At 40.4% G+C, this 57,671-nt stretch carries 46 protein-coding genes and 1 tRNA gene (2 of these 47 cut by a window edge); 29 read left to right on the forward strand and 18 right to left on the reverse strand.

Going from position 1 to position 57,671, the window contains the following annotated elements; genetic code table 11:
• Nucleotides 1-630 carry the beginning of a hypothetical protein gene (locus ABIB30_RS21735; protein ID WP_354305153.1) on the reverse strand. It extends 774 nt beyond the left edge of the window, so only the first 630 of its 1,404 coding nucleotides appear in the window; it begins with the start codon at nt 628-630; the stop codon falls past the left edge of the window.
• Between the two features lie 473 nt (nt 631-1,103).
• Between ABIB30_RS21735 and ABIB30_RS21740 the strand changes: the two genes are divergently transcribed.
• The 7 genes from ABIB30_RS21740 to ABIB30_RS21770 all read left to right on the forward strand — a co-directional run bounded on the left by ABIB30_RS21740 (nt 1,104) and on the right by ABIB30_RS21770 (nt 8,944).
• Nucleotides 1,104-2,351 (forward strand): arsenic transporter, encoded by a 1,248-nt coding sequence (locus ABIB30_RS21740; protein ID WP_354305154.1) that lies wholly within the window; start codon nt 1,104-1,106, stop codon nt 2,349-2,351.
• 133 nt (nt 2,352-2,484) lie between these two features.
• A complete protein-coding gene (locus tag ABIB30_RS21745) occupies nt 2,485-2,925 on the forward strand; it encodes a GNAT family N-acetyltransferase (RefSeq protein WP_354305155.1) in 441 nt (146 codons plus the stop codon).
• A 228-nt stretch (nt 2,926-3,153) separates the two neighbouring features.
• Nucleotides 3,154-3,825: a hypothetical protein gene (locus tag ABIB30_RS21750; protein ID WP_354305156.1), complete on the forward strand. Its 672-nt coding sequence runs from the start codon at nt 3,154-3,156 to the stop codon at nt 3,823-3,825.
• Between the two features lie 152 nt (nt 3,826-3,977).
• Nucleotides 3,978-5,348: a DUF4236 domain-containing protein gene (locus ABIB30_RS21755; RefSeq protein WP_354305157.1), complete on the forward strand. Its 1,371-nt coding sequence runs from the start codon at nt 3,978-3,980 to the stop codon at nt 5,346-5,348.
• 381 nt (nt 5,349-5,729) lie between these two features.
• The gene (locus ABIB30_RS21760) at nt 5,730-6,638 is read left to right on the forward strand and encodes an SMP-30/gluconolactonase/LRE family protein (protein WP_354305158.1); all 909 of its coding nucleotides are present in this window, start codon (nt 5,730-5,732) and stop codon (nt 6,636-6,638) included.
• A 376-nt stretch (nt 6,639-7,014) separates the two neighbouring features.
• Nucleotides 7,015-8,205, forward strand: coding sequence for a cytochrome P450 (locus ABIB30_RS21765; RefSeq protein WP_354305159.1), 1,191 nt, complete (start codon nt 7,015-7,017; stop codon nt 8,203-8,205).
• On the forward strand, nt 8,195-8,944 hold the full coding sequence (locus ABIB30_RS21770) for an SAM-dependent methyltransferase (RefSeq protein WP_354305160.1): 750 nt from the start codon (nt 8,195-8,197) through the stop codon (nt 8,942-8,944). Before ABIB30_RS21765 ends, ABIB30_RS21770 begins: the two co-directional genes overlap by 11 nt.
• Before the next feature lie 113 nt (nt 8,945-9,057).
• On the opposite strand, the gene ABIB30_RS21775 is transcribed toward ABIB30_RS21770, so the two are convergent.
• The 7 genes from ABIB30_RS21775 to ABIB30_RS21805 form a co-directional block, all read right to left on the reverse strand.
• Nucleotides 9,058-10,932: an FAD-binding protein gene (locus tag ABIB30_RS21775; RefSeq protein ID WP_354305161.1), complete on the reverse strand. Its 1,875-nt coding sequence runs from the start codon at nt 10,930-10,932 to the stop codon at nt 9,058-9,060.
• A 69-nt stretch (nt 10,933-11,001) separates the two neighbouring features.
• Nucleotides 11,002-11,574: a TIGR02466 family protein gene (locus ABIB30_RS21780; protein ID WP_354305162.1), complete on the reverse strand. Its 573-nt coding sequence runs from the start codon at nt 11,572-11,574 to the stop codon at nt 11,002-11,004.
• Nucleotides 11,575-11,660: 86 nt separating this feature from the next.
• Complete coding sequence (locus tag ABIB30_RS21785; RefSeq protein WP_354305163.1) at nt 11,661-19,784, reverse strand: RHS repeat domain-containing protein; 8,124 nt, start codon at nt 19,782-19,784, stop codon at nt 11,661-11,663.
• A gap of 84 nt (nt 19,785-19,868) precedes the next feature.
• Nucleotides 19,869-20,693 carry a phytanoyl-CoA dioxygenase family protein gene (locus ABIB30_RS21790; RefSeq protein WP_354305164.1) on the reverse strand — a complete coding sequence of 275 codons (825 nt, stop codon included), beginning with the start codon at nt 20,691-20,693 and terminating at the stop codon, nt 19,869-19,871.
• A gap of 27 nt (nt 20,694-20,720) precedes the next feature.
• On the reverse strand, nt 20,721-22,685 hold the full coding sequence (locus ABIB30_RS21795) for a prenyltransferase/squalene oxidase repeat-containing protein (protein ID WP_354305165.1): 1,965 nt from the start codon (nt 22,683-22,685) through the stop codon (nt 20,721-20,723).
• Nucleotides 22,686-22,834: 149 nt separating this feature from the next.
• Nucleotides 22,835-23,719, reverse strand: a complete 885-nt coding sequence (locus tag ABIB30_RS21800) for a hypothetical protein (RefSeq protein WP_354305166.1) — start codon at nt 23,717-23,719, stop codon at nt 22,835-22,837.
• Between the two features lie 488 nt (nt 23,720-24,207).
• Entirely contained in the window at nt 24,208-24,969 is a 762-nt protein-coding gene (locus ABIB30_RS21805; protein ID WP_354305167.1) for a response regulator transcription factor, read from the reverse strand.
• A gap of 105 nt (nt 24,970-25,074) precedes the next feature.
• Between ABIB30_RS21805 and ABIB30_RS21810 the strand changes: the two genes are divergently transcribed.
• The 3 genes from ABIB30_RS21810 to ABIB30_RS21820 all read left to right on the forward strand — a co-directional run bounded on the left by ABIB30_RS21810 (nt 25,075) and on the right by ABIB30_RS21820 (nt 27,048).
• Nucleotides 25,075-25,800 carry a DUF3667 domain-containing protein gene (locus ABIB30_RS21810; RefSeq protein WP_354305168.1) on the forward strand — a complete coding sequence of 242 codons (726 nt, stop codon included), beginning with the start codon at nt 25,075-25,077 and terminating at the stop codon, nt 25,798-25,800.
• A gap of 640 nt (nt 25,801-26,440) precedes the next feature.
• Nucleotides 26,441-26,593, forward strand: a complete 153-nt coding sequence (locus ABIB30_RS21815) for a BF3379 family histone-like protein (RefSeq protein WP_354305169.1) — start codon at nt 26,441-26,443, stop codon at nt 26,591-26,593.
• Between the two features lie 134 nt (nt 26,594-26,727).
• Nucleotides 26,728-27,048, forward strand: a complete 321-nt coding sequence (locus ABIB30_RS21820; protein ID WP_354305171.1) for a hypothetical protein — start codon at nt 26,728-26,730, stop codon at nt 27,046-27,048.
• A gap of 270 nt (nt 27,049-27,318) precedes the next feature.
• Here ABIB30_RS21820 and ABIB30_RS21825 read toward each other — a convergent pair whose 3' ends face one another.
• The 4 genes from ABIB30_RS21825 to ABIB30_RS21840 form a co-directional block, all read right to left on the reverse strand.
• Nucleotides 27,319-27,492, reverse strand: coding sequence for an ATP dependent DNA ligase (locus ABIB30_RS21825; RefSeq protein WP_354305172.1), 174 nt, complete (start codon nt 27,490-27,492; stop codon nt 27,319-27,321).
• A gap of 92 nt (nt 27,493-27,584) precedes the next feature.
• Nucleotides 27,585-28,349, reverse strand: a complete 765-nt coding sequence (locus tag ABIB30_RS21830) for an SDR family oxidoreductase (protein WP_354305173.1) — start codon at nt 28,347-28,349, stop codon at nt 27,585-27,587.
• Between the two features lie 80 nt (nt 28,350-28,429).
• A complete protein-coding gene (locus ABIB30_RS21835; RefSeq protein WP_354305174.1) occupies nt 28,430-29,197 on the reverse strand; it encodes an SDR family oxidoreductase in 768 nt (255 codons plus the stop codon).
• Between the two features lie 12 nt (nt 29,198-29,209).
• The gene (locus ABIB30_RS21840; protein WP_354305175.1) at nt 29,210-29,620 is read right to left on the reverse strand and encodes a DUF1569 domain-containing protein; all 411 of its coding nucleotides are present in this window, start codon (nt 29,618-29,620) and stop codon (nt 29,210-29,212) included.
• 60 nt (nt 29,621-29,680) lie between these two features.
• Between ABIB30_RS21840 and ABIB30_RS21845 the strand changes: the two genes are divergently transcribed.
• The 9 genes from ABIB30_RS21845 (at nt 29,681) to ABIB30_RS21885 (ending at nt 38,655) form a co-directional block, all read left to right on the forward strand.
• Nucleotides 29,681-29,968, forward strand: a complete 288-nt coding sequence (locus tag ABIB30_RS21845) for a hypothetical protein (protein WP_354305176.1) — start codon at nt 29,681-29,683, stop codon at nt 29,966-29,968.
• A 314-nt stretch (nt 29,969-30,282) separates the two neighbouring features.
• On the forward strand, nt 30,283-30,678 hold the full coding sequence (locus ABIB30_RS21850) for an HYC_CC_PP family protein (protein ID WP_502931099.1): 396 nt from the start codon (nt 30,283-30,285) through the stop codon (nt 30,676-30,678).
• Nucleotides 30,679-30,791: 113 nt separating this feature from the next.
• Complete coding sequence (locus ABIB30_RS21855; protein ID WP_354305178.1) at nt 30,792-31,388, forward strand: hypothetical protein; 597 nt, start codon at nt 30,792-30,794, stop codon at nt 31,386-31,388.
• 66 nt (nt 31,389-31,454) lie between these two features.
• The gene (locus ABIB30_RS21860) at nt 31,455-31,706 is read left to right on the forward strand and encodes a heavy metal-binding domain-containing protein (protein ID WP_354305179.1); all 252 of its coding nucleotides are present in this window, start codon (nt 31,455-31,457) and stop codon (nt 31,704-31,706) included.
• A 46-nt stretch (nt 31,707-31,752) separates the two neighbouring features.
• Nucleotides 31,753-33,027: an efflux RND transporter permease subunit gene (locus ABIB30_RS21865; RefSeq protein WP_354305180.1), complete on the forward strand. Its 1,275-nt coding sequence runs from the start codon at nt 31,753-31,755 to the stop codon at nt 33,025-33,027.
• Nucleotides 33,024-34,916: an efflux RND transporter permease subunit gene (locus ABIB30_RS21870; RefSeq protein ID WP_354305181.1), complete on the forward strand. Its 1,893-nt coding sequence runs from the start codon at nt 33,024-33,026 to the stop codon at nt 34,914-34,916. The genes ABIB30_RS21865 and ABIB30_RS21870 overlap by 4 nt, the downstream gene beginning before the upstream one ends.
• 5 nt (nt 34,917-34,921) lie before the next feature.
• Nucleotides 34,922-36,160 carry a TolC family protein gene (locus ABIB30_RS21875; protein WP_354305182.1) on the forward strand — a complete coding sequence of 413 codons (1,239 nt, stop codon included), beginning with the start codon at nt 34,922-34,924 and terminating at the stop codon, nt 36,158-36,160.
• A complete protein-coding gene (locus ABIB30_RS21880; protein ID WP_354305183.1) occupies nt 36,135-37,415 on the forward strand; it encodes a heavy metal-binding domain-containing protein in 1,281 nt (426 codons plus the stop codon). The genes ABIB30_RS21875 and ABIB30_RS21880 overlap by 26 nt, the downstream gene beginning before the upstream one ends.
• On the forward strand, nt 37,396-38,655 hold the full coding sequence (locus tag ABIB30_RS21885; RefSeq protein WP_354305184.1) for an efflux RND transporter periplasmic adaptor subunit: 1,260 nt from the start codon (nt 37,396-37,398) through the stop codon (nt 38,653-38,655). Before ABIB30_RS21880 ends, ABIB30_RS21885 begins: the two co-directional genes overlap by 20 nt.
• A 243-nt stretch (nt 38,656-38,898) precedes the next feature.
• On the opposite strand, the gene ABIB30_RS21890 is transcribed toward ABIB30_RS21885, so the two are convergent.
• The 4 genes from ABIB30_RS21890 to ABIB30_RS21905 form a co-directional block, all read right to left on the reverse strand.
• Nucleotides 38,899-40,212, reverse strand: coding sequence for a site-specific integrase (locus ABIB30_RS21890; protein ID WP_354305185.1), 1,314 nt, complete (start codon nt 40,210-40,212; stop codon nt 38,899-38,901).
• 246 nt (nt 40,213-40,458) lie between these two features.
• Nucleotides 40,459-40,531: transfer RNA gene (locus tag ABIB30_RS21895), tRNA-Lys, on the reverse strand.
• Nucleotides 40,532-40,722: 191 nt separating this feature from the next.
• Complete coding sequence (locus ABIB30_RS21900) at nt 40,723-42,309, reverse strand: SusD/RagB family nutrient-binding outer membrane lipoprotein (RefSeq protein WP_354305186.1); 1,587 nt, start codon at nt 42,307-42,309, stop codon at nt 40,723-40,725.
• A gap of 198 nt (nt 42,310-42,507) precedes the next feature.
• Nucleotides 42,508-45,789: a SusC/RagA family TonB-linked outer membrane protein gene (locus ABIB30_RS21905; RefSeq protein ID WP_354305187.1), complete on the reverse strand. Its 3,282-nt coding sequence runs from the start codon at nt 45,787-45,789 to the stop codon at nt 42,508-42,510.
• Nucleotides 45,790-46,160: 371 nt separating this feature from the next.
• On the opposite strand from ABIB30_RS21905, the gene ABIB30_RS21910 reads away from it, so the two are divergent.
• From ABIB30_RS21910 to ABIB30_RS21920, 3 genes are all read left to right on the forward strand, one after another.
• Entirely contained in the window at nt 46,161-46,844 is a 684-nt protein-coding gene (locus ABIB30_RS21910; RefSeq protein ID WP_068397433.1) for a response regulator transcription factor, read from the forward strand.
• Nucleotides 46,841-48,223, forward strand: coding sequence for a sensor histidine kinase (locus tag ABIB30_RS21915; protein WP_354305188.1), 1,383 nt, complete (start codon nt 46,841-46,843; stop codon nt 48,221-48,223). The genes ABIB30_RS21910 and ABIB30_RS21915 overlap by 4 nt, the downstream gene beginning before the upstream one ends.
• A 111-nt stretch (nt 48,224-48,334) precedes the next feature.
• A complete protein-coding gene (locus ABIB30_RS21920; protein ID WP_354305189.1) occupies nt 48,335-48,700 on the forward strand; it encodes a hypothetical protein in 366 nt (121 codons plus the stop codon).
• A 119-nt stretch (nt 48,701-48,819) separates the two neighbouring features.
• On the opposite strand, the gene pdxR is transcribed toward ABIB30_RS21920, so the two are convergent.
• Nucleotides 48,820-50,298, reverse strand: coding sequence for a MocR-like pyridoxine biosynthesis transcription factor PdxR (gene pdxR, locus ABIB30_RS21925; RefSeq protein WP_354305190.1), 1,479 nt, complete (start codon nt 50,296-50,298; stop codon nt 48,820-48,822).
• Nucleotides 50,299-50,384: 86 nt separating this feature from the next.
• Here pdxR and ABIB30_RS21930 point away from each other — a divergent pair, with 86 nt between their 5' ends.
• The 3 genes from ABIB30_RS21930 to ABIB30_RS21940 are packed head-to-tail and all read left to right on the forward strand — an operon-like array spanning nt 50,385 to nt 52,037.
• On the forward strand, nt 50,385-50,990 hold the full coding sequence (locus ABIB30_RS21930; protein WP_354305191.1) for an FMN-binding negative transcriptional regulator: 606 nt from the start codon (nt 50,385-50,387) through the stop codon (nt 50,988-50,990).
• A gap of 1 nt (nt 50,991) precedes the next feature.
• Nucleotides 50,992-51,522: a GNAT family N-acetyltransferase gene (locus ABIB30_RS21935; protein ID WP_354305192.1), complete on the forward strand. Its 531-nt coding sequence runs from the start codon at nt 50,992-50,994 to the stop codon at nt 51,520-51,522.
• Nucleotides 51,519-52,037: a GNAT family N-acetyltransferase gene (locus ABIB30_RS21940; protein WP_354305193.1), complete on the forward strand. Its 519-nt coding sequence runs from the start codon at nt 51,519-51,521 to the stop codon at nt 52,035-52,037. The genes ABIB30_RS21935 and ABIB30_RS21940 overlap by 4 nt, the downstream gene beginning before the upstream one ends.
• On the opposite strand, the gene ABIB30_RS21945 is transcribed toward ABIB30_RS21940, so the two are convergent.
• Nucleotides 52,034-52,567: an RNA polymerase sigma factor gene (locus ABIB30_RS21945; RefSeq protein WP_354305194.1), complete on the reverse strand. Its 534-nt coding sequence runs from the start codon at nt 52,565-52,567 to the stop codon at nt 52,034-52,036. The two genes, ABIB30_RS21940 and ABIB30_RS21945, sit on opposite strands and share 4 nt — an antisense overlap.
• A 436-nt stretch (nt 52,568-53,003) precedes the next feature.
• On the opposite strand from ABIB30_RS21945, the gene ABIB30_RS21950 reads away from it, so the two are divergent.
• The 4 genes from ABIB30_RS21950 to mgtA form a co-directional block, all read left to right on the forward strand.
• Nucleotides 53,004-54,209 carry a GAF domain-containing sensor histidine kinase gene (locus ABIB30_RS21950; RefSeq protein ID WP_354305195.1) on the forward strand — a complete coding sequence of 402 codons (1,206 nt, stop codon included), beginning with the start codon at nt 53,004-53,006 and terminating at the stop codon, nt 54,207-54,209.
• Between the two features lie 564 nt (nt 54,210-54,773).
• On the forward strand, nt 54,774-55,475 hold the full coding sequence (locus tag ABIB30_RS21955; RefSeq protein WP_354305196.1) for an MgtC/SapB family protein: 702 nt from the start codon (nt 54,774-54,776) through the stop codon (nt 55,473-55,475).
• A 91-nt stretch (nt 55,476-55,566) separates the two neighbouring features.
• On the forward strand, nt 55,567-56,145 hold the full coding sequence (locus ABIB30_RS21960; protein WP_354305197.1) for a manganese efflux pump: 579 nt from the start codon (nt 55,567-55,569) through the stop codon (nt 56,143-56,145).
• A gap of 36 nt (nt 56,146-56,181) precedes the next feature.
• Nucleotides 56,182-57,671 carry the 5' portion of a magnesium-translocating P-type ATPase gene (gene mgtA, locus ABIB30_RS21965; RefSeq protein ID WP_354305198.1) on the forward strand. 1,222 nt of this gene lie beyond the right edge of the window, so the window shows 1,490 of its 2,712 coding nt (coding positions 1-1,490); it begins with the start codon at nt 56,182-56,184; the stop codon falls past the right edge of the window.

Raw genomic sequence — 57,671 nt, forward strand, 5'->3', positions numbered from 1 at the left:
TGAAAAAGCGAACTTTACAATCACACTGCCTTCCTTAAACTGAGCGGCATCATTCAGCAAATTAACTTTTTGTCCGGTCTTACCCCAGATCTGCCCGACTGTATAAGCGGCAGTAGCATCATATAAGACCAATGCGTATCCGGCTTCATCTTCTTTCAGTGTGGTGAACATGTTTTTCGGGTTTCCATTTCCTAAGTAGGCACCTAGTATGGCCTCTCTGTCTATTCCAAGCCAAGGCTCGTTAAACCAGCCATATTTAGCTGAGGTCCACTTTTTATTGTCCGTAAAAAATGGAATGATGTTAGGCGCGATATGGCTTTTTAATGAGTCCATATAAGCAAATACATTGGTATCGGAGATTGGCTGACCGTTTAAAGCCTGTTGCCAGGAAGGATTGATAACGGGTTTAACTGTGGTTGGATAATCGTGACTGAGCACAAACAGAGGGCCATCGTATTGCTGTTTAGAAGGTACTGAATCTCTATAGTTTAAAAAGGCGCCATTTGTTGCTGAAGCTGCAGATTTGAGTTTGCCGTCTTTGGAATTGCCCTGGTTATTACAACTGTAAGCAATCAGGGCGATTGCGGGCAGTAAAATCAGGGTGGTGCAGAGGTTAATTGTTCTTTTCATATGGTTTGAATTTTAGGTTGATTACTTAGTTTTAACAGAGCGCAAGTTTCTTCTGGTAGCTGGTCATTTGGTTTTTATATAACAGGTGACTGTAGCCATTCTGGCTGAATCTTCTTATGAATAAAGTAAATTCTTTTATCTGAAAATTCCGGGGAGATATATAGCTGGATATTAAGGGTGTTTTAACCCTTGATGCGGGTATTTATACTATTTAATTAAATAGGGAAGGGGTTCCTGCGGAGGAATTGGCTATAGTTCCACATTTCTGATTTTGGGCTGTTTCGCCACGATCTCAATTTTATTATGGCTGTTATTTGCTTCCATGCTAAAAGCGGCCTGTGAAACCACAGCTAAAGTGGAATAATAAAATCAAATTAAACCTGCAATATACTCTTAAATGAAACTATTCAATCAGCGAAAAACAATATATTAATATCCTGATCAGTTTTCTTCTTTAACATCTTAATTACTATATGGCATATATTTTTATTTGGATTATATCCTTCTTAACTATTGCCGGTGTTATCATCCGGCCTTTTAAAATATCAGAAGCTATCTGGGCAGTAGGCGGGGCAGTTCTGTTGCTTATTGCAAGGCTCATTTTACCAACTGAAGGATGGTCGGGAATCATTAAAGGGACAGATGTTTACCTGTTTTTAACCGGTATGATGTTATTGGCAGAAACCGCACGTGAAGAAAAACTGTTTGACTGGCTGGCTGCCCATGCAACTAAAATGGCCAGAGGATCAGCTAACCGTCTATTTCTATTGATTTACCTGGTGGGGATAGTCGTTACTGCATTTTTATCTAATGATGCAACGGCTGTAGTACTGACACCTGCGGTTGCAGCTGCGGTTAAAGCCGCGAAAGTAAATAAGCCTTTGCCATATTTACTCATCTGTGCCTTTATTGCCAATGCCGCTTCGTTTGTGTTGCCTATATCTAATCCAGCTAATCTGGTGATCTATGGAGCCCACATGCCGCCATTATTGCAATGGCTGCCGCAATACATTTTACCATCGTTTTTTGCCATCGCAGCAACCTATTTTATGTTGCGCTTCACACAGCGTGACGCCTTAAAAGAGCGCATCGAAACTAACATTGTTATACCTTCACTTTCACAAGGTGGAAAAACAGCAATCATTGGTATTGCTGCAACAGCCATAATTCTGCTTGTATCCTCTGCAGTTGATATTCAGCTAGGTTTGCCTACCGCCATAGCTGGAATTTTAACCTCGGCAATTGTGATCATCCGGGCAAGAAAAAATCCATGGATGGTTATCAAAGGTGTTTCATGGGAGGTTATTCCACTGGTTGCAGGTCTTTTTGTTATTGTCGAGGCGCTCAATAAAACCGGAGTAACGCAATCAATTACAAATATCCTGTTGCATGCTAATGTAGTTCATGGAGTTACCAGCACAGCCTGGTATAGCGGTGTTATCATTGCTTTTGCTTGTAACCTCCTGAATAATCTGCCTGCAGGGCTTATTGCTGGTCATGTTATTCAAGCCGCTAATGCACCAGAATTGGTGAAAAGTGCAGTCCTGATAGGTGTTGATTTGGGCCCCAATCTTTCCATTACAGGCTCCCTGGCAACTATACTTTGGCTTGTTGCTTTACGCCGTGAAGGACAACATGTTAGCGGCTGGACGTTTCTAAAACTTGGCGCATTGATCATGACAGTAGCTCTTTTGTTCTCCTTAGCGGCTCTTTGGATATAACCTGGCAGTTTACCGGATGGAACCTCTCTGGCAGGACATTCATTGTGTTATATATCTGATGAAAAATTTCAGGGTACAGTTTTCAGAATTTCTTGTAAACTTGCTGTACCTTGATATTTAGCCCATAATTCTCATGCTTATTATAAAATACACACCGGTTTTCAGAGCGGAATGTATCGAAATCTTTAAAAGTAATTTACCTAAATTTTTTGCTCCGGATGAACTGCAATTATTCGAAGCCTTTTTAGATCATGATACTGAAGATAACTACTATGTAGTACAGGAGGATGGACATGTATATGGCTGTGGTGGCATCTTTTTAGATAAAAAAGCTGATGAGGCGCGCTTATCATGGGGGATGGTGCATGTCCGGCATCACCTGAAAGGAATTGGTAAATTATTTACACAGTATAGGATAGACCTCTTAAAGAAATTATACCCTGCGAAAACCTACAGAATTGATACTTCGCAACATACGGCTGCATTTTATGAGAAAAATGGTTTTCACACGGTGGATATTATATCAAATGGTTTTGGTAAGGGGATCAATAAGTATATCATGAAAATAGGTTAGTGTAAGGAGATTTAGCTATTGATGAATTTAGTATTTATACTTTTAATTTGGATAGGGAAGAGGTTCGTGTAAAGAAATCTTAGTTTGCTGAGCAGTGCGGATATTTGATAAGTTTAAATGTAATACTAACGGCATATTTTATTGTAATTTTAGTAAATTATTTTTCAACACAAATCTTTGTCTATGGAAAGTTTACCACTGGAATTCAAAATTTTAAGACGTATTAAGATGAAGCTGGATAAACTGATGTCTGATAGAGGTACCCCGGTTGAAATCAGATCAAACTTTTTATATGATTATATAATTAAAGATGAAGACCTTAAAAAAGTTTTCACTAGTCAAATGATGTTTAATCAATTTTTAAGAGCACAGCATAATGGTGGTAATTTAAAGCAAATAATTCCCAATTACAAGGTTGATACTTCAAATCACATTCATTATCAATGGCACTTTTATAAAGACACCAATATAAATATAGGCCAGGGAAAAGGAATTGAAGCTGTTGGTAGTCAATTGACTTATAAAGATAATGAGTTGATTGTTCCTGCTTCAGATGGAACATTATTGAGGACTCATCAAGAAAGAGGAATTTATGAGAAGCTTTTAAAATGTAATTATCTGACGATTGAATATGAGTTTCCTGTTTCAAAGTACGGTCATAAGAAGTATGCTGATTTTAGAATTTTGAACAGAATGACCCAGAAAATATATTTTTGGGAACATTTTGGTATGACAAATTCTGATGATTATATGGAGGAAGTAGCAAAAAAGCTTTTATGGTACAAGAATAATGGTTTTAAAACCGTTGAGAATGGTGGAAATTTAATTTATACCATTTATTCAGACGAGAATAAACTTCAGCGGGATACTGACAATTATATAAATATTATTATCAAGTAGAGAGAAGGATTTGGTAATCGAAATAGAATTTTGTTTAGAGGGTTTACCAAAATCATTTATTATAATAACCTGAATCAAGGTTTATTCAGTTACGGGAAACCGTAATTTATTCAAAGCATTATTATCGAAGTTAGTGTCTCAAAGATTATATTATGGGACTAATATTGCGCAGGTCGGTAAAGATCGGACCGGTAAGGGTTAATTTTTCAAATAAAGGAATAAGTTATTCAGCCGGTATTAAAGGAGCAAGGATAAATACAGGTCCAAGAGGAACCTATGTAACAATCGGTACTAACGGGATTTATTATAAGCAAAGAATTGGTGAGTACGTAAACCAAACTCATCAACCCACCTTAGTACAGACCCCAGGTATGCATACGATTACATCGGCGCATATCGATCAGTTGACCGATGTGGATTCTAAAGCTTTTATAGATGAACTCAGCGAAAAAGCTGGGAAAGTCTCACTCGTTACCTGGCTGGGAATATGGCCGATGATTGCTTTCGTAACACTACTTTCCATAAATTCATTTACTAGCCGTGAGACCTTGCTACAAGCTGGTGGTCTGAGAAAAGTTGCCACCATTGATTCTCATGTCGGTTCTAATATCCGTTCCCTTCCAAATGGGGATTCAAAGGTACTCAGGACTACAAAGTACGCTGAAGAATTCACGCTGCTGGATGAGACTAATAAGAAGTGGTTAAAGATCCAATTCCACGATTCGGTAGGTTATGTAGCTAAGAAATTAGCCAGGATTGGTGTTAAGGAAGATCCAAGAGAAGTCAGCTCGGAATTTTATTCAACTAACCCATATTATCTTTTGATACTAGGATCAGGATTACTATTCTTTGCGGGATTAATTTTTTTCCTCTCAAAACGGGACAAAAAGAGATTTGAAATGGAGCTCCATTATGAAATGGATGATCAGATGGCTATTTTGTATAAGGCTTTTGCCCTTCATTTCTCAAGCTTCAACTCTTCCAGCAGAAAATGGCAATATCTGCACACGAGGAACAATGAAGACTGGAAACGCAATGCTGGGGCTGGAAAACTGATTAATAGAATTCCAATCGCGTCAGTTTTGGCACATAAAACGCCCATTAGATATTTCAAGACCAATGTTGCTATGCCATATATCAAGCTCAAGAATACTGAACTGTTTTTTCTGCCAGAACGCCTGCTGATTCGCAGAGGGAACCAATTCGCAGCAGTGTTCTACAAGAATTTGGTCATCGAGAACATTAGTACCCGCTTTATAGAGGATCAAGTAGTGGCAGCGGATGCATTGATAGTAGACCATACCTGGAAGTATGTCAATAAAAATGGCGGACCAGATAGGCGGTTTAACAATAACCGCAAGATTCCCATTTGTTTATATTCCGAGTATACACTCAGTTCCAGAACAGGAGTTTACGAGACGATCTGCACATCAAGGATCGGTGCATTCGATGGATTTAGTAATTATTTAAATAAGATCGGTCAGCTTCAGTCGGTGATGCATAGTGGTGTTCAGATCAATTAGGTTAGAAAGAAAATGCATGCGCTTTCAGGAACACTTCATATAAGACGTCTTTATAAACTAGTTATGAATAACCACAGCCTTATTGGAAAGATTATTTGTGCGTAACATTTTAGTAAAGAGTTTAGGTTATTGAGGTCAGAACGAAATATTGTAATAAGCTCTTTTCGCTTCTATGACTTATAAATAAGGGAATAAAGTTAAATTAGCAAACTATGTCTACACAAGAAAATTTGATGATGCCCATTTAGATAAGATAAAGGTGAATAATATTGGTTTTGTTAAACCAAATGAAGTCATGAATGGAGCACTTATCTCTGTAATTTTTAACGATGACCTAGTCATCGAAGACTTCATTTAAAAATTAAAATAATAAATTACAAAATGAATCAACTATATCCCTCAGGCAAGCTATGCTTTTCTTTTTTATGTACACTGCTTTTTTCTCTTACTTCATTGCAGGTTAGTGCGCAGCTTTTCAGCCAGGATAGTTTAAAACTCATCTCCCGTCAGTTTACTTTCACTGAAGGGCCGGCGGTAAATTCAGAAGGCGATGTTTATTTTACGGACCAGCCTAATAACCAAATCTGGAAATATACCACAAATGGGATACTTGCTTTGTTTATGAATAAAGCCGGCCGCGCAAATGGAACCTATTTTGATCAACATGGCCAGCTGCTGGTTTGTGCGGATGAAAACAATGAGTTATGGTCTGTTAGTGAAAATAAAAAGGTAAAAGTACTGCTGTCAACTGTAGATGGCAAGAAACTGAACGGGCCTAATGACCTTTGGGCTGATGGTAACGGTGGAATCTATTTTACAGATCCTTATTACCAGCGTGATTATTGGACAAGGAAAAAGCCGGAAATTGAAGGACAGAAAGTTTATTACTTGCCGCCTGGTAAACAGGCTAAAGTAAGAGTGGTAGCAGAAGATGTAACCAAGCCAAATGGTATCGTAGGCTCAGCAGACGGTAAATATTTGTATGTTGCGGATATTGAGCGGAATAAAACCTACCGTTATACCATTGGTGAAAACGGTGATCTAAGTGGCCAGACGCAGCTCATTAATCAGGGTGCTGATGGAATTACGCTCGACAGCAAAGGGAATTTCTATCTTGCGGGCAATGGCGTTACTATATTTAATTCCGAAGGCATACAGATTGGTCATATTGAAGTAAAAGAACCCTGGACAAGCAATGTGTGTTTTGGTGGAAAAAACCGGTCGGATCTGTTCATCACTGCTTCAACCGCGATTTATACGATTCCAATGCGTGTTAAGGGAATAGAATAAAGAACTGTGGAATATCTTTGGGCATCAACCACAAAAGGCGCAATCTTCTGCGATTTTTTGATCAGGCCAGAAGTTTATTGGTGAGTACGGCAGATTAAAATCTAATTATCATAAGGTAGCGCACCGTCAATTCAATTTGAAGATATATTATTAACTAGTGATTGCAGTCACTTACAATTATCTGCGCAGGCTTTTTTTTTAAAACTAAAATCTGTAAGATTAATTTCCAAATTTTTCCTGCTATCTGGTTTGAGCGGTTAATTAAATTTACTTATATTTACGAAGAGCATGGATGGTTTATTATAATTTTTGTGCCATTCTTCATTATATCTGATTTTCTAAATTTAAGCCATCCGGTTTTTCCATTACCGATAACATGACAACAAACGCAGACGAACCCCGATATTCAATTGCTGATCCTTACCCATGGTATAAATGGATTCAACAGGAAAAGCCCATTTATAAAACGCCCGAAGGTATGTGGATGATCACAGGCTATGAGGATGCGATGATGTTATTAAGCGATCCCCGTTGTTCGCATTGGGGGCAGGACAGCAGAACTTTTCAGTATTTGAGTCCGGTTGAAAAAGCCATTGCGCAAACATTACATGCGCTGGCACCTGGTAGTACACCCGCATTTCGCAAGCAGATCATGCATCAGCTTGCGGCCAGAACGCTCCAGGTCGATGAAGATGACATGAAGCGGCAAGCAGATGAAATTCTTGATGGGCTACGTTCTTCCTCTGGTATGGAATTCATGAATGATTATGCCCATCCATTTACATTCGGAACGATTTGCCGGGTGATGGGAGTGCCGCAAGAAGAGGTGGGTGAGTTCTCCGAAATAGTGGGTCGCCTGAAGGGGGGGTACCTCAGTTTTATTGACGAAAAATCATGGTCAAATGGTGGGGACGAACAAAAAAAAATATTCATCGATACGCTGCGAAGGCTGATCGGATTGAAACGGCAAACGCCTGGTAATGATTTATGCAGTGCTATCCTCGCCGTTGTGCCAGCTGATGACCCGGATGATTTTAATCTGATTTCACTAATGGTGTTGCTTTTTTATGCCGGCCACCAGAATATGATGAATTTTATGGGAAATGCTTTGGTGGCGCTACAAGGCAGAGTCGAAGATCAGTCAAAGCTTCGCGAAAGCCTGCCATTTGCAATAACAAGTGTGGATGAACTGATCCGTTATGATTCTCCGCTGCAATCCGTTTTGCTAATTACTCAGGAAGCTATAAATCTTCACGGCACTACTATTCCTGCCGGTAGCCAATTGCTCGTTAGTATAGGTGCGGCAAACAGGGATCCTGCAAAATTTGACGACCCGGATCAATTAATATTAGCGAGAAGACCAAACCATCTTGGTTTTGGCGCGGGTGCTTTCAGGTGTATAGGTGCGAGACTTGCGCAAATTCAGGGCGGTATTGGCCTGCACCGTTTTTTTGCGCATGTGAGCTCTTACGCTCCTGTTGCTGATCATATAAGCTGGAGTCATTTCAGCGTTCAACGCGGACCGTCTTCTATATTATTGGATATAAACTGGAATCATGAAAGATGAACTGGCCACCGAGGGTGGTTTTATTGAGCGGTACGATCACATGATCCTGTCTGATACTATGAAAGCCATGTATGGCAATTCAGGTTTTTATAATGTAGGCGATTGGACCAACAATCCTTCGACCCTGGAAGCTGCATGCGAGGCGCTTGTGATCAAACATCTTGATCAGGTAGCAATGCAGCAGGATCCCATTAGCATATTGGATGCGGGGTGTGGACTGGGAACAGGTTCTGAAGTCATTGCCCAACGGTTCGGCAACGCGCACGTTGTTGGTATCAATATTTCTGAAAAACAGATATCGTTTGCACAGGAGGTCCATGCTGGCATTGATTTCCGGGTGATGGATGCTACACGAATGGAATTCCCGGACGAACATTTTGATTTAATCGTCAGTGTTGAAGCTGCATTTCATTTTGATACCCGAAAAGATTTTCTTGATTGCGCCTACCGAAAACTTCGTCCAGGCGGTCAGCTTATTTTTTCGGACATGTTATTGAACAATACCGATTGGGTTGGAAACTGGTCTGTGCCGGATGCGAACCTGATTACTGATATAAATAATTATACTGAACTATGCACCGGCGCCGGCTTTCAATTACTCCAATGCATGGATATCAAGCAGTTTTCCATACAGGGATTTTGCAATTATCTCCGTACTTCAATGCAGCTGACAGCGCTCGCCGATGGGCTTGAAAACTCTGTTATTGCCTACCTGCTAACGAGTTTGAAGAAACAATAAGCATAAAAAATGAGGGTCGTTATGGGCACAATTAACCAATAAATTTTTGATATTCCGGCGATGCACTCATCAACCGGGATGCCAGACTATTTAAGAATGCCTGATTGCCTGGGTTATCCCATTACAGCCCGTACATAGTCGTTCAGGAAGAGGTTGCCGGGATCCTGTTTGGCCCTAAAGCTTTCGAATGCGTTTACCCGGCCATTTTGCTGGTTTCTGCGCTTCGCGAGCTCCTTCATAAAGCCAGCGTTGAATGGGGCAGAGTAAGATCCTGCAGCCGCGGCCGGATCATAAAATCCAAACATCTTTCCATTATGTGTGATACCGCCCATCGCTACCCATTCACGTTCAATACCGGCAAAAAACTGTAACATCGGAATGGGGTAGGCAGACGCTACTGTAGGCTCAATAAAGGCTATAAGATCAAGGTTCACAAACGTTGAATTTGGATTGTCGGTATAGGTTCCTGCCAATGCCGCGTTCCCTCCTTTTATAAACCGGAACTCCATAGGTGCAACGACCAGAAAATCATTTGATTTTTTCAAATGGTCTGTCACTACATTCAGGCCTTTCCATACCAATTGCATGCCTGCATCACTCAGATCCGGCAATTCCACAAAATAAGACATAAACATTACCCTTGCTGCCTTACTAAGCCACAGGTCAGAGTATTTTGCTGCCGCAACGTCAAAGAGTTTTTCTATTTCACCATAAGCGAGATCCATCACTACTGATGCCGCAAACGTACTTCTGGAAGCCTGAGCCAGTAACCCCGCAGCCTGTCCAAAAGGTTCGGCTATGCCTTCCAGTGGTGCGCCATATGCATCACTTTTGGCCATTTCACAGGCATTGGGAACTGTAGATGAAATGTTCGGCGTTTTTGTAACAGGATCTGAATCTACATCCCACCTTAAAGACAGATACTTGCTGGAGTAGGGGTTATAAAAAGTCTCCATGCGTGTATGCTGTGCTACCAGTACTTTGAATTTTGTAACAAACGAAATTTGATCGCTGACTACGAACGTTTCCCTTTCGGGTTTTATGGTGGTGGCCCATGGGCGATCCATTACATCGATTGTAACTGATGTAACAATACCCAATGCACCCATAGAAACTCTGGCGAATTGTATGGGCTGCCAGCCGTTAATAGCCGGGGTATTGGAATCAATAGTGCTCACACTACCATCCGCGGCCATAATGGTAAAAGCTGAAGTTGTTTCCGAAAAGATGGGGGCGGCCGTAGTCGCACCATGCACATCCACAGCTGTCATCCCTCCCAGACTAAAAAACCCTCCTGCGGTGGCAGTGATCAGCATTTTATTATTCGATGTAAGAAATGTATCAAGTTCATCTTCGCGGACACCAGTGTTTAGCGTCACCTTCTGGCCAGATGGGTCCATCATGATATGCTGACTGCCTGCAGGGCCAAGATCGGCATAGCAGGACATATCGATCAGCCAGTTTACTTTATTAGAAGTATTACCGTTTCGGTTGTCATCTGTAACAAGCGGTGGCTGTGAATGCCGCTGGCCGGAAACGCGCACCTGGACGCCTGCAGTAGAAGCACTCTGCAGAATGGCCTGCAGATCTGTACGGTTTTTTGGGTAATAATAAGTCTCTGCATTTGCAGGGGCATTGTAGCTAATATTCCTGCTCCAGTTATGCCACGGTAGCAATACAAGTACCGGATCCCAGGCGACGTTGCTTACATTATACTTTACATTCAGGCCATTGCCCTTCTGGTACTGGAATACTTGCGGCGCTTCGATATCCTTGCCCCACATTACGTATACATACAGCTGTACTGTGGCGCCATCCGGTACCCCTAACTGCGCAGGATCTACCGTTTTAGAAGTAAGCCCATTGATATCGCCAGTTTGGATCGACAATTTTTTGGGGTCGCTCCCAATCTGGTACTGTAGCTGAATTCTTGCAACGAATGCCCCCGAGTTTTCCAGGGTGATCATTCCGATTTTTTGTAGTGACATAGCAGTTGTTTTGCGTGTTTTTAATGTTTACAAATACTTTTTGCTTACTAAGCCATTTTTGTAAAATGGCTATACGATGATCATGTTGAAACTTAAAGCAATGCGCTCGCTGGATGAAAGATTCTGGCCTACTGAATGCGGTACTTTGCTGTTAAACAAAATGAGGCGCCGATCCTTCGGTGTATACCTTACTGTATTGAAGTTTTCGGATTTCGTACGCGCTGATGCCCATAAATTGTCCGATAGCTCTTCAAACGAAAGATCACCACAACCCGGGGCAGTACTGATGTAATAAACACCACTGATGTAAGATCCGTCATGTGTGTGCATACGTTCATAATTTCCAGGGGAGGAAATACTGATCCATGAATCGGAGATGGCGTACTTGTTTCCAGGCCGGGTTTCCAGGATATCAAGAAATTGGCTGATCTCCTTCACCAGTGCATTGTGCAAAATACCAAATTCGCTGCGTGCAAAAATGTCTGGAACAGATCCGTACGTAGTGTACAAATTGGCTCTGGTAGAAATAGGGAACTCCTGCCGCAGCGAATGAGCGGCTTCAACCAGCCCCCCGTTCGCTTCCTTACTAATGAGGTCGTCTTTATAATAAAATGCTTTTGGAAAGAAATATTCTACAGGCATATCTGATTAAATCATTGGTTCAAAGATGAAAAAATAGTGTCTCGCTCCATGTTACATTTTCACGAGGCAGCTTTTAAATAAAGTTGTCAATATTTGATCCGGTTTGAAACCTGCAATCCGCCAATTGATCCGCTGAGCGCCGAGCTGAATACAACCTGGCTAAGACCAGCATCCCAGTTATTGCCAAGTGCCAGGTTCTTGCCGGTATTGATGGAAAATCCAATGGCCTCGCTCTTAATAACGCCGGTTCCAATTCCCTTAGCCAAAGCTCCCCATCCTGATGCTACAGGCCCGTTGGTTGCCAACCCTGCAAGTGCTGCGCCTTTCTCAGTGACCCATGCGCCTGCCTTCACAGCTGTTGCCACTCCAGGCTGACCGAAAACTTCTAATATTCCTGCGGTTGCGCGCGCGGTAGCAGTAAATTCTGTAAGTGCTACCTGGGTTGATTTTGCTGCAATACCCAAACCAGCTCCGAAACCTCCGCTGAGTGCACCAGTAAGCGCACCAATGCCCATTTGGATACCATAATCTTTCCAGCTAAAATCATCGAAGTTAAAAGCCGAATAGGTAATCGAACTCACGCCGGCTCCGTAGAAGACACCGGAAAGTGCCGCCAGTCCAATGGACGCTGGTGTGCCCAATCCAAGCGTAAGTACATCGAGAACCGCAGCCGCTACATCGATAACAACACCTATCAGGATTTCTACAGCACCAATAAATATTCCTGCGATGGCACTAAAGAAACTACCGATGGAGAACATACCGGTTGGATCAATAAACAACACCGGATTGTTGGATGCATAGATATAGGGACTAAAGTACTGGCGGCCGGGATCTGTTGCAATGAACCGTCCGATTGCAGCACTGTAGAAACGGGCCCTGTAATTATATAACCCTATTTCCGGATCAAATTCCTGACCGGTGTACAGGTAGGGCAGGAACCCAGGACTCGGCTCATTGACATTTGACAAAGCTCCAAATGTGAGGTACTCGTATGAGGCAACCACATTTCCACTGAGATCGATAACCGCCCTTGCAGACCCAAGATGATCTTTTAGGATATGGTACAGCGTTGCAGTGGTACCGTCAAACTTTCGCATAGCGATGAGACCGCCCGGGCCATAGGCATAGTTTACAGAAGATCTTGTTTTTCCATCTGCACTGATGAAGATCTCCTGTAAAGGCATCGTGCTTGTACCCCGTACGTATAATTTTGTACCCGCACTAGCTCCTCCCGTAACGGTTTTTAGCAATCGTTCGTTACGGCAACCGTACGTGAAATTCAACGTGGCACCACCCGGTGTGGTATCTGCAATACTTACAGCCAGCATAGAAGCAGGGTCGTAAGTAAAGCCCAGGGCAAACTGTTTGCTGATCTTTGAATCGGCTGTGGTCATGGAAATGGGGTTCCCATTGTGGTTATAGCCAAACTGTGCGATCACCTGTGAGTTATTGACGTCACTAATGGTATTTACCTGTTGGTTACCTTGGTTATAGGCGTAAGCACAGGAGATACTGCTACCCGAAAAGTTCTGTATGTTGCCGTTTGGATCATAACTCACATCTGGTGCCGCGGATGAGCTTGATGGTGAGTTTGCCGGGGCTTTCGCGTGCTGTAGCTGTCCAATGGAGTCGTAGGCATACTGTAGCTGTTCATTGGCCTGGCCACTAACCTGGGCAGCAGCAGAGGCAATGGTGCCATCAAAATATCCTGCGCCGCCATAGCCTCCTGAGGTGTAAGTAAGGGTTTCCTGAAAAATACTCGAGCCGCCCTGATTCTGATTATTAATGTTCAGCAACCAGTTTGGTGCATTGAAACCATAGGTCTGTTTAATCGTTGCATTTGTGAGCGCAAGATGATTTTCCAAAGGTGTACCCGCTGCATCATAGCTGAAATTTCCGATCGTACTGGTTCCCGATTGCCCAGGTGTCCGGGATGATATCTCGTCGGTAATGCCGGTAATCTGGTTCAATGAATTTAGTTGGTAAAAGACAGCATAGTCATAGGTTTCATTCGGATATTTAATTTGGGTAATGGTACCAACATCATTATATCCGTAATTAACAACCCGGTCGTTACCGCTATCAAAAGATTTCACGGCCAGGGTGTCGGAAATTGCATTGCCAAAAATATCGTAAGCCAGGATTTCTGTTACATCTGCTGTTCCGGTAGTACCATTATTGGCTTGCATGGAAGAAATCCTGCCGATTGCATTTGAACCGGTCACACCTCCATCATACACGTTCTTTTGTCTCCAGGTCGGCGTATGCTGTGGCCAGAGTGGATCAGTATTGGCATATTGTTGCAACTGCCGCTGGTTCCAGGTTCCTGCAATGTAGCCGGTTTCAACCGGGCGGAAGAGGAGATCATATTTTATATAAATGAAGTTTCCATCTGCTGCTCCCTGCGGATCCTGTTTGAAGCGAATATTCCCCGCCTGGTCATAGATAAACGTAGCTGGCGCATTCGTTCCCTGCTGCAACGTAAGTAGCTGGTTTAAATAATCAAAAGTCTGTAATGTTACCCAATCGTTCTGCACAGAATTGGCAGGTGGGTTGAAATAGTTTGGAGAGCGGACGATTGTTGGGTTGCCAGCGTCATCAAAGCCGGTTTCATTTTTGATTTCAGTGCCGGTAGCAGACACATTTTGGATCACCTGATCCAGCAACGTGCTCACCTCGTAGAAGACGTTGCCGTTGGGATTCGTTGTTGTCTTTTTCGAATAAGACATAATTCCCGGCTGGCTAACGGCAGCACTATAACTCGTATGGGTGCATTTGCCACCATTTACCCTAAAATCTTCGCCAGGTACACTTTCCTGAACTACCCGGGCAAGTGGGGATGTTTCAAATGTTTGCCTTGCAAATGGATAACCATTATCAGCAGGATAGGCCGTGCTCACCAGGCCTGTCATGGTTCCCGCAGTCCAGTTCATGGTGGCAAAACCGCTGCAGTAGCTAAACATCGGGTTTTGTTGGGGAGAAAGGTATGCCTGTTTCGTCCTTACTGACATTCTGCCCAGGTTGTCGGACACCAGCTGACCAACTACCATTTGTGAGCCAGCATATTGCTGCGCCTGGATATGCATGCCATTTGCATCGTCGAATGCGATAGCAGCCATTGGCGTTACTGCCGTAGCGATTTGTGAAATGGCTACTTTGTTGCCAAAGAAAATCGTGGGCACACCAGAAAAATTAGCAGGTGCCGTATAACTGAAGATCATTTTTCCATCTGCCCAGAAAACAGCGGTCGACTGGCCGGAAAGCAATGTCCACTGCTTGTTCATGGTATAGACTGCGATGTTATCGCCATCCAGTTTCAGCGCATAACGGTAAGCGTTGCCGGGACTGGTAATCGTCCAGCCTTTGCCCGTGGCAGCACCTTTGCTGATCGTAGCAGTTGCAGGAAGCAGAAAGCCGGAATTATTAAATGCACCGCAAAGAGCGTCCGACAAGGTACCTGCATCAAGCTGGGCTGCAAATGGATTCTGGGGAAGGTTAAATGCACGTGCATCTACAGCAGGCAGCACGTTTGCTCCGGTTGAATCCAGTAATTGCCAGGAAGTTAATTGCGGGTTCCACTGAACGGTAAGAGCCGATCCCAGGCGAATGCCCAATGGCGTAGCAGGTATTTCCAGCAGATTGAATTCAACATCCAACGCATAATCTGAGGTCAGACTATTGCCGGCATAGGTGAGCGAGCCTGCTGTGCCAGCTGATTGCTGCGTAAGGACGGTGCCAGTTACATCCCAATTGCCGGCTCCTTGCTGCCATACCTGGGACCACTCTGAGCCACGTGTAAATTCGGTGAGCTCGCCGCCATTGGTCCCGGTAATCGTGACTGAAGAATTGGGGTTTGTGGTAGCAAATACCCCCAGGTTTCCACTACGGGACAAGTAACCATTTTGAATTTTTGAAGTCCTGTCTGCCGCATTGGTAGCTAAAATTTCCTGCTGGAAACTGTCCAGTATTTTACGGCTTGTTTCGCCATTTGCGCCAAGTACTGCTGTAGGCTCTTCTAAAGTATTATGATAACCGTAAGCCTCAATAATACAAGCTAACGGTGTGAATCGCAGATTATCTACAAGCACATTGCAAGCGGTGTTCCCATTTTCGCAAGTGATGGTAATCTGCGTATTGTCTTTGGGGTTGGGAAGATCAATTAATTGGGATAAATATACCCACTTGCCAATGGTATCAGGGAAGTTGACAACAGACGAAGTGCCGCCGGCAACCGATATTTGCCACCAGGCATTACCGGCGCTATTGTTAAATGTTGAAGGTTTTTTAACCCAGGCAGAAAATATATATTGCTGATCCTGACGGATAGGGGTAAATGAGCCTTTCAAGCCTGCTGCACCGGTGCTACCGGCTGAAATGCTTAAACTATTGATACCAGTATGGGCATCCACTACTGGATGTTGACTGTTGGGAATAATAGCGCTGCCAGATCCAATCACCCAACCAATTGGCGTTTCGTAAGTTTCAAAACCATAATAACTCACTTCATTTCCCGAAAGGCTGCCGTTTGGAAATTTAGCAACCAACGACTGCTGGTTTTTATCATAAATGAAAGAGGAGACAAGCTGATTGCCATCTACCTGCTCTGTGATGAGGTTGCCTGTACCTGATCTGGAAATAATTTTAGTCTTTAATCGCCATGAAGCTGTTGGCGTGTCGGGGGGGAATTGTGGTGCCACAATGCCCGGTGTCGTCCAGTCAAAAATTTGATAAGCAGCCAGCTTGCAGGAACCGGAACCGATACAATCGGTGTTCACAGTGTTATTCGCCCAGTTACGGAAAATGGTCGCCTGACTCTTGATATATTTCCTTGAACTATTATCTGCCGGCGCTACACTTTGAGTTGTCATGGCCACCGTAGAAAACATATGCAACTTGTTGAACGAAGCAGCATATGCCGGAACCTGGTAAGCGTATAAGGTTTCTGTGCGAAGATTTTTCTGTACCCCATCAGCATCATAATAAGATTTTTCCTGCGATAGTAATACGCCAGTGGTCTTGTCATAAGTGCCAGTTGACCATTGCACGATGCCATCTTTCATGTTGGCCGTCTTTTCGCAACGTGCATATCCGCCCAGAAGATATTTACCAGATGCATCTTTTGAATAGACCGTCCAGTAATTCAGCTGCGACGATACAAGGCTGCCGTCGTCTGCAAAATCTTTTTGGCCCAGTTGAATTCCATTAAGGATATTCTGAAAATTCTGGAGCCCACCGGAAGGATAAAGCGTCGATTGCTGAGCCAGTCCGTTTGAATAGTAAAACTGACTACTTCCTTCTGGTGTGGATGTTGGCAAAGCAGCTTTCTCTTTAACGCCGGGAACCACAATTACCAGTGGATACTGCGCCACGCCCATCAAGGCATTGTAGGCAATTTGTGACTCGGGGGAATTCGCATAATAGTAAGATTGTGTAAAACTTTGTGTGGCGTCATATTGATCCTCAATCACCAGGCAGGCCACGGGTGTATCCGTTACCGACTGGTTGAAATTAACTTCATCCAGGTTCCATAAGTCCATTGTCGGGCTCGCATCGAAAGAAGCTGCAGACGAAGGGTAAGTAACCAGGAAGCGGCCGGCAACCAGCAGTGTCCCGGCGGTGCCATTGGGCACGTATGATTTTACATTATTCAGCTTCTGCGGCACTTGCGCAGTCCCGTTTTTTAAAGCTGCTACGTAGGATGATGCTGTATTGTCGCTGGCATCCTGGTAGCTAATAAATCTCGGGCCCCGGTTTTGGAGGCTTTGCGGATAATTGAAACTGCCGAGTTGTGTTGACAATGCGCGCCAGGTGCCGTCTGTACTCCGGAAATATATGGTTTTGCCCACTGTCATATAATTACCAGAAACACTTGGGTTGGTCCCGGATGGAACATTTGACAAAATAGACCAGGAGCCGGCATTGGGATTGAAGGCCGCCCATTGATTGGCCGCAGAACCACTGGCTGGAGAAAGAATGGATATATCCTCACCAGTGGCCATGTTTAAACCGATTGTAGCGCCTGGAGACGAAAAGCTTTTCTGATTCCACACAGAGCCGTAACGCTGATCGCCGCCGGCATCCCGCAACAGTGCCAGGTTATTATTGACAGTGGATCCAACAATGGATGTCTGGAATATTTGATAGAGCAGATTTCCGTTTACAACGGGCGAAGACAAATCAACGGAGCCTGGTGACGACGAGTTTAAGACAAAGAAATCCGCGTCCCAGTTAAATAACCTGACGCTATAGTTAATAGCTGTACTGGTAGTAGTTGTAGCATATGTAAGTACCAATGAGTTTGGCGTGGCGCTTACCGCGAGATAGGCCACATTGGTAGGCTGATCCACTATTATATCAATATCACTTAAAGTCCATGTGCTGCCGGCTTTCCATGTGCCATCTAAAGCGCGGTAAAACAGGTAATTTTTCAGTTGCCGGGAACTCTGGAGGTAACAGGACACTGCATAAAAATTCTGAGCCGCAGTAATGGCAGCCAATACGCAATCTGAAGAATTGGGCAGCAGCGGAGATCCGTTTCCATTCCACATTCCATCCTGCCAATTATACGAGAATCCCTGTACCCGGGTGGTGGTATAATCGGTGTTATAAGCCACTACAAAACTTTCTCCGGCAACAAAGACCGACTGGGCTTTTGAATTGGCCTTAACGGTAAGCACGAAAGGCTGATTATTGTACATGACCCAGGTTCCGAATTTTAAATCCTTTCCTGCGTCATCGTTACGGAACAGGTACAATTCATCGTTGCCGGTGGAGCTGTTGCGGAGAGAAAGCGCGAAGAAATTCTCCGTTGTCTGTACCATCAGGCTATCGGTTGCTACCGTTTTGCTAATGCTCATAGTCTGGTTGACCCACTGTCCATTCCACGACTGGATTTTTACCTGTACCTGGTTGCTGCTCTGGTAGGTGAAGACAACGTAATTGGATCCAAACCAGACGCGGGGGATACTGCCTGTGATCGGATTTTGTAGCTGTACTTTTTTTGATGAATTACTAGATGTTATGGTCTGTGCTTTGTATTCAAACGATGCCTTGCCGCCTTCGGGATATACGACTGCGCTTAGGGCGCCAGGATTGGTGCTGGACGGATTTGCGGGGAAATATTCAAAATTCATTGCAGGAAGCGTCTCGCCATTGTTGGTGTATTGAAACACGGACTGAAGACACCGTTTGTACATCAACGAATAATTGCTGTCTGATGAGGCAGCATTATTCATGAATTCGTAGGTAAACTTCATGCCCGATAGTGGGTTGCCATCTGCATCTGCCACGTCAACAGAATCTAAAAAATAGGTTTCATACCTGTCTTGATAGGCGTTGGGAGAGGGCGGAGCTATCTGGGTGTGTAACGGCTGATATTCAACGATCGGAGTGCCGTCATCTGCGCTGCCTGGATTAAGGATACCGAATTTATTTCCATAATTCAAAGTAATGACCCGGCCGTAACTGTCAACTACTTTCCCCAGATAAGAAGCCTTGGTATAGGAAAGGCTTGAAGAGATTAATTTCTGCGCTACATTGATATATTGATAATGAATTGAATTGCCCATTGGCGTCACAATGGATACGAGATTCCAGGCTGTAGGATAAAGTACCTGCGTTGCGCCCACATTACTGGAGCCCATCCAGTTTCCCCAGCTGATACCCCATTGGGTTCCATTTGAACTGGTGTCATTTCCAGCACCGTAAGTGTAGGTAAACCCATCTTCTTTGATGATGATCCAAACCTTCAATACAGGATTATACTGTACAGACCAAAACTGGAAATTCCGCAGTTGAAATATCCAGTTACCGCCTGCGGTTTCTCCGGTTTTTACCATTGGATTGGCGCTGCCGCCGGAGACCATGTAGTACGTATCGGATGTTACCGATGCGCTTCCCGCTTTGTCTACTGTAATCATTTCAATAGGCATTTGCCAACCTAAACCCAGAATGCTGGTAGGAGCCTCCGTATTCCAGGTATTTAAATTGTTTTTTATATTGCTGGAATAAAGAACAGATAGCTTTACATCAAGGCCTTCGAGCCCCGGTAAAGTCATAAGATCCAACGGCATGGATACACAGCCGCGAAATTTGTTGACACTGCTCTTAATGTTTCCTATTGCCGTTTTATCAAACTCAAAAGAGTGTAATGCAGGCACTTCAGATTGAGCAGCACCGCTGCTGTTATTTGATGATTTAGTAGACATAATGGGATGGTTTTATTTTACGGACTTGTGTGATTGAAGTTGGATATCTGTATTTTTCCGGCTAAAATGTCAGCGTTTTATTTTTTAATTCAGAACAGTAAACTGTCTTTCGATTTTTTCTGGAGAAAGGGGCTCTATTTGCCGTGGAATAGTTTTAAAACAGGTTCCTTCTTTGGGCAGGGTTGTCATCATATGCCGTAGGTAGAAGTCATCCGGAACCTGGAATACATTTGTTTTCGCAGGGTCTGCCTCTTCATCTACATGGCAGCAAAGCAACGGTAAATGGGCTGGTATGGCTACACCTGCAGCAACGGGTCTCATAGCTGCGCTTAAATTGGGCGGTGAGCCATGGATTACTCTGGTATTCATGAACAGCACTTGTCCCGCCTTCATAGGAATGTAATGCATGTACCCTGCTTCAATAGCGTCTACCAATTCGGGATAAGGCAACATGCCAGGAGCACGGTAAAGATTATTTAAACGATGGCTTCCCGGTAAAACACCAAGGCACCCATTGGTTTTATCTACGTCAACGAGCGGGCACCAGATACTGAGCCCTGCGTGGTTTTCTTCTTCTACAAAAGTAGGATCCTGGTGCAGTGGGAACTTACCATATTCCGAAGCTGCCCGCTTGGCCACGAAGCTCCCTAAAACAAACTTATATTTATTCAATGCGGGAAGCAGGCTCCGTTCAAAAACCTGTAAGATGTTTTGATGGATGAAGCTCCGCATTTCAATATCCTGAAGTACCACAGAAGCGACAAAATCAAACGTATGTTGCGCCTCCACGGCTTTAAAGACCAACTTTAAGTCAGCTATATCTTTCGCGGTAAGAAGGTCCATAATCAAGTACCCGTGCTCCTGGAAAGCTGCATCATATTGTGGATCAAGGAATATGTTTTGTGCCATAATTTGTTGGATTTAAAAAAATGTAAATCACATCCAGTTATACATAATATCGCTGTTGTGTGGTGCTTTTGAGGAGATAATTTTTGAAAGTACCCTGATGATAGTTGCAGTGGTAATAATGGATTTTTTGTCTTCGTAGTATTTTCCCGAAGGATTGTTCCAGGGCTCGTAACAGAAGTTATCTGTCACACGGAGATTTGCCGAACCATACCACTGTCCATTCCCCGCCTGCCAGTTGAGCAAGGCCCGGAGATGGGTGCCTATTTTTTCATCAGAATAACCCCTGATGCATTCAATGCCGATATAACAGGCAAGATCAAAAGCATTATCAATCTGGATGGAGGATGCATCATATTCATACGCATCGATTGGTTCTTCCAGTCCCAGACGGTTCAGTACTTCCAGCGTAATGAAGGTGCTGTAATAGGGATTTCGCCACCAATAAGAGCGCCAAAAGCCGTTATCCATCCGGTGGGTGTGCAACGCTTTTTGAAAAGGATCAAGAAATGTAACCCTGTCTTCCGTCGACATGCCGTGGTAACCCCAGGGCGTAACATCCCAATGACCTGTTGCCCAGGCATCAGGTTCGGTATAGGTGGCAATACAATCATTTTCCCGCCAGTGTTCCCGGAAGAATAAACGATCAGCCGCGTTAACAGCAAGGCCAAGTTCATCAAATAACGCTACAGCCATCGCAGTTGAGTCTACATCAGGCCCCGTCTTGGCATTGAATCCCCATCCGGAAATATAACTTCGTTGTCCTGCCAGCCAGTTGGCGGCTTTTGTTGCTGCACTAATAGCTTCGTTATTCGCGCTTTTTTTGCCATACTGCGCCAGTGCCTGTGCTGCGTATGCAGTAACCCATTGGTCTGACGTGCCTACGGGCAGGTGATAATCGTCCCAACTGCCATTTTCGTTTTGAATCGATAGGAGGTACCTCATCGAATCTTTGAGCGATCCCCATATTTCATCTGACTGCGGCATGTCGTTTTGTACCTCATGCTTTACGTAGAGATTCAATCTGGGTTTTAGATCCGAGGTAAGTCCAAACCCAATGAAGGCTATCTGGTATTCCTGACTGTCCAGTATCATCCCGGTATCGACAGGCGTAAGTGAAAAGCGAGTTGTTAATTGGCTAATAATCGAGGACCATTCGTCAGGAGTATATCTGAGGCAATGGCCGCACAGGTCAGCTTTTACATCAGCATGGGCTCCGGTCAAGAGATTAAAGCCAACACTCATCACCAGCCCGTTCAAATCCACCTTATATTTCTCTGTTGCAATGGCAAGAAAATCTTTCATTTCCTGCGATGAAAACAGGTCGATCCCTAAATGCTGGAAGTCTGTAGTTTCGCGCATCCGGAAGTAAATCTTTGCCCGCGAATTTTCTGGGTTGCTGCCTTCAAGCCCCGCACTTGCAACAATACAGTGTTTTTTTAATTTATTTATTAAAGTTATTGCATCATTAGCTAATGGCAAAATTGCTTTAAGCCAGTTTGCTACAGTATCCCAGCCTTTTTTCTGGCTAAGAGGTGCCATTTCCAGGTAGAAAGCGATTCCGGGCTGCTGCGGGCTTGTGCCAATCCATACAAATCCTTGTTTATAAATATTGCGGTCATTTTTATTTTTTGGTAACAGCATTCCAATCGTCTTTTCAGTAACTTCTTTCAGCTCACTGCTTCCGCTGCTATCAATAGCATGCCGAAGTGTCTTAATGGATGAATGATAACGCGATTCAGTGGCCGCATGAAATGCGCCTGGATCGCCAATAACGCGTAGCGACGTTCCCTTGCCGGAAGTTGTAAGACACAGCTGCAATGGTGAACCGTCATTGTTCAGGCATGAAGCACCGGTAATAAAATCTTCAGAGCCAGCGTCAGAATCAAGGAGCTGGTAACAGCTGCCTGTTAAAGAGTTGGCCGCAGGTTGGAGCCGCTCAGCAAGCGAAATAAGCCGTTGAACTTTTTGGCCGATGCGTACACTACGAATCATAATAAATATTAAAGTTGATGGGACTTGATTAGTCCGTTTCTGGGTTTAGGAACTTAAAAACCCGACGGTCGATTTGAGAATCAGCCGCTGGGTTTTAACAGTTTAAATTGCGGTTGTAACAAAAGAATGTTACAACAGTCAATTATGCATTAACTACCTGGCTGAATATTGATCTGTGGGGCCTGACCAGTATTGCTGCCCGTTGTACCTGATGTGCCATTTGAACCTGCATTTCCAGGTGTTCCATTTGCGCCACCTGGTGAACCGCCTGTACCTGCTGTGCCACCTGTACCACCAACGCCGCCACTACCGCCATTACCTGGAAGACCTGAAATTGGATGGCCAATAATCTGAGAGCCGGAATCCAGACTTCCGTAAGTAATATTGATCACATTACCGCTGCCGCCATTGCCACCATTGGCTCCGTTGCCGCCATTGCCGGCTGCTGCACCGCTGCCGCCATTATAGCCACCACGAGAATAGGCTCCTGAACTACTGCCATTACCACCATTACCACCATTGCCACCGCTGCCGCCTTGACCGCCCGTGCCTCCATTGCCTCCATTGCCACCGCCACCCACAACGGAGAAATTGCCGGTAACTTTACCAATGTACATGGTCGTAGCGGGAGAGTCGCCGCCGTTGCCGCCATTGCTGGCATTACCACCATTGCCACCCACGGCGCCACTGGTGCCATTGGATCCGTCGTTGCATCCGGAAGCCCAGTTGCAACTTGCATTCTGACCAACTACACCATTTTGACCCTGTGCACCTGCCTGGCCATTTGTGCCCGCCGTACCTGGTGCCCCAAGAATGTTGATGTCGCCGGGGATTTGTTGTGCGGTTAATTCCCTTGCAGCAGTGGTTGATTTGATTAGGGCAGCAATAGAAATTTTACCTGTTGTCTGGACAAAAATTTGTCCACCTGATAAAACTGTTACTGTTCCGAACTGATTGTTAGCGTCCGTGATGTACAACGGACTTGACGGACTTACTGTCACATCTGATGGTTTAGAATCTAATGAGGTTGACATAGAAAGTTTTTTAGAGGGTTAAAATTTAATATTTAATATAGAAAAGGTTGTGTTATGCGGGCTAATGTTTTATATAAAAATAATATATTTATATATATTATCATAATAATTTATTTTTTTATATTAAAGCTGAAGATTTCAATGATGGTTAACGGAAAAAGCACGTCAATCGAATCTTAGAAGTGTTTATACGTAAGATAGTTATATCAATTTATTTCCCTCGAAGACATGTTGAGTCTGCGTTAAGTCTGCCGATCTCTGTATTTTCTTCTGGGGAAACGCTATTAAACAAAATAAAGAGAAGAATAAAACGCAGACATATACAATAGACCATCGAAAAGATAGATGCCGTTTAAGTTCCCCAAAATCTGGCCATTTAAAAGTAGGATTCCCGATTAAGCGTAGCGCTGGCGATAAAAGAATTTTTAATTTAAATGGATATATGAAGTAGTAAAGATTTACAGAAAGTCAGCTTGTAAAATAGCCAATTAAATAATCTTATTATTAACAGCGTAAGAAAGTGCTTCTACGATATTGCTCACGCCTAAGCGCTCAAAAATCCGTCTCCTGTAGTACTTCACTGTATCAGATGAAACAAATATTTTTTCTGCAATTTGGTTAATTGTTAATCCTTGTGCATGAAGCCACAATATTTCTATCTCTCTTTTTGTAAGTTTCGGTTTCTCTGATTTACGCCAAACATTATTTTCTGTATTTAATTCCCAGGTTTCGTCAGTACCTTGTTTATGGATATAAATATTACCGGCATTTTTATGGTGCGAAATGGAAATTATGCACATTGCTTTCCACATTTTTTCATCGCTTGTCAAAAATAACGGAGTAAGCTTATGATTGATGAGAATGTGTTTGCCATCTTGATTACGCAAATGGAAATCGTAAGTTATACTATACAATTTTTTCTCGCTGCCAGGCAACTTTTTAAAGAAATCAAATCCTGCTTCATTAATTAAATTCAACAATTTCAAATCATTTTCAGGTACGTTTTTAAAATAGAACTCATAACCCATATCTAACACTTCCTTAGAAGAATGTCCACATAAAAATAGTGGATTTTCTGAAACGTATTCAAAGGCCATCTTTTCATAATCAATAACATATATGCTTTCATAAGTTAACCTGGCAAAAGATTTTACGGCTTCTAAATAATTTTGCTGTTGAAGATGGTCTTCTTCAGCTATTCTTATGACTTTATTCTTGGTAAGCAGGCTTGAATTAATGTTATTTTTCATTAGTGGCTTTAGCTTAGTAGCAAATCTACACTAAAGTGTAGTCTTTGACGATATTTTTGTATTGACTTTTGCAGTAAATAATCTTTGCATTTACACTTAATGAATATGATGAATTGCAGAAGCTGCAGTAATATGGTCAACGGCAATTTTTGCTGCAATTGTGGCCAGCCTGCACAAATTAAAAGAGTTGATAGTCATTATATCCTACACGAAATTCAACATATTTTACATTTCGAAAAAGGAATATTACATACGATAAAAGAGTTGCTGATCAGGCCCGAAAAAAACATCAAAGAGTTTATTTCGGACAACCGAAGCAGGTTGGTAAAACCCATAGTGTTTATCATCATCACTTCATTAGTGTATACGTTGATCATTCATTTTTTTTATATCGAACATGAATATATTAGTTACAGTGGTTTTGAAAAAACTACCGCAGGGTTAATTTTGAATTGGGTACAGAGCCATTATGGTTATGGGAATATCATAATCGGCGTATTTATTGCCTTTTGGCTAAAACTATTTTTCAGAAAATATGAGTACAATTTTTTTGAATTATTAATTCTATTATGTTTCGTCTTAGGAATGGGTATGTTGATATTTTCTGTTTTTGCTATTTTTGAAGGATTAACAAAAGTAAACCTGATGAAAATTTCGGGAATTATAACTGTAGTTTATTGTACGTGGGCAATTGGACAATTTTTTGATAACAAGAGAATGGTAAACTATTTAAAAGCACTCGCTTCCTATATATTAGGTATGATTACATTTTCGATTTCAATAATGCTTTTGGGTCTTCTGATTGATTTTTTTTCTTTGTTCCTGGCATAAAAACAAATTAATCTCCAGGTATAACGAATAGCAATTGCAGCTATAATTTATCAAAAAAATGGTTAGTGATTAGTATGCCGCTAATGTGTTTTTCAGGTATGCAGTTTGTACGGAAATTCTCTGGTTCCTTTTCGAAACAACGTGTACTCCATCTACTAGTTTAAAAATGAAACCTCCCAGGATTCCCTTTAAAAATTTACCATTGAAAATTACCATAAATAGCTGCTTTTCCATAAATGTAAATCATTAGCGTTAAAGCGCATCATAAGGAGTAGACAATGTCCGTAATTGTCCGCAACTGTCTGCAATTGTCCGTAGTTGTCCATGCGTTGGTCAAAGTAAAAAATTATAAAGTTTATGAATCTTCAGCTGGTTAGGCTTTGGTTGTGCCTGAGTGATGGTCGGGGTAACACCATGCTGAAAACAGCTTGGGAGTATGGTAACTCTAAGTCATTTTAACTAGTTGTTTTGACTTAGAGTTGCCATGCTCTCGCGTTACTTCAGCACTGCTCTTACCCTAACGAGTACTCAGGCAGTACTCAGGCAGTACCCGGCCAATATCACAGTTTAACAACGTGAGCTGGATCAGGAAATTTTCAGGTATAGGGCTTCTTCCTTGATAGATTAAAAAGTTAAGAAAGTGGTAGCTAAGGTTGAAGCCGATGCGGATAAGTTTTACAATTCTAGCAGCAGTGCTGCTGGTACAAGAGTATGTAAGGCAATGCAGGATTTAAAAGTGTTTGCCGGTGATATCCGTAAAGATTTAAAGAGAAAAGAACAGCAAATAAATTAATTGGTGTTTTGGGAAACGAGCTCTGCCTTTTTAAGGCAGGACTTTTTTTATGTTCATGTTTGATGCGTTACGGCTTCCCGTATTTTCTATGAGTTAAAATCCTTAAATTCATAGATCTAATTAATAACTCAAATATGAAATTAGTATTTAAAAGCCCAAATCCCGACAAATTGAAATCAGACATAATTAAAAAGACCGAAGATGGAGAATTAAAAACCTGGACTATCTACGAAAGTGATGGCGTGAAATATTTAAAGCATACCCAGCAATGGGGAGATAAGGGGGTGATTCAACTTACAGTTGACAAAGTTAGAGTGGGGATGATTGTAGAAGTTTTAAGATTTGAAAAGATTAAGGAAGAGGTGAAGGATTTTGAAGGTTATTATTACGGTCGGTTTTGTGAAATCATTTTTGTCAACTTTCCATTTAGATTCACATCCATTGATCGGCTTTAGTTGGCGTACTAATGGGTTTAGATTAGTAGGTAGGAACTATGTATCAGGCAACTTGCATTTCAGGAGTAATGAGGTAGATTCCAGGTGCGCAAAATACTGACGGGGGGAAGTTTAAGTGAGTGATATTACTCCTTACCCAGAAAGTAGAGTCATCCTTAAAAACAACTATATAGGCGGTGAAGAGTCGGATAACTATTCACCGCTTTTTTTTACTCATCTTCGTTTTCTTTTGGTATCTATCTGACAACTTCTTTTGGTTTCTTATCAAATCTAAACCCTGAAAAAGGTTGCTGGCTTCCGTAATCGTCCTGATTTTGTCCAGGTGGCAAATTCGAAATTTGCTACAAGCTGCAGTTTAACCCAATGGGTAAGGGCACCTTTTGTATCCAGAACGTCATTTACAAAAGGAGATTTGTCTGTTTCTATAGCCTTTAATTTTTCCAAAATGCCAGTCCTTGGTTAACAGGAAGGTAGGGGCTACTTTTTTCTTTAGCTATAATACACTCCAAATCTAAATCGAGATTTTTTTGACCTCTCTATAACCCTTTGTTATTTCTTGCTGGATTCAAAATCTTGTGCGCTAAAGCTGGTGATAAACGGTGCAGGAAATAAACCAGTTTGGTAAGTCCCATTCTGATGGTGTATTTATTGTTTTTCAAACCTGAAATCAAGCCTTTCACTAAATCTTCCGGAGACATTTTGCTCACGCCTTCAAAACCTTCTGTCATTTCCGTAGCAACAACCGGCGGTAATAATTCGAACACTTTAACATTGCTATTGATCATTTTTAAGTGCTCACGCAAAGAAACCGTGTAAAAACGAACTGCAGCTTTTGAAGCACAATACGTAGGTGAACCGTTCATCGGTACATAACTTAAAAAAGAAGATACATTGATGATGGCTGCTGCTTTTCTGGATTTCAGCATATCCATAAACAAATTATTGGTGCGGATAACACCTAAATAATTGATATTGATTTCAGCTTCTGCATTTTGAAAATGTTTGTCGCTAGGATTGCCGTAATTAGTTGCTGAGGTCATAATCCCGGCGTTGTTGTAAAGGATATCTATGCCGCCAAGTTTTTCAATCTGGTCAAATAACGATTTTCCATCTTCTGCCTTAGAGCTATCACTTTTTATAGCGGTAATTGAAGGATATTTTTTCTTTGCGGCATCCAGTTTATCTTGGCTTCTACCTGTTACGACAACTTTGCAGCCTGCTTCCAGAAACTGTTTTGTTGCCTCTAAACCCATACCGGCAGTTCCGCCTGTGATGAGTATTGTTTTTCCTTTTAGTTCCATTTTATTTTTATGTAATTAATTGGGTGTTGAAGTTTGAGCTGTCATAATTTTAATCTTTTAAAAGATAGAATGAAGATTTTTTAAGATTGAAGTTTGCTAGCATTTTTTGGATCGTTCACTAATTTGTAGGCCATTTTAGGGAAGAAACGGTGAAAATAGTAGAGCAGCTTTGTATCGCCCATACGAATGGTGTAGGTATCTTTTTTCAAACCATTCATCAAACCATTTACCAATTTTTCCGGCGAAATACCTTTTGCTTCCAGATCAACGGTCATATCTGTTCTTACCAATGGCGGAGAGATTTCAAAAACTTTTACCCTGCTTTTTAAAATTTCCAAATGATTTCTCAACGAAACGGTGTAAAAACGCATCGCTGCTTTGGTGGCCGAATAGGTTGGGGAAAGATGAAATGGAACATAACTTAAAACCGAAGTGGTATTGATAATGGCACTTTCTTTTCTTGATTTCAGCATATCCATAAACAGGTTATTCAGGCGAATTACACCCAGATAATTGATGTCCATTTCATTTTTTGCTATTTCGAAATGCTTGTCGTTTGCAATTCCGAGGTTTTTGGCGTCACCCATTATACCGGCATTGTTGTATAAAATATCAATGCCACCAAGTTTTTTTACCTGATCAAAAAGCGATTGCGCATCTTCAGCATTGGCCACATCGCTTTGTATGGTGGTGGTTGCCGGATAGGTTTTTTTTGCCTCATCTAATTTTGCCTGGTTTCTGCCTGTGATGATCACTTTGGCACCGTTAGCTAAAAATTGTTTGGCGGCTTCCAGACCGATACCGATAGAACCTCCGGTAATCAGTACTGTTTTTCCATTTATTTCCATAATGTCTATTTTTTATTGTCCGAATTGTTTTAAATGATAATCCATGTGCATCGTGAGCAATCTTCCCCATTCTTTGTCGGTCATTTTCCCGAATAATGGATGCGAGCCCCAGTCTCCCGTACTTTTGCTTTGGCTGGCTTTGGTGATTATTTCAATCAACAGTTTTTTTTCTTTCTCAAAATCAAAATGTTCCGTTGGTGGTATCTTAAAAGTGAGTGGTATACGCAAACCTTTCGGGTGTTTGGAAAGTACATCTACCAACATAAACTTGAACATCGTTCGCGATAGCCAAAAACTTTCATCCGGCAGATTAAAATAGCCTAAAGCCGTTCCGCAAGCCAAATTAAGGTGGTGCAGCATTTGATCGGGTGTCATCGTTCCCCATTGCCTTTGCGATTGTGGCGTAATTCTGTAAAACAACATACGGATGGAATAACCAGAACTTATCCTTTAGTGTCTAAACACAGATTGAATAATATCCTGATGTATGAGATCGAGGATAAATGGAAAATTGGAGCGGAAGCCTATTACTTTAGTCCACAGCAATTAAATGATGGGGCGACAGGTAAAGGTTACTGGACGACCGGGTTGATGGCAGAAAAGATATGGGAACGCTTTTCATTGTTTCTAAACTTTGAGAATCTAACGGATACCCGCCAAACCAGATTTGATACTATTTATACAGGCACTATCACCAGTCCAGTATTCCGGGATATTTATGCTCCTGTAGATGGTTTTGTGGTAAATGGAGGAATTAAGTTTAAACTTTAAAGGATTTAGACGCTGTTTTATTTCAATTGTATATAAGCAGTTTAAATCTCCTTTTCTCAAAATAAAAGCAGTAGAGCCTTCCAATTTAAATTGGAAGGCTCTACTGCTTTTATGAGTTGTTTAATTTTTAAATTATTTATTAACGATTTTGATCGGGAGAAGCCAAAGCACGTCCATCATAACCAGCTCTATCTGCAGATCAATTAGTAGTTTAGCCCTCCAGATATCAATAGTCATCCAATCGTAATTATGTAAGTTTATTCCTTAATTATGTAATAGTTGTTCAATGAAATTTCAATAGCTTTACTTCGGAAATGAAAAAGATATTGTCCATATTTCTGTTACTCATATATACTACTGCCAGTTTTGGTTTTAGTATAAAACAGTTTTATTGCTGTGGGCAGCTAAAATCAGTGTCATTTACACTTAAAGAAGATCTAAGTGAAAAATGTAGCAAAGGAAATGAAAAAGGAGGATGCTGTAAAAATCAATTTCATAATTTAAAGGTAAAGGATACACACATTGCAGCAGATGAATTTAGCAGCCCTGCTAAGTACTTTACTGATCTGCATGTACCGACACCTGTCATTTTTTATCAGGGGCCGGTAGTAACTATTCTTGAGCGAGTTTCCATCGCGAATCCAACCAATGCACCTCCTTCACATGGGAGCGTTCCCATTTATATTTTTAACTGCATCTACAGAATCTGATCATGCTTCCCCAAAGCATTTAAGCACTATTTCATGGTGTCTTAACTATTATTACTTACTCTTCTGGTAATAATTAATTTTTAATTTTCTTTTCATATACAAGATTTAAAAAAATGAAAACTTTAAAATTTTCAATGATCTTGCTTGCCTTGTTTTTATTAAAAACATTTGCGCAGGCTACACCTTTAAATGCAGCAACAAACGACCCCAAAAGTGGAATTTATCTTACTGCATTTGATTATAAACACAATCAATTACATCTGGCTAGTGATCAGTCAACAAGTAACAAATTCCGCTTAAATGATTTTTTTGGTGGAAAAACACTGACCCTCAGTCATGAGGGGAAAAATTATCAATTTTCTAAGGATAGTATATACGGTTATAGAGATAAAGACGGTAATGATTACAGATTTTATAAAAGCAATAGTGCAAAATATAAAATACTGGAAAATGGCAGAATAGTCATTTACGAACGTCAGCAACCTGGAAATAAACAGACAGGCTTCAAACCTTTGGTGCGTTACTATTTTAGTGACGGAGTAAATGGTGAGGTTTATCCGCTGTCCTTACATCATCTTAAAAACGTTTTCAAAGACCAACCTGCATTTGAAGTTATAGATGCTAATTTTCAAACAGATGATGATCTAACGAAATATGATAATTATCATCATATGTTTCGGATTAATCATCTTTTAGTTAAATTGTTGTAAAAACATCTACGGATAATTAAAGTCCTTACTCTTAATACATTAATTGATCATTTTAAATTAAAAACAATGAAAAAAGTAACATCAATTTTCTTTGCAGTAATCTTATCAGGATTTACTGTATTCTCCGTATCCGGTCAGACAAAACCAGGTTTAGATATTGTGAAGTTGAAGAAAGCAAAAATACCTGTTCAATATACTTGTACAATGCATCCTGAGGTAATCAGTAACAAACCTGGTAAGTGTCCTAAATGTGGTATGACACTGATTAAAAAAACCACTGCAAAAGTCAAACCTTCAATGGGGAAAATGAAAATGTAAATTTTACAGTGGGGTAGTATTATCTGCCCCACTTAATTGTATTAAGATGATTAACAAATTAATTTCCCTGTCTTTAAAGAACAGGTATATCGTACTCATTGCAGCAGTGATTCTTTTTGCCTGGGGCAGTTATGCTGTGCGGGAAAATCCCATTGATGCAATTCCAGATCTGTCGGAAAACCAAGTTATTGTTTTTACGGAATGGCAGGGACGTAGCCCACAGATCATGGAAGATCAGGTCACTTATCCTCTCGTCAGCAATTTGCAGGGTATACCTAAAGTAAAAGCAATACGGGCAACCTCTATGTTCGGGATGAGTTTTGTTTACATCGTTTTTGATGACAAAGCTGATGTTTACTGGGCACGAAGCAGAGTACTGGAAAGATTAAACTATGCGCAGCGGTTATTACCTGAAGGTATTACGCCAACGCTTGGTCCAGATGGAACTGGGGTTGGTCATATTCTATGGTATACGCTGGATGCTAAAGGCATTGATTTGGGCGAACAACGTGCGTTACAGGATTGGTATGTAAAACTAGGTTTGCAGACAGTACCAGGAGTGAGTGAAGTGGCGTCCTTTGGTGGCTTTGAAAAACAGTACCAGATCAACATTGATCCCCATAAGCTCAACTATTATAACATTCCTTTAAGTCAGGTGCTTAAAGCGGTTAAAAGTAACAATAACGATGTTGGTGGGAGAAAATTTGAGATGAATGGAACAGGGTACATCGTTCGTGGTTTGGGGTATATCAAAAACCTGCAAGATGTAGAAAATATCTCTATAAGTACCATCAATACAGTTTCTATCAAAATCAAAGATATCGCAACGGTACAAATGGGTGGCGATTTGCGGCTGGGTATTTTTGATCAGAACGGTGAAGGTGAGGCTGTAGGAGGGATAGTGGTGATGCGGTATGGGGAAAATGCAGATAAGGCAATCCATGCGGTGAAGGATAAAATGGCCGATATTCAAAAGGGACTTCCACCCGGGGTGAAATTCAAAATTGCCTATGATCGAAGTGAGCTGATTGAGAGTGCGATTGGCTCTGTTAAGCATACGCTGATCGAGGAAATGATCACAGTATCTGTTATTGTGATCCTGTTTTTATTTAGTTGGAGAAGTGCGCTCAGTATTATTATTCAAATCCCAATTACTATTGCGGCAAGTTTTATCCTGCTCAATGCCTTTGGCATATCTTCTAATATTATGTCCCTGACCGGGATTGCTTTGGCCATCGGAGTTATTGTAGATAATGGAATAGTAATGGTCGAAAATTCACATCGCAATTTGGCAATTGCACAAGAAAAAGAAAAATCATGACGACTGCTGAAAGAATCAAAATTATAGAAGCTTCCTGTAAACAGGTAGGCAGGGGCGTATTTTTTTCTACGCTAATCATAGTGGCTTCTTTCCTTCCCGTATTTTTACTGGAAGGACAGGAAGGTAAATTGTTTGGCCCCTTGGCCTGGACAAAATCATTTATACTAGCTATAGATGCCATCCTCGCTGTTACGCTTGCTCCGGTATTAATCTCCTTCTTTTTAAAAGGGAAATTAAGAACCGATGATCATAATCCCTTGAACCGTTTTATGGAGCGGGTATACCGACCAGTTCTTAACTGGTGTATCCATTGGCGTAAAACCACCATTGGCATTAACCTTTTGGCTTTGCTGATTAGTGTGCCCTTATTGTTAAGTCTGGGCAGTGAGTTTATGCCGCCACTGGATGAAGGAACGATCCTATTTATGCCAGTTACTTTACCCGATGTTTCTAATGCACAGGCCAAGCAGCTTTTGCAGGTGCAAGACCGGATCATTAAAAGTGTACCGGAAGTTAAAAATGTATTGGGTAAAGCAGGAAGGGCTAATACGGCGACAGATAATTCGCCGATCAGTATGGTAGAGACTATTATTTTGCTGAAACCAAAAGATGAGTGGCGTAAGGGGATAAAAAAAGAAGATATCGTTAACGAACTGAATGCCAAACTTCAAATACCGGGAGTGGTTAATGGCTGGACACAGCCTATTATCAACCGCATCAACATGCTGTCCACTGGAATCAGGACAGATGTCGGTTTAAAAGTCTATGGGCAAAATCTGGATACAATTTATGCTTTATCCAGTCGGATGAAACAAGCTTTACAAGGAATTAACGGGGTCAAGGATCTTTATGTAGATCCCATTACCGGAGGCAAGTATTTGGATATAAAGGTGAATAAAGAAGCGATTGGCCGTTACGGATTGAGCGTTGATGATGTAAACCAGGTGGTAGAAAGTGCGCTTGGAGGAATGAATATTACCCCAACTATTGAAGGTAGAAGAAGGTTTAGCGTAAATCTGCGTTTGGCGCAGGATTATCGCAATAACCTTGATCAGATCAAGCGGACTTTGGTGCAAACTCCTGCTAACGGACCCATTCCATTATCCTCCGTAGCGGATATCAAGATTAGTGATGGCCCTGCTATGATTCAATCTGAAAATGCGCTGTTAAGAGGAACGGTATTGTTTAACGTTCGTGACCGCGATTTAGGAAGTACTGTCAAAGAAGCACAAGACAAGTTAAATAGTATGGTCAAAACTCTACCTAAAGGTTATTTTATGGAATGGAGTGGACAGTACGAAAACCTGATCCGGGCAGAACGGACACTTAAACTGATCCTCCCTATTGTGCTGCTGATTATTTTCGCTTGCCTGTACTTCGCTTTTCACTCTATCCGGGAAGCATTTTTTAGTCTGATCTCTATTCCCTTTGCGTTGATTGGTGGGGCATATATGGTCTATTTCTTTGGCGTGCACTTATCTGTAGCTGTTGCAGTTGGTTTTGTAGCCTTGTTTGGTATTGCCGTGGAAACTGGAATTGTGATGGTCATTTACCTGAACGATGCAATGGCACAACTAGTGGCATTAAAAGGTAATTCAAACGAAACTATTACCAGGGAAGACCTGCGTGTTCATGTGATGAATGGTGCCATTAAAAGGTTAAGACCAAAACTGATGACGGTCAGCGTAGCTTTATTTGGGCTGGTCCCAGTACTTTGGTCAACGGGCACAGGCAGTGATGTGATGCAACCCATTGTGTTGCCTATGATTGGTGGGGTATTGACCTCATCTACTCACATTCTACTGGTCACCCCGCTCATCTTTTTAATGGTCAAGGAATACGAACTAAAAAAATACGGCAAACTGGAAGTGCTGGACGTAAAAGAATAAAGAAAATGAAAACGATCAATCAAATTATATTCATCTTGCTCATTTTGATCATAGGGGCAGAGTCTTCCAAAGCACAGACGGAAGTCTTACCTCTGGATAGTGTGCTGGTCAGGCTTGGATTGAATCCGGGACTGCAAGCTTACGATGCTAAGATTGGGGCGCAAAATGCCTATGCAAAAGGAGCTAAAAGTCTGCCCGCTCCGCAGATCAGTGCAGGTCAGTATCAAACCCCATACAGCTTAACTCCTAATACGGGCTCCTTTATGATCAGCGCGGAACAAATGTTTACCAATCCTGCCAAGTTAAGGGCGAAACAGGATTATATGAACGGGATGTCTAAAGTAACTGCTGAAGATAAGAACTATATGAAAAATCAGTTGGCAGCTCAAGCTAAGGGATATTATTACAATATGGGCATCATAGAGCGGAAACGTACATTGTTAGCGAGCACGAAAGGTTTACTTGAGTATATGCTCAAAAGTGCAAATATCAGACTGACTTATGGAAAAGAAAAGCTGAATAATATTTACAAAGCCAAGGCTGATCTGTATGAGCTGGATAATGGTCAGGAACAGTTCAATAATGATCTCAAACAACAACGTATTCTATTGAATATCCTGATGAGCAGAGATAAGCAGATAGACTTTAGCGTCGATACCACTTTGATGGTAAAGGATTATGAAACATCAGTAACAGATACAGCAATGTTAGTGGCAGTTCGGAGTGATATTAAAGGTATTAACCAAAATATCAACTTACAAGCCTTGAATGCTAAAATGGAATACAGTAAACGAAAACCTGATTTTGGTTTGCAAGCCGCACATATGTTCAGTTATGGTGGAATGGCTAATCAATATATTTTAATGGGTTCAGTTACCATTCCTGTTTTCTCCTGGTCTTCTAAAGAATATAAAGCGAACCTTAAAGGAATTAGCTACGAAGTAGAGGAGCTGAAGCAGAAAAAATTAGACTTGATCAATCAGGTAGAAGGAAATCTTGCGGGGTTAAGATCCGCGATTAAAAGTAAAAAAATCCTGCTAAAGAACTATAATCAAAATATCATTCCTGCTTTGCAGAATAATTATAAAACATCTCTGCTCGCCTATGAACAGAATACAGGAGAGATGCAGGTCGTTTTGGAAGGATTAAAAGCCTTAAAAATGGCTAGAATGGAAGCATTAGACCGATTAGGGGAACTTTTACAATTACAAGTAAATTATGAAAGAGAAAATGAAAAATATTAGCCTGATCACCTTAGTAGGTTCTTTCTTCCTGATTCTATTATTGGGAAGCTGTATACAAACTAAGAAGGCTCCTGAATCCCAACAAGCGAAAGGTGAAACAAAATATACGTGTCCCATGCACCCACAAATTATGGAAGATCATCCGGGAGCATGTCCGATATGTGGAATGACTTTGGTTAAGAAATCTGGTCAGGCCAGTGAGGGAGCAGGTATTAGTCTGAATACGGTGTTAGAGCCGATTAATTCTTCAGTTATCGCCTCTATAGGTGTCATTCAAACTGAAGAAAAACAAAGTTTGGTAAGGATACAAGGAGATGGATATCTTGATTTCGATACGCGTACTTTCAATAATATAGCTGCCCGGTTTTCCGGTAGGATTGAAAAATTATATATAAAGTATGCCTTCCAGATGATACATAAAGGGGAACGTATTTTTGACATTTATAGCCCCGAAATGTTAACCGCACAGCAGGACTTACTCTATGTGGTTAAGAATTCGTCAGGAGAAGTGGGGTTAATTAATGCCGCAAAGCAGAAATTAGTATTGCTCGGTATGACCAGTGCGCAGATCAATGAGGTTCTAAAAACAGGAAAGTTATTTTACAGCTTACCAGTTTACAGTCCCTATGAAGGTCATGTGCATGATATGCCACATAGCCAAATGGCAGGAGCTGTTAATTCAAAACCAGAATCGAGTGTGCTGAAAAATGCTCCATTAACCGTCCGTGAAGGAATGTATATTGAAAAAGGACAGAATATCTTTAATGTAGTTGACCCACATCATTTGTGGGCCGTGGTTAAAATTGAGCCTTCATCTGTTTCAAGGTTGAAGCTGAACCAAAAGGTTGAGCTTACCTTACCAGATTTGCCCGGTAAAAAGATAGATGGAAAGGTGAATTTTATTGAGCCTATTTTACACGAGGGTGATAAGCGGACAAGTATCCGGGTTTATATAGACAATATGCAACATGATCTTAAGGTCAACAGTATTGTGCATGCGGTGATACAAACTGGAACAGCTAGTGGACTATGGGTGCCAAAATCGGCTGTGCTTGACCTTGGCCGGACTAAGGTAGTTTGGTTAAAGAAAGGAAATCATTATCAGGTACAAGAGGTGACAACAGGAATACAAATGGGTGAGCGGGTGAATATCATTAAAGGAATATCTTCTGCGGATAGCCTTGCTATTGATGCCCATTATTTATTGGATAGTGAGGGTTTTATTAAAACTAAAAATGATGAAAAATATAATTAACGGACGAGTTGGCTGGAAGATAACCGGATGCTTTTTACTGGTTTTGTTACTGTCAGTTACTTTATTCACCGCTTGTAAACAGAAGATGCAACCTGTGAGCAAAATGGAAGGCAAAACTTACTATACCTGCTCTATGCACCCACAGATTCATCTGGATCATCCGGGGAATTGCCCCATCTGTCATATGACTTTGATCAAAGTGGAAACTACGGGGAAAAACCAAGGGATGGAAGCAGGTAAAATAACTCTGACAGCATCACAACTTCAACTAGCTGGTATTCGTACTGACACTGTGCGTGAAGAGAATATTGGGAATGAAAAAACATTGACTGGGACAGTAACAACTAATGAGAATAAGGCAGAGCAGTTAAGTGCCAGAAATTCTGGTCGAATTGAACAGCTTTTTGTACGAACAATTGGTGAGAAAATTTCTGTAGGTCAGCCAGTTTATAGGATCTATAGCGAAGACCTGCTGGAAGCTGAAAAGGAATACTTATTAGCAAGACAGCAGCAAAAAATGCTGAACAATCCAGATATAGATTATAAACAATTAATCGGTGCAGCCGAAAATAAACTACGATTATGGGGGATGTCAAGTTCACAAATCCAGAGTTTAGCGGCTTCTGGAAAGGTGTCTCCAAGTGTCACAATTGCAAGCGGGATTAATGGAACGGTTAGTGAAATCGCAGTACACGAAGGAGATTATGTGAGTGAGGGAATGCCGATTTTGAAAACTCAGAACATCAATGCTTTGTGGGTTGAGGCCCAATTGTATGCGGGTGAAACGTCAAACTATCATCTAAATGATTTGGTTAGCGTTTTACTGCCAGACTTAGGTGGCCAGCGTATTACAGGCAAGATAGATTTTATGAACCCTGAATTATCGGGAGAGTCGAAGGTGGCATTAATTAGGGTAAGTATTTCCAATGATCAAAGCCTGATCAGACCAGGAATGCTGGCCTACATTTCAATAGCAAGTGAACAAAAAAACAGTTTAGCTGTTTCAACTTCAGCTATTTTAACTGACGGAAAGGGCAGTAGGGTTTGGGTTAAAAATTCAGATAACAGCTTTTCGCCTAAAATGGTCATGTTGGGTACAGGTAATCAAAGTTATGTAGCTGTTCTATCCGGGTTAAATGTAGGTGATGTTATTGTAATCAGTGGAGCTTATCTGTTAAATAGCGAGGCAATATTTAAAAATGGAAGTGACCAAATGGATATGGGAAATATGAAAATGTAGGTTAATAGTAATCTGCTAAGGGTGATTTTTTATAAATATTTCTTTATCTGACTTCTAACCTCAATAACTTATTTTATAAGACCTATAGCACTTAAATATTCAATTCAATAGTATAAAAAATGCTCCAGGTGTTCAAAGTATTTTCGCTCATGGGTGCTTAATATAAAATTGATAAGGGGAAATAATGAACAACATTATTTCCCCTCTACATAGGTCAACATTCTGCGCAGTAATTTCGCGGTATTACTTACTAAATAATGTTACTATGTTTTTCCCTTTTAGAAGGCCATTAGAGTCAAATAAAATTTCTTTGGCTATGTGCATTTTCTTCGATATCCTGCTTTTCTTGACTCTAGCATATCTTTGAGTTGTTCTTACATTTTTGTGACCCAGCATTTTACTAACATCTTCCAATGGGAAATCGAGAACGTTCAACATCAAATCAGCGAAAGTATGCCTTGCCAAATGACTGTTTAATTCTCTTGATAATCCACAAATATCAGACAGCTCTTTGAGGTAGCAATTATAGCGATAATTGCTATTTACTGGAATCAGACGGTTGTTAATTTTACAGTAAGAGTCGTTGCTGTATTTTTTAATGATCTGTTCAACAATAGGCAGAATAGGAACCATCTCTGTCACCTTCGTTTTCCCACGCTCTTTAATGAGCCATTTTTCATGTGCGGTACCAACGGTTACAATATGTAGTGGAGATAAGTTATATATATCCTGATAAGCAAATCCGGTAAAACATTGAAATATAAATGCGTCTCTAACTTTATCGAGTCTTTCAATCGTCAGTTTATGATGCCAAATATTTTCAACTTCTGATATTTCCAATGGCTGAATTTCAGGTTCATCAGCACCACACCTGAATTTTTCAATGGGATTCTTTGTTATCCAGGCACTTGTTTCTGCGAGTTTAAGCATCTGTTTGGTATTCTTGATTTGTTTCATTGCAGAAGCTTCCCCAAGCGCTGGAGTTCGTTTGACGGTAAGAAAGGTTAAAAAATTCTGAGCAAAGGAATAGTTAATATCAACTAGTTCCATATCCTTAATCTTATATTGATATAAAAGAAATTCGGTAATCTTGTTTTTTGTGGCTTTCCATTGTTTTAGTGTTTCCGGAGATCTCAGCTTCTTTTCTACCAAATCAGAAAACTCTTTAATTTGAAGATCAGCAAGTTCCAATAGACTTATCTTTTTCTTAGTGGTATTTGTGGTTTGCCCTTTTCTATGATCATGAGGCAGGTTCCTGTAGATATTTTTTAGTTTTAAGGGGGTGACAACATCAAAATTTGATTGTAGCACTGTAAAATAACGTTCTAAATCAGCTTGCATACGGTTGATTAAGGAATTAGTCATTTTAGCGTGTTGTCCTGTTGTGACTCTTTTGGTTGTATTATCCCAATGGTCAATGTGTGCTTTCCTACCGGTGGACAATTCTTCGTCCATTCCGTCAATTGATATTCTGCAAATAATAGGAGCGAGGCCGTTAGCATCTTTCTTTGATTTACGATGCCAAAAAAGAATGGTTAATGTTTGGTTGCTTTTCATTTTTCAATCTGTTATGTAAAACATTTAGTTAAGCCTGGATAAATCCAGTAAACAAATTGTTGCTTTAAGGAATGGCTCAAATTGAGGCAAGGATAACTGGTGCCCAAATTTACCAAATACAATTGGGCACCATATAGGGCACCAATCAGATTGATTTTCTTTGCTATGAAATGACTTATTATTTTTCTTAAAACGCCTTTTAAAATACATTTTAAACAGAAAAGGCGCAATTTCTTGCGCCTTTCGTGATCCCGCTGGGATTCGAACCCAGGACCACTACATTAAAAGTGTAATGCTCTACCAGCTGAGCTACGGAATCAATTAATTCCCTTTGTTTAAGGAGGTGCAAAGATAGAAATTAAATGTTAACATGCAATTAAATCTGAAAATAATTTCATTTAAAATATTGGTTTATTTATCTGTATAAGTCTAATGCATTGAAAATCAGAAAGGCGGAATTATTCCGCCTTTCAAAATAAAAATGTAAACTATATTAAACAATCACTAAGACTATTTCAAAATATACATGATACCATTGATATCATCATTGCCACCATACTGGCTCTGTATTGCAATTTGATAATTTGCAGCATTTGCAGTGCGTTCATATTCGTGGTACTGAAAGCGGCTTGCAATGCGTCCACCATTTCCAGTACCCGGACCAGTGGTGAAAGTAGGGATGCCTGTACGGCGATAAGTAAAATAAGACTCCAGTCCCGAATGACGGAATAAAGCCAGATACTTTTGCTGTACAATTTGTGTAAGCGCATTTGCTGTATTATACTTTACAGCAGGCTGATTATAGTAAGTATCCCAATTTACATTGATAGGATAAGTATCATAGTTGGCAGGTAAAGCAACGTTTGTTGAGCCGGGGCGATAGAAATAAGCAGTAAATGTTCCTGTGCCTGTAGGGATTTTATAAGAATCCATAGAACTTTTAATACCTGCAGTATAATAACTCTCGGCGTCACCAGCAGCCCATCCGCGGTAAATGCCTTCAGCAATATTGAACATCAGCTCAGCATAGCCAACCTGAATACTCGGCTCACCTGTATAGGTTGAATAGTAACGCTTTCTATTTAAGAATGAATACTTCTGTAAACCTGCATTGTTATACATAATACCAAGATCTTGTCCTGCATCAGCACCAATAAAAGAAGAAAAATCTGCAGGACTAAGTTTTAAAGAATCAACCTGGTAACGAGAAGGTTCGGCAGTTACAAATACCCTTGGATCTTTTAATTTTGTTAACAGGCTGATATAAGTGGACGAAGTGTTTTTTCTCGATCCGCTCTGTCCAAAGTTATCAGGGGTTTGTGGATAATAGTTCGTCGGAGATATATAAACATATTGCATGTTATCAGCAGCACTTTCCATGATAGGATACTTGGTTTTATTACTGATAATATCAGAGAATTGTTTTTTTACATTTAGCTGTGTATCGTCGTCAGCTCTTTTACTAAGCTGGATCAACAGACGGATTCTAAAAGTATTGACAAGTTTTTGCCATTTTAGTAAGTCGCCGTTAAAAAAGATATCTCCGGCAAGTATATTCTCTTTTGCTGCAATTAAAGTTGTTAAATCTGTGTTCGCACTTTCTAATAGTGCCAAAGACTGTAACATCACATTTTTCTGTGTATCATAAGCAGGAGTAAGGTTTGCTATTCCGGCCAGCGCATCAGTCATTGGAATATCTCCCATTTCCATACTCATTTTAGTGAACAGATAAGCCTTAAAGAACTTACCAAGCGCAGCATAAGAATTAACAGCAGCACCGGTCTTGGCAGCCTGTTTTTCCATTTCAACAACGTTTTTTAAGACCGTATAATAATCATCACCATATTTGAAATCATAGCGGTTATTGCCATAGTAATCATAATTATTCAGGTAATACTGACTATTTGTTTCTTTAGAACCATCGGGGCCTTCGACAAGGCCATTGCCCGTTAAGATTCCATTTAATAGTAAAGAAGCTTGTACCGCAGTTGGTTTATTATTATTGATCGTTTTTTCTTCGAAGTCCTTCTTGCAGCCCGAGATGGTAACCACAAGTAAAAGAGGTAGCAAAGAATAAAGTTTGAATATTTTTTTCATCTGTATATAATTGTTTTTTTTCGAAGCCTTTATTGTTTTTTAATTGAACTTAAGAGCATTTCGTGGTTTAACGGTGATGAAGCTATCATGATTTTATATTTTTCACCAGTATCGATTTGATTCTAGTGTTCAGGAGCTCGCAGGCCCGGTTCATTTCGTTGTGTGATTTGAAAAATCATGATGGTTTCATATTGGAAATTATAATGTAACGTTAATGTTGAATCCATAACTACGTACCGTTGGTGATTGTAAGCCAGTTAGAGGAGTTTCTCCGTTGTACTGATCTAAATCAACATCCTTAAACCTTTTGTCTTTATAGAAGTATAATAAATTACGGCCTACCAAAGAGAAAGAAGCTTTTTGAATGAAGGTACCCGCAAGTAATTTCTTAGGAAGTTCGAATCCAAGCGTAACCTCGCGGAGTTTCGCGAAAGTTTTACTCATCAGATTGGCCTCATCGAAATTATAATACTTACTTACGTAATCCTGAACAAATACCTTATTTGTATTTGGCGCAAAAGCAAGGTCGCCGTAATTCAGGATCGCACCAGTTTTAGAATCATAGTTGATAGATGCGCCATTAGAAATCACTACACCTTCACCAACATAAGTACCATTATATCCTTTCTTGCCATAATTAGCCCAATCCTGGTAACGTGCATCACCTAAAGCGCCTTGAGCAGTTTCGATATTTGAACCACCACGCATAGTTTTGTTATGCATGTAGTCAATAGTTTTTCCGCCCACACTACCATCAAACTGGACACCTAAACTCCAGCTTTTGTAATGAAATTTGTTATATATACTCCATGAATAATCAGAGTTCAAGTTTCCCAGGTATTGATTCGCACCACCATTAACCAATGGCTTTCCAGCTGCATCATTAATAATCTGTCCGTCTTTCGTTCTTACGAAAGCAGTTCCATACAATTTATCTGTACGATCTCCTTCTTTGAAAAAAGTCTGATAAGTATCCTGTCCTTTAGGAAGTTCTTTGTAAACACGCTTGTAAGTTGACCAGTTGACCAAAACATCCCAGCCAAAACCACCCATATCTTTAATTGGTGTGCCGCTCAGAGAAACTTCATAACCAGTCTTTTTCGTTTTTAAAGCATTCAGATATAGTATATTATAGCCAGTGGCAGTAGAAATCTGGTTCGCTAAAACCTGAGGTCCATCTATGTACTGGAAAGCCGTAGCACTTAAACCCAATCTGTTTCCTAAGAATTTGATGTCAAAACCTTCCTCGTAATTTACGCGGGTGGTAGTTTTAATACCATTTTGATATAAATAATCAGGGCCATAACCGGCAGCTTGATTGTTATATGGTTTATTGATATTAAAGGCTGTATTTAAGGAATAGTTTGGTCCGTTATAAGGAGACATATAAGTATTGCCATAACCTAGTGGATTGTTTGTCAGGTTAGATCCTGTTTGTCCGCCAAATGCTGTGATTGAGCTGAAAGGAGCAGGGCCTATACTTGCACTGGTTGCATCTGTACGTACATTGGAAAATGATGCTCTTGCTTTCAGGAATGAAATAAGATCTGGCATTTTGATATAGTCAGAAATTACAGTTGCCAATGATACACTTGGGTAATAATAAGTTGTCGGCGTCTGGAAAGCAGAAGACTTATCAATTCTGCTCGTTGTTGATAGGGTTGCATATTTACCGAAAGCTGCATCCAATGAGAAATAACCACTCAGTACCATCATGCTTGAGTTGAAACTCGTAGACTGTACTGGGTTTTTAGAGTTACTAAAAGAATAAACTTCAGGAACATTCAGGTAATCAGTAGATGTCCAGCTTGAATTGTAAGATAAGGTACGCAGATTTGTTCCGACCAAACCAGAAAGGTTGACAAAGTTTTTAACGTTATAATTGAAATTTAATAACAACTCATTGTTGTTTTCAAATAAATTACGTCTGTCTTCACGATAGTCACCTTGATTTCCTTCACGTCCATAAGGGTGAGCTGAGAATGGAAGTTTTTCTGTACGTAAAATGCTGTACGTATCAAATTGAGAGCGAAGTGTTGCGTTTAAATGGTTATCAATTTTGAAATTTGCAGAAAGATAACCGTAAACATCATTTTTGTAATGTCCGCGCAACCACTTTTCTGTCATCAGATAAGGGTTATGGTAACGTTGATATTCCGCAAACTGCGATTGAACTCCTTCCTTACCCGGTTGCCAGATTGCTTTAATGTCCGGTGCATTTACATCCCAGTCTGCGCCAGTCCAGATTGCTGTACTGTAGATTAAACTTGAGGGTCCGTAATCTGCATCAGGAAAGTTATTGGTAAACTGCCTGTTAAAATCAAGGTTACCTTCAATTTTCAGCCTTGGAGATGGATTGAATGAACCATACATGTTGAAATTGACAATGTTAAGTCCGCTATTTGGGATGTAACTTGATTGCTTTGATTGTGAAACCGAAAATCTGGTCGTATAAGTCTCCCCGTTAGCACTTAAAGAAACGTTATTGTTGGTTTGATATCCAGTTTTCAAGAAGTTCTTTAAATTGTTTTTACCTCTGGCTGTATATGGAGTTGCTTGTCTTACGCCATTAATTACCGGGCTGTCATACTGAGGGATTAGCTGTCCGGCAAAATAAGGACCCCAAACGTCGTAATCTCCATCCACACCACCTGGTGCTCCACCTTTACCATCTACGAATACATACTGTGTGTTTTCACCAGCGCCATATGAATTCTGTATACGAGGAAAAGTCAAAAATCCACTATTGATAACGGTGCTGCTGTTAAAATCAACAGTCAGTCCTTTTTTATTCTTATCACCTTTTTTAGTAGTAATCAATATTGCACCATTTACCGCACGGCTACCGTATAAGGCAGCAGCTGCAGGGCCTTTTAATACAGTATAAGTTTCAATATCGTCAGGGCTGATATTCCAGGTATCAGTATTGATAGGAAATCCGTCAATCACATATAAGGTTAACTTATCACCGCGGATCATTACGTTCGGCTCTCTCAATACCTCTGGAGAAGGACCAACAGATAAACCGGCCACTTTTCCTATTAAACCACCGATTGGATTCGGGTCACGTGCTTTTAGCAAATCGTCACCGTCAACGGTCTGTAAAGCATAACCGATTCTTTTGGTGTCTTTCTTGATACCTAAAGCGGTAACCACAACTTCAGAGAGTGCTTTGCTATCACCTTTTAGCACTACGTTAATGATAGTTTCGTCACCAATAATGATTTGTGTTTTTTCGTATCCAAGATATTGAAAGGATACCGTTTGCCCTTTTTTTGCTGTGAAGAGAAAGTGGCCATTCATGTCTGTTACTGTACCTTGTTTGGTACCATCAACCAAAACACTTACCCCCGGTAAGGATTGTTTGGTTTCGTCACTAACTGTACCGGATATTTTAATTTGCGCCGCTAAGGTCATCGGGGCAAGCAAAAATAACACAACAGTTATTACCTGTTTTAATTGCTTGTAAAGCTGTTTCATTGATGTGGATTTAGGTTGTTATGTGTTTTGATTTCACACAGCAATACTAAACTTTGTTTATTAAAACTAAACCAATTTAGTATTATGTGTATTTAAACTTTTGCGGTTTTTTCTGATGCTAAATGCGTCTTTAGCAACAGGTTCGTTACTTATTGTTAATAGCATATTAATGAAGAGTTTATCTTTTGCTGTTATTGCGGTTGAAAAACCGTTTTATTTACGCGTAAAATGATCAAATGATAATATCTGATTGATATTATTCAAGGGAAGAAACAGAGTTAAAGCAGTTATCGTAAAAAGAAGCTTAAACCCATGAATTTTGAACAGGCTCTAAAAAATAATGTTCACATTTGTTGTTTAATTATAGTGTAATGGACATACTGGTTATAGAAGATGAACAAAGAGTAGCTGAACTGATCAAAAAGGGGTTGGAAGAACTTGGGTTTCATATCACACTTGCCTTTGATGGAGAAATGGGGAAGAGGCTGGCTTTAACAAAAACATACGACCTGATTCTCATGGATTTGATTCTCCCAAAGATCAATGGTATTGATCTTTGTAAAGAGGTGCGTATTGCCCGGCCAGATATTCCTATCATTATGCTGACTGCTTTGGGGACTACGGATGATAAAGTTGAAGGGTTTGACGCAGGTGCAGATGATTATCTGGTTAAGCCTTTTGATTTCAGAGAATTGCATGCCAGGATACGTGCTTTAATTAAAAGGAACCAGACACAGAATAATACTTTCAGCCAGGGATTTATTTTGCGTTTTGCAGATCTGGAAATGAATTTGGAAACCAAATTAGTTAAAAGGAATGACGTACCGATAGATCTTACGCCTAAAGAGTTTCGCTTGCTTGAATATATGATGGGAAATTCTGAAAGGGTTTTGTCAAGAACAGAAATTGCGGAGAAGGTTTGGGATACTTTTGATTCAGGAACGAACTTCATTGATGTATATATCAATTATTTAAGGAAAAAGATAGATAAGAATTACGAGGTGAAACTGATTCATACTAAACCGGGAATGGGTTTTATATTTAAAGAGGGATGAAAATAAGAGCGAAACTTTTGTTATTGTTTTTGACACTTTTTGGTGCTTTGCTTTTGGCATTTGCGGTGTTTATCTATATTTCTACAGCGCAGAGCAGAAAGGATCAATATTATAAGCATCTTAAGAGAGAGGCAATTACGAAAGCAAATTTGCTTTTTGATGCGAAAGTTCCTCCAACGGTATTGCAGTTGATTTATAAGAATTCTATTAACTCTTTATTTGAGGAAGAGGTTGCTGTTTATGATACTTCGTTTAATCTGCTGTATCATGATGCTGTGCAGATTGATAAGGTTAAAGAGACAAAACAGATGATTAACCAGATCATCCTTCAGAAAGAAATAACTTTTGAGCAGGGGTCTTTGCAGGTTGTAGGACTTTTGTATTTGCATAAAGGGAAAACTTATGTGATTACTGCGGCTGCAAATGATAAGTATGGACTGACCCGTTTGGAAGAATTTAAGTATACTTTGATTATTTCTTTTATCATTATTATCAGTTTGACGATTGCTGCGGGTTATTATTTTGTAGGAAAGGCGTTAAATCCGGTTGCAGAGATTGTGGATAAGGTAGAAGAGATTACTGCGACGAATTTATATAAACGAGTACATGTCAAAAATGAGCGGGATGAGATTGGTGAGCTAGCTATTACTTTTAATAATATGCTGGATAGACTGGAGCAGTCTTTTGATGGTCAGAAGAGTTTTGTAAGTAATATTTCTCATGAGTTGAGAACTCCGCTGGCAACGATTGTCGGGGAGCTTCAGCTGGCTTTAATCAGGGAACGCAGCGTTGCGGAGTATAAGGAGGTGATCAGGTTGTCGCTGAGTGATGCGCAAAGGTTAGTGAGGTTATCTAATGGTTTGCTTGATTTAGCGAAAGCGAGTTATGACCAGACTACGGTAAGTATGAAGGTTTTAAGGACGGATGAGTTGTTGATGGATGCAAGGGAAGCTGTTCTTAAAGGATTTGAAGATTATAAGATTGATATTATCTTTGATAAGGAGATTGATGATGACAATGAGATTTCTGTCAGGGGAAATGAGTATTTGCTGAAGGTGGCGTTTATCAACCTGATGGAGAATGCGTGTAAGTTTTCTGCTGATCACAGGTGTATAGTGAGTATCAATTTTGATAAGGGGTCGGTTATACTTGGGTTTAAGGATTCGGGGATAGGGATTGAGGCTGATGAGATTGATAGTATATTTTCTGCTTTTTACAGGGGAAAGAATAAAGGGTTTAGTGCGGGGAATGGGATCGGGCTGTCGCTGACGGAAAAGATTGTGGGGATGCATCAGGGGGAGATTAAGGTGAGGTCTGTGGTAGGGGTAGGGAGTGAGTTTACCATTGTTATGGCACATGTGGTTGTTTCACCTGGGTAAAAAAAAACGGCAACTGTATATTTGACTGGTACGCCTGAATTAGGCGTAAGGTCTGCATATACAGTTGCGGTTTTTTTTCTTTATCCATAGGGTTGATGGACCATTTATATTGTGTTTAGACAATGGTTTATTTGGATTGTTGAAGGAGCTGGTTACTTGAAAATTGTTGAAGGAGCTGATTACTTTACAGCTGCTGAAGAAGCTAATTGTTTTATAATTGTTGAAGGAGCTGATTACTTTACAGCTGCTGAAGAAGCTAATTGTTTTATAATTGTTGAAGGAGCTGATTACTTTACAGCTGCTGAAGAAGCTAATTGTTTTACAATTGTTGGAGAAGCTGATTACTTTACAGCTGCTGAAGAAGCTAATTGTTTTATAATTGTTGAAGGAGCTGATTACTTTACAATTGTTGGAGAAGCTGATTACTTTACAGTTGCTGAAGAAGCTAATTGTTTTGTAATTGTTTGGACGAGCTGATTACTTTACAGTTGCTGAAGAAGCTAATTGTTTTATAATTGCTTGGAGGAGCTGATTACTTTACAGATATTGAATAATGAGCTTAATGGATTGCGTTATGATTTGCTTGTGGTGTCACTTTAAGAAATCAACCTTTTTATAATTTCTACACTTCTGACCAGATCTTCTTTGGGGGAAGATGCAAAGCCTAAGCGAATGGCATTGGCGTTGTAGTTGGGGTATTTGTGGGCTTTTCCATCAGATAAGAGTAATCCTTCCCGGTAAGCTTTTTTTGCGAGTTCTTCCAGGTTGATTGATTTGTCAAAGGCTGTCCATACTGACATTCCACCTTCGGGAATAGTAAATTTGATGGATTCTTTGAGTTCATTACTGAGCAAATTGCAAAAGAAATCGCGTCGTTCCTGGTAGGTTGAAAGTGTTTTTCTGAGGTAGCGTTGGATGGTGCCGTCATTTAATAAATCAGCCATTGCGCTGTCCAGGACGTGATCGCCTTGCCGGTCCAGTAATATACGGACTTTAGCGAGGTGTTCAATGACGTTTTCGGCAGCTACCAGATAACCCATTCTAAAGGCTGGGGAGAAACTTTTACTAAAGGAGCCGCAATAAATGACCATCCCGTTTTCATCAGCGCTGGCCAAGGGTAAGAGTGGACGGTGTTTGAAGTGGAAGTCAAAATCATAGTCGTCTTCAAAAATGATAAAGCCATATTCATTGGCGAGTCTGAGTAATTCTAATCTACGGTCAATTCTTAGGGAGACTGTGGTAGGGTATTGATGATGGGGGGTGACGTAGACCAATCTTATTTTTTGTTTTGTGCAGATTTTGCGGAGTTCATCTACCATTAAGCCATGTTCGTCTACCGGGATTCTAATGAGTTTTGCGCCTGCGTGCAGAAAATTATGTTCGGCGCGTCTCCATCCGGGAACTTCAGAAACTACAATGTCGCCGGGGCTAATCAGGGCGTTGCAAATCAGGTTGATACCCATTAAGGTGCCTCGTACTGAAAGAATGTTTTCGGGAGTGGTTTTGAGTCCTCTTGTCGTATTGAGATATTCAGCTATTGCTTGTCGATAAGGGTAAGGGCCGGCAGGATTTCCGTAATTACCAAATTTAGGATACAATCCGCTTCTGGTGAGTTGGTTGCGATAGGCACGGTAAAATTCCTTTAATGGTGCAAGCCTGGGGTCAGGGTAACCGTCGTCTAAATGAAGGTCAGGTACATGTGTTTCTATAATAGTATCAGGGTAATCTCTGGACTGAAAAGTGAAGCCTGCAGTCTTCGATGAAGTGGATATGATTGACTTTAGCTTTTCTGGTGCGTGGTCTGCCACATGACCAGAAACAAAAGTGCCGCGTCCTACAGCACTTTCAAGCCAGCCTTGTATCTGCAGTTCTTCGTAAGCCTTAGTTGCTGTAATTCTATTGATTTTTAAAAGATGAGCGAGCTCACGGCTACCAGGAATTTTTTGGCCTGATCGTAGTTTGCCACTCCGGATCAGTGATAAGAGGGCATCTGCTAACTGAAGATATACGGCACGTCCGGCGGAACGATCAAAGGATAGATCCGCAAAGAGTTGATTGATAATCGGACTATTCATTATCTTGTAATTGGACTACTAAGATAAGCCAATTGTAAGATACTTTTGTTTAATCAGATCATTAATCAGTTATTTGGATAGAAATCATGTATATACCTAAGCAATTTGAGATTGAAGAGGAGGCAGAAAAGATTGCCTTCATGAAACAGTATAGTTTTGCAACTATGGTGACTACTAAGGGAGATCTTCCAGTCGCTACGCAGCTTCCATTCTTGATTACAAAGAATGCTGGTAGTTTGGTGTTGAGCGCGCATTTTGCATTGGCTAATGAGCAGACCGGCTATATCGAAGAGAATACCTCCCTGGTTATTTTCTCAGAGCCGCATGCTTATATTTCTCCAGTTCATTATGATAAGGTGGAGAGTGTACCTACCTGGGATTATGTAGCTGTACATGCTTATGGAAAGGCGAAAATTGTTAAGGATGAAAATGAGAAAATTAAAGCATTGGAAAATATGATCCTGTTTTACGAGCCTGGTTACCTGGGACAATGGAACAAACTGGCAGAAAAGTTTAAAAAGGGAATGAGCAGAGGAATCGTAGTGTTTGATTTAGAGGTGACCGACTTACAAGGACAGAAAAAAATCAGCCAGAATAAAACTGAGATGGAACGGGAAAGGATAGCTGTACATTTAGAAAAAAGCGATGTCAGCTCAGAAAAAGCAATTGCAGACTATATCAGAAAAATATAAGATGAATCAAATCAAAATCACTCAAGCATCCCCGGAAGATTTTAAAATTATACAAGTTATAGGACGACAAACTTTTTTGGATTCGTTTGCATACAGTACAACCGAAGCCGATATGACTAGCTATCTGGAAGAGAGTTTCACTGAAAAAAAGATAAGGGCCGAATTAGCTAATCCAGATTCTATGTTCTTTGTAGCATGGGACGATGAAAATACTGTAGGGTACTTAAAAGTAAATACGGGAAAAACACAAAAGGAATTGCAGGATGATACCGCTTTGGAAATCGAACGCATTTATGTTAAGAGCAGCCATCACGGTAAAATGGTTGGTCAATTGCTTTATGATAAGGCCCTGGAAATAGCCATACTTCAAGATAAAGCCTATTTATGGCTCGGCGTATGGGAAGAAAACCCACGAGCCATCAGATTTTATGAAAAGAACGGATTCGTTGCTTTTGATAAACGTATTTTCAAAATGGGGAATGATGAGCAAACAGATATCATGATGAAAAAGATATTAACTCCTGCCTTATGAATTTTAGCATCCAACCACAGTTAGTGAATGAACGTGTCGCACTCTTACCGCTGAAGGAAACCGATTTCGAAGAATTATACGCTGTAGCGTCCGATCCAAAGATATGGGAACAACATCCTAATAAGGATCGCTGGAAGAAGGAAGTATTCCAAAACTTTTTTGATGGTGCCATAAAGAGTGGAGGCGCATTTAAAATCATCGATCAGGTTACCGGGAAAGTGATGGGCAGCACCAGGTTCTATGACTATGACGAGAAGGATATTTTTATTGGCTATACGTTCTATGGTACAGCTTATTGGGGAATGGGCATCAATCTTTCTGTGAAAAAAATGATGCTGGATTATATATTTCAGTTTGTATCAAAGGTTCAGTTCCATATTGGCGCAGAGAACATCCGTTCTCAAATCGCTATTGGCCGTATTGGAGCAGTTAAAATAGCTGAGGAGCAAGTCACCTATTTCGGTGAAGCTCCAAAGCTCAATTTTGTATATGTAATCGACCGGGATTTAGATTAATTATACTTATTTGTTTTTTTAAATTCCTGATTGTAAATTTTCAGGTTACTTTTCAATAACTGACGTGCAACATGAATTCTGGTTTTCACCGTACCAATAGGTATGTTCAGTGTCTCAGCTATTTCATGATATTTATAACCTTCAAAATATTTAATAAAAGGAGTGTAATATTCAGCACTTAACATTGAAAGTGCTTTGTTCACATCGTCACTAATAAATTTATTATTGGCTTGGTTATGCGAAGCGCTTTTGTATAATTGAGCAGAATTGATTTCTTCGGTAGTGTCTATAATGCTGCGTTGTTTTACCATCCTTCTATAGTCATTTATAAAAGTATTTCTCATGATTGTATATAACCAACCTTTCAAATTCGTGCCTTCAACATAAAGTTTTGAGTAACGAATAGCTTTTAATAATGTTTCCTGAACTAAGTCATCAGCATCGTCAATGTTTTTTGTAAAATTCAATGCAAAAGTTCTTAAAGAAGCCTTGTGGTCATTAATCTGGTATGGGAAGGAATTACTGATCATAAGTAAGAAATTAGATTATAAAATTTGTTGATTATATTCAATTTTTTTATTCCAACTCTTATACCAATTAATTTATTTAAAATGAAAAAATGCGCTTGTCAGCAAGATTAATACATTTCTGATTTGTTGCGGATATATAAATTAAAGAAATTTATTTATATATTGAGATAGTTTGTTTATTCTTAACTTTCTTTTTTTGTTGTTTACTTTGGTTAAAGTGCTTCTTTAAGCCAGGTGCTTTGAATTTTTATAGTTTTGTAAACTGTTCTTTTTTTGATTTAACCCCCAATTATATGCTCTTTATAATGTACTGTTTTTAGTACTATTTCCGGTAAGTTGGCAGGTGCATGCAGTCAATAAATAGTTAATTTGATGCCAATTCTTTAAAGTTTAGAATACTATTCTTATTTTTATTTGCATTATTATAGGGAAGAGCATGCTAACATCACAAAATTCATCAGATAGATTGGAACTGAATTTTCAAAGAGATATTGAGAATATTAATCAAATTGATGGAATAAGTAAGCTATTGCAGGTCGTGTGTAAGGTTACAGGAATGGGGTTTGCAGCAATTGCCAGAGTTACTGAAGATCGCTGGATTACTTGCATATCAAATGATAATTTGAATTTCGGACTTAAGGCGGGAGACGAATTAGCTGTCAACTCAACTATATGTTACGAAATTGAAAAATCACACCGTGCAGTAATTATTAATAATGTCTCTGAAGATCCTGCATACCGCCAACATCATAAGCCAATACAATACGGATTTCAAAGCTATATTTCTGTGCCTATCATTCTGAAAAATAATGAATTTTTTGGGACTATTTGTGCACTTGATCCTGCTCCGGCAGATTTAGGCAGAGCTGAAGTTTTAATGATGTTTGAACTTTATGCGGATATGATAGCTGTTCATCTGAATAGTCTGCAGGAAGTACATGCAACACAAGACTCTCTTAAAGAAGAAATTCAAACTTCGGAATTACGTGATCAGTTTATTGCAATTTTAGGCCATGATTTAAGAAATCCAGTAGGCGCAATCAGAAATAGTGCAGAGCTATTACAAAGAGGAAATTTAAACCCGCGTGATCAACGTTTAATAAATATCATACAAAATAGTACTTATCGGATAACCGGTTTAATAGATAACGTATTAGATTTTGCACGTGGCCGATTAGGGGATGGTGTTAGTTTAAACTTCCAGAATGAACAATCGATGGAAGAAACGTTGAAACAGGTCATCGATGAACTGCAAACCATTTCACCTGATAAAAAGATAATTCCATATTTTCTCATTCAAAATGAAATGAGGTGTGATTTCAAACGAATTGCGCAATTGTTTTCGAATATCCTGGCCAACGCAATAGCGTATGGGGATTCAAATTCGGCTATTATTGTTAAAGCCTCGGTCAATGAAGATAATTTTCAATTGTCTGTACATAATGCTGGCAAAAAGATACCAAAGGAAAAATTAGCTAAACTTTTTCAACCCTTTCAAAGAGGAGCCTCAAGTAATAATAAAGACGGCCTTGGATTGGGACTCTATATATCTTCAGAAATCGCTAAAGCTCATGGCGGAACATTAAGTGTAGAATCGACAACGCTTGAAACATGTTTTGAGCTGGTAATTCCTACTAAATAAGCCTTAAATTGCTAATCTTTATAAAGATTAGATTCTCGCAGGCGTATAGCTTGAAATGAAAAATCCCCAGCAATTTTATTCCTGATCATGCAGGCCGGAATCTACATTGTGGTCTCTAATGAATTTCTAATGAATTTCTGTTTGCCCTCTAACAGCCCTTTCCAATGGGGTGTTTTATATTTGCAGCAGATTAAAAAAAAGCAAATTATGGACTCAGGCCCCAATACAAAGGTACTATCAGTAGTACCGTCAAAATCAAATCAATTTATTATTTAACCGCCTGCTAGCGCTTGTAACTTCTGTTATGCCGGTAGAGGCATAAAACAGAGTTATGTTCAATTTTTCAAAAACACAGACAAAATATACCCGCTATATTGTAGATTATGATTATCCAGTAGGTATGGACACCCGGCCTACGATCACATTTGGGGTAGCTGATAATATCTTCAGCAGACAAAATTATTATCAATCTCTTTCTTTCAGACAGCTTTTCTTTAGTGCATACATTTTGATATTAAATATGATCAAATTGGGTACCCGGCAAATTAAAAAATGGAGGGCTCTATGACAATATTTGAGTTTACCCTAAGGCTTGCCATTGCTTTTGCACTAGGTGCAGCAATCGGTACAGAACGCCAGTGGAGGCAACGAATGGCTGGATTAAGGACAAATATGCTGGTTTGCCTGGGCGCTTGTATGTTCGTTTCTCTGGGTGTTAAAGTTGGTGGAGATGCTTCTGGAAGAGTGATTTCTTACGTAGTCAGTGGAATTGGTTTTCTGGGTGCGGGTGTGATTATGAAAGACGGCCTGAACGTAAGAGGATTAAATACAGCAGCCACATTATGGTGTTCTGCTGCAGTTGGTGCCTCTTGCGGCCTTGGGTTCCTTCCTGAAGCGGCGATCGTTACAACTTTCGTGATCCTGACACATGTTTTAATGCGTCCGGTGGGAGTAAAATTGAGCAGACTTCCTTTAAAGAGTACTAAAATTCCTGCGGCTTATCTGCTTATTATCAAATGCAGACAGGATGTTGAGAATCATTTGAGAGTGCTACTGCTCCAGTTTACAAGTAATGACGAGAAGCTATTGCTCAGGTCACTTAAAAGTACAGATGACGGCGATCCGAGCAAGGCTGTAATTACTGCCGAAATACTAGCTAACAGTAATGAGGACGTAATTATGGAGCGGATCGCCGGGCGATTAACTATCGAACACGAGGTCTCCGAAGTCAGCTGGAATAAGGCCGGAGACGAAAATGACTTATAGCTATAGCCGAAAACGACCTCTGATCCGACGATAAAAGCTCTCTATCTAATGATAAAAACGATTTATAAAAACATATAAACTACTGCAAGCAATGACCTTTCTACTTTTAAAATGCGGTATTATACAATATGCAATCTTATTTATTGCGATTGGAATCACTGCAGATAACCTGATGATTGCAAAATTAAGTGGCAAAACAGTTTCGGTGATCAGCCGGTCGAACTGGATGCTGATCTTATTATTGCTGTTTATCACACAAAATCAGATGCTGTCATGGGGAAGATGGATCACCAGCTGGGCACCTGCGCTGACCGTAAATCAAAAAGACTGGCTCGCACTGGGGTTGCTGCTCTCTATCGGAGCAAAAATGTATAAGGATCATTTTAACAACAGAAGGGATGCAACCACAATCAATTATACGGCAAATAATTTATTGATTCTTGCTTTCAGTTCAGCGATTTACCTATTCGTTTTTGGAATGGCAATTCAGTGGCTTGACCGAACGCAGGGCACTATAAATATCCTGTTCCCGGTCTTTATTATGCTATTCCTGGGAATTGGCGTAGGGTTAGGGAAAGTACGTTATCACAAACTAATCCATACACTCCGTACACGCTGTACCTGCCTGATGATGGCAGGGGTGGTTGTACTGCTGTTCAAATTGATATAATTAATAATTTCCGCTTATCAGTATAGCTATAATATCATGACTATCGTAAAAAAAGGCTTAAAAATAAGAGCCCTCGCAGACAACAAAAAAATGATGTCTAATGGCAGCGACGAAGCTGCAGCAACTAAACTTCAGAACGTTTCCCGCTCAGACCAGGATTTTTACCTGGCTATGCTGGATAGTTCAATGGAAGGTTTGTCGGCCATGCAGGCTAAAGAAAGGCTTGGCAAGTTTGGACTGAATGAAGTTCATCATGAAAAAGCTCCAGCATGGATTAAACAACTGTTCCAAGCCTTTATAAACCCATTTATTGGTATTCTCCTGATTATCGCAGTCATCTCTTTTATACTCGATGTTTGGCTGGCTGCGCCGGGAGAAGCTGATTATAAAACAGTGACGATGGTCGGTATTATGGTGATGGTCAGCTCATTGTTGAGGTTTTTTCAGGAATACAGAAGTAACAAGGCGGCCGAGCAACTTAAAAGCATGGTAAAAACTACAGCGACTGTGGTGCGCAAGATTACCGGAAAGAAAGAACTGGATATTAAAAAACTGGTACCTGGAGATCTGATCATGTTGTCGGCAGGGGATATGATTCCTGCAGATTGCCGCATTGTACAATCTAAAGACCTTTTCGTTAGCCAGTCCATGCTGACAGGAGAATCTCTACCTGTAGAAAAAAGAAGTCTGGCGGTAAGGGATGCTGAAGAAAAACCGCTGGTCGAACTGGATAATATTTGCTTCATGGGTACCAATGTCGTGAGTGGGTATGCCACAGCGGTTGTCGTGAATACAGGAAATCAGACCTATTTCGGCTCACTTAGTAAAGTTATTGTAGGTAAACGTGCAGAAACGAATTTTGATAAAGGGGTCAATAAAGTGAGCTATCTGCTGATTAGTTTTATGGTCGTAATGGTGCCTTTGATCTTTCTGATTAACGGATTGGTTAAAGGGAACTGGTGGGATGCACTGCTTTTCGCAATCGCCGTTGCCGTAGGTTTAACACCAGAAATGCTGCCGATGATTGTGACCGCGAACCTTGCAAAAGGAGCTGTGAATATGAGTAAGCATAAAGTGATTATCAAAAGACTGAATGCGATACAGAATATCGGGGCAATGGATGTGTTGTGCACGGATAAAACCGGAACGCTGACCATGGATAAAATTGTATTGGAAAGGCACCTGAATATTTTCGGACAGGAAGATGAAGAAGTACTCAAATGGGCTTATCTCAATAGTTTTCACCAAACAGGATTGAAAAATCTGCTTGATGTTGCCGTGCTTGAACACGTAGAATTGCATGATTACCTGAAAGTAGAAGAGTACTTTTTAAAAGTCGATGAGATTCCTTTTGATTTCCAGAGACGCAGAATGTCTGTAGTGCTGAAACAACGTAATGGAAAACATTTACTAATCTGTAAAGGAGCAGTTGAAGAAATGCTGGATCTGTGTAGTCATGCCTTTGATCCTGGAGATGATAAAAAATTGCATATAGAATCTGATAAAGTAATCCCTATGGATGAAAC

This window comes from Pedobacter sp. UYP1 (assembly GCF_040547305.1).
GTDB lineage: Bacteria > Bacteroidota > Bacteroidia > Sphingobacteriales > Sphingobacteriaceae > Pedobacter.

What these genes read in the sequence shown, in the direction of transcription:
- ABIB30_RS21935 (WP_354305192.1), top strand. Translation starts at nt 50,992, where the DNA reads ATGAATCAAATCAAAATCACTCAAGCATCCCCGGAAGATTTTAAAATT.
- pdxR (WP_354305190.1), bottom strand. Translation starts at nt 50,298, where the DNA reads ATGAATAGTCCGATTATCAATCAACTCTTTGCGGATCTATCCTTTGAT.
- ABIB30_RS21845 (WP_354305176.1), top strand. Translation starts at nt 29,681, where the DNA reads ATGTATGAGATCGAGGATAAATGGAAAATTGGAGCGGAAGCCTATTAC.
- ABIB30_RS21790 (WP_354305164.1), bottom strand. Translation starts at nt 20,693, where the DNA reads ATGGCACAAAACATATTCCTTGATCCACAATATGATGCAGCTTTCCAG.
- ABIB30_RS21760 (WP_354305158.1), top strand. Translation starts at nt 5,730, where the DNA reads ATGAATCAACTATATCCCTCAGGCAAGCTATGCTTTTCTTTTTTATGT.
- ABIB30_RS21755 (WP_354305157.1), top strand. Translation starts at nt 3,978, where the DNA reads ATGGGACTAATATTGCGCAGGTCGGTAAAGATCGGACCGGTAAGGGTT.
- ABIB30_RS21795 (WP_354305165.1), bottom strand. Translation starts at nt 22,685, where the DNA reads ATGATTCGTAGTGTACGCATCGGCCAAAAAGTTCAACGGCTTATTTCG.
- ABIB30_RS21955 (WP_354305196.1), top strand. Translation starts at nt 54,774, where the DNA reads ATGACAATATTTGAGTTTACCCTAAGGCTTGCCATTGCTTTTGCACTA.
- ABIB30_RS21910 (WP_068397433.1), top strand. Translation starts at nt 46,161, where the DNA reads ATGGACATACTGGTTATAGAAGATGAACAAAGAGTAGCTGAACTGATC.
- ABIB30_RS21850 (WP_502931099.1), top strand. Translation starts at nt 30,283, where the DNA reads ATGAAAAAGATATTGTCCATATTTCTGTTACTCATATATACTACTGCC.
- ABIB30_RS21900 (WP_354305186.1), bottom strand. Translation starts at nt 42,309, where the DNA reads ATGAAAAAAATATTCAAACTTTATTCTTTGCTACCTCTTTTACTTGTG.
- ABIB30_RS21915 (WP_354305188.1), top strand. Translation starts at nt 46,841, where the DNA reads ATGAAAATAAGAGCGAAACTTTTGTTATTGTTTTTGACACTTTTTGGT.
- ABIB30_RS21890 (WP_354305185.1), bottom strand. Translation starts at nt 40,212, where the DNA reads ATGAAAAGCAACCAAACATTAACCATTCTTTTTTGGCATCGTAAATCA.
- ABIB30_RS21940 (WP_354305193.1), top strand. Translation starts at nt 51,519, where the DNA reads ATGAATTTTAGCATCCAACCACAGTTAGTGAATGAACGTGTCGCACTC.
- ABIB30_RS21805 (WP_354305167.1), bottom strand. Translation starts at nt 24,969, where the DNA reads ATGAAAAATAACATTAATTCAAGCCTGCTTACCAAGAATAAAGTCATA.
- ABIB30_RS21810 (WP_354305168.1), top strand. Translation starts at nt 25,075, where the DNA reads ATGATGAATTGCAGAAGCTGCAGTAATATGGTCAACGGCAATTTTTGC.
- ABIB30_RS21885 (WP_354305184.1), top strand. Translation starts at nt 37,396, where the DNA reads ATGATGAAAAATATAATTAACGGACGAGTTGGCTGGAAGATAACCGGA.
- ABIB30_RS21835 (WP_354305174.1), bottom strand. Translation starts at nt 29,197, where the DNA reads ATGGAAATAAATGGAAAAACAGTACTGATTACCGGAGGTTCTATCGGT.
- ABIB30_RS21930 (WP_354305191.1), top strand. Translation starts at nt 50,385, where the DNA reads ATGTATATACCTAAGCAATTTGAGATTGAAGAGGAGGCAGAAAAGATT.
- ABIB30_RS21840 (WP_354305175.1), bottom strand. Translation starts at nt 29,620, where the DNA reads ATGTTGTTTTACAGAATTACGCCACAATCGCAAAGGCAATGGGGAACG.
- ABIB30_RS21775 (WP_354305161.1), bottom strand. Translation starts at nt 10,932, where the DNA reads ATGTCACTACAAAAAATCGGAATGATCACCCTGGAAAACTCGGGGGCA.
- ABIB30_RS21870 (WP_354305181.1), top strand. Translation starts at nt 33,024, where the DNA reads ATGACGACTGCTGAAAGAATCAAAATTATAGAAGCTTCCTGTAAACAG.
- ABIB30_RS21960 (WP_354305197.1), top strand. Translation starts at nt 55,567, where the DNA reads ATGACCTTTCTACTTTTAAAATGCGGTATTATACAATATGCAATCTTA.
- ABIB30_RS21950 (WP_354305195.1), top strand. Translation starts at nt 53,004, where the DNA reads ATGCTAACATCACAAAATTCATCAGATAGATTGGAACTGAATTTTCAA.
- ABIB30_RS21765 (WP_354305159.1), top strand. Translation starts at nt 7,015, where the DNA reads ATGACAACAAACGCAGACGAACCCCGATATTCAATTGCTGATCCTTAC.
- ABIB30_RS21855 (WP_354305178.1), top strand. Translation starts at nt 30,792, where the DNA reads ATGAAAACTTTAAAATTTTCAATGATCTTGCTTGCCTTGTTTTTATTA.
- ABIB30_RS21780 (WP_354305162.1), bottom strand. Translation starts at nt 11,574, where the DNA reads ATGCCTGTAGAATATTTCTTTCCAAAAGCATTTTATTATAAAGACGAC.
- ABIB30_RS21820 (WP_354305171.1), top strand. Translation starts at nt 26,728, where the DNA reads ATGAAATTAGTATTTAAAAGCCCAAATCCCGACAAATTGAAATCAGAC.
- ABIB30_RS21860 (WP_354305179.1), top strand. Translation starts at nt 31,455, where the DNA reads ATGAAAAAAGTAACATCAATTTTCTTTGCAGTAATCTTATCAGGATTT.
- ABIB30_RS21785 (WP_354305163.1), bottom strand. Translation starts at nt 19,784, where the DNA reads ATGTCTACTAAATCATCAAATAACAGCAGCGGTGCTGCTCAATCTGAA.
- ABIB30_RS21875 (WP_354305182.1), top strand. Translation starts at nt 34,922, where the DNA reads ATGAAAACGATCAATCAAATTATATTCATCTTGCTCATTTTGATCATA.
- ABIB30_RS21740 (WP_354305154.1), top strand. Translation starts at nt 1,104, where the DNA reads ATGGCATATATTTTTATTTGGATTATATCCTTCTTAACTATTGCCGGT.
- ABIB30_RS21880 (WP_354305183.1), top strand. Translation starts at nt 36,135, where the DNA reads ATGAAAGAGAAAATGAAAAATATTAGCCTGATCACCTTAGTAGGTTCT.
- ABIB30_RS21945 (WP_354305194.1), bottom strand. Translation starts at nt 52,567, where the DNA reads ATGATCAGTAATTCCTTCCCATACCAGATTAATGACCACAAGGCTTCT.
- ABIB30_RS21745 (WP_354305155.1), top strand. Translation starts at nt 2,485, where the DNA reads ATGCTTATTATAAAATACACACCGGTTTTCAGAGCGGAATGTATCGAA.
- ABIB30_RS21800 (WP_354305166.1), bottom strand. Translation starts at nt 23,719, where the DNA reads ATGTCAACCTCATTAGATTCTAAACCATCAGATGTGACAGTAAGTCCG.
- ABIB30_RS21770 (WP_354305160.1), top strand. Translation starts at nt 8,195, where the DNA reads ATGAAAGATGAACTGGCCACCGAGGGTGGTTTTATTGAGCGGTACGAT.
- ABIB30_RS21905 (WP_354305187.1), bottom strand. Translation starts at nt 45,789, where the DNA reads ATGAAACAGCTTTACAAGCAATTAAAACAGGTAATAACTGTTGTGTTA.
- ABIB30_RS21865 (WP_354305180.1), top strand. Translation starts at nt 31,753, where the DNA reads ATGATTAACAAATTAATTTCCCTGTCTTTAAAGAACAGGTATATCGTA.
- ABIB30_RS21750 (WP_354305156.1), top strand. Translation starts at nt 3,154, where the DNA reads ATGAAGCTGGATAAACTGATGTCTGATAGAGGTACCCCGGTTGAAATC.
- ABIB30_RS21830 (WP_354305173.1), bottom strand. Translation starts at nt 28,349, where the DNA reads ATGGAACTAAAAGGAAAAACAATACTCATCACAGGCGGAACTGCCGGT.